The 57,054-nt window shown below is 46.0% G+C and carries 44 protein-coding genes (1 of these 44 running past the window's edge); 20 read left to right on the forward strand and 24 right to left on the reverse strand.

The window, feature by feature from the left end:
* Window positions 1-813: the 3' portion of an ABC transporter ATP-binding protein gene (locus tag ACK8OT_RS04040; protein WP_410195225.1), read on the forward strand. It extends 60 nt beyond the left edge of the window; the window shows 813 of its 873 coding nt (coding positions 61-873); the start codon falls outside the window, past its left edge; its stop codon occupies window positions 811-813.
* A complete protein-coding gene (locus ACK8OT_RS04045) occupies window positions 810-1,757 on the forward strand; it encodes an ABC transporter ATP-binding protein (RefSeq protein WP_410195226.1) in 948 nt (315 codons plus the stop codon). The genes ACK8OT_RS04040 and ACK8OT_RS04045 overlap by 4 nt, the downstream gene beginning before the upstream one ends.
* A 61-nt stretch (window positions 1,758-1,818) precedes the next feature.
* On the opposite strand, the gene ACK8OT_RS04050 is transcribed toward ACK8OT_RS04045, so the two are convergent.
* Window positions 1,819-3,507 (reverse strand): ABC transporter substrate-binding protein, encoded by a 1,689-nt coding sequence (locus tag ACK8OT_RS04050; RefSeq protein WP_410195227.1) that lies wholly within the window; start codon window positions 3,505-3,507, stop codon window positions 1,819-1,821.
* 599 nt (window positions 3,508-4,106) lie between these two features.
* On the opposite strand from ACK8OT_RS04050, the gene ACK8OT_RS04055 reads away from it, so the two are divergent.
* From ACK8OT_RS04055 to ACK8OT_RS04075, 5 genes are all read left to right on the forward strand, one after another.
* Window positions 4,107-5,123 carry an amino acid ABC transporter substrate-binding protein gene (locus ACK8OT_RS04055; protein WP_410195228.1) on the forward strand — a complete coding sequence of 339 codons (1,017 nt, stop codon included), beginning with the start codon at window positions 4,107-4,109 and terminating at the stop codon, window positions 5,121-5,123.
* Between the two features lie 119 nt (window positions 5,124-5,242).
* On the forward strand, window positions 5,243-6,427 hold the full coding sequence (locus tag ACK8OT_RS04060) for an amino acid ABC transporter permease (RefSeq protein WP_410195229.1): 1,185 nt from the start codon (window positions 5,243-5,245) through the stop codon (window positions 6,425-6,427).
* A 2-nt stretch (window positions 6,428-6,429) separates the two neighbouring features.
* On the forward strand, window positions 6,430-7,512 hold the full coding sequence (locus tag ACK8OT_RS04065; protein ID WP_410195230.1) for an amino acid ABC transporter permease: 1,083 nt from the start codon (window positions 6,430-6,432) through the stop codon (window positions 7,510-7,512).
* Window positions 7,513-7,539: 27 nt separating this feature from the next.
* The gene (locus ACK8OT_RS04070; RefSeq protein WP_410195270.1) at window positions 7,540-8,268 is read left to right on the forward strand and encodes an amino acid ABC transporter ATP-binding protein; all 729 of its coding nucleotides are present in this window, start codon (window positions 7,540-7,542) and stop codon (window positions 8,266-8,268) included.
* Between the two features lie 138 nt (window positions 8,269-8,406).
* Window positions 8,407-8,973 (forward strand): glutathione S-transferase family protein, encoded by a 567-nt coding sequence (locus tag ACK8OT_RS04075; protein ID WP_410195231.1) that lies wholly within the window; start codon window positions 8,407-8,409, stop codon window positions 8,971-8,973.
* A 78-nt stretch (window positions 8,974-9,051) separates the two neighbouring features.
* Here the strand turns inward: ACK8OT_RS04075 and ACK8OT_RS04080 are convergent, their stop codons facing one another.
* Entirely contained in the window at window positions 9,052-9,954 is a 903-nt protein-coding gene (locus ACK8OT_RS04080) for a DUF808 domain-containing protein (RefSeq protein WP_410195232.1), read from the reverse strand.
* 96 nt (window positions 9,955-10,050) lie between these two features.
* On the opposite strand from ACK8OT_RS04080, the gene ACK8OT_RS04085 reads away from it, so the two are divergent.
* Window positions 10,051-10,521: a YcxB family protein gene (locus ACK8OT_RS04085; protein WP_410195233.1), complete on the forward strand. Its 471-nt coding sequence runs from the start codon at window positions 10,051-10,053 to the stop codon at window positions 10,519-10,521.
* 209 nt (window positions 10,522-10,730) lie between these two features.
* Here the strand turns inward: ACK8OT_RS04085 and ACK8OT_RS04090 are convergent, their stop codons facing one another.
* Together ACK8OT_RS04090 and fusA are read right to left on the reverse strand one after the other, a co-directional pair.
* The gene (locus ACK8OT_RS04090) at window positions 10,731-11,240 is read right to left on the reverse strand and encodes a M48 metallopeptidase family protein (protein WP_410195234.1); all 510 of its coding nucleotides are present in this window, start codon (window positions 11,238-11,240) and stop codon (window positions 10,731-10,733) included.
* Between the two features lie 68 nt (window positions 11,241-11,308).
* Window positions 11,309-13,396: an elongation factor G gene (fusA, locus tag ACK8OT_RS04095; RefSeq protein ID WP_410195235.1), complete on the reverse strand. Its 2,088-nt coding sequence runs from the start codon at window positions 13,394-13,396 to the stop codon at window positions 11,309-11,311.
* A 302-nt stretch (window positions 13,397-13,698) separates the two neighbouring features.
* Between fusA and ACK8OT_RS04100 the strand changes: the two genes are divergently transcribed.
* A complete protein-coding gene (locus ACK8OT_RS04100) occupies window positions 13,699-13,953 on the forward strand; it encodes a TIGR03643 family protein (protein WP_410195236.1) in 255 nt (84 codons plus the stop codon).
* 17 nt (window positions 13,954-13,970) lie between these two features.
* On the opposite strand, the gene ACK8OT_RS04105 is transcribed toward ACK8OT_RS04100, so the two are convergent.
* On the reverse strand, window positions 13,971-14,369 hold the full coding sequence (locus ACK8OT_RS04105) for a cytochrome b562 (RefSeq protein WP_410195237.1): 399 nt from the start codon (window positions 14,367-14,369) through the stop codon (window positions 13,971-13,973).
* 182 nt (window positions 14,370-14,551) lie between these two features.
* Here ACK8OT_RS04105 and ACK8OT_RS04110 point away from each other — a divergent pair, with 182 nt between their 5' ends.
* A complete protein-coding gene (locus ACK8OT_RS04110) occupies window positions 14,552-15,034 on the forward strand; it encodes an acyl-CoA thioesterase (protein ID WP_410195238.1) in 483 nt (160 codons plus the stop codon).
* A 101-nt stretch (window positions 15,035-15,135) separates the two neighbouring features.
* Here ACK8OT_RS04110 and ACK8OT_RS04115 read toward each other — a convergent pair whose 3' ends face one another.
* The 6 genes from ACK8OT_RS04115 to ACK8OT_RS04140 form a co-directional block, all read right to left on the reverse strand.
* Window positions 15,136-15,615 carry a DUF2947 domain-containing protein gene (locus ACK8OT_RS04115; protein ID WP_410195239.1) on the reverse strand — a complete coding sequence of 160 codons (480 nt, stop codon included), beginning with the start codon at window positions 15,613-15,615 and terminating at the stop codon, window positions 15,136-15,138.
* A 130-nt stretch (window positions 15,616-15,745) separates the two neighbouring features.
* Window positions 15,746-16,414, reverse strand: coding sequence for a tRNA (adenine(22)-N(1))-methyltransferase (locus ACK8OT_RS04120; protein ID WP_410195240.1), 669 nt, complete (start codon window positions 16,412-16,414; stop codon window positions 15,746-15,748).
* Between the two features lie 113 nt (window positions 16,415-16,527).
* Window positions 16,528-17,997, reverse strand: coding sequence for a glutamate synthase subunit beta (locus ACK8OT_RS04125; protein WP_410195241.1), 1,470 nt, complete (start codon window positions 17,995-17,997; stop codon window positions 16,528-16,530).
* Window positions 17,997-22,535 (reverse strand): glutamate synthase large subunit, encoded by a 4,539-nt coding sequence (gltB, locus tag ACK8OT_RS04130; RefSeq protein WP_410195242.1) that lies wholly within the window; start codon window positions 22,533-22,535, stop codon window positions 17,997-17,999. The genes ACK8OT_RS04125 and gltB overlap by 1 nt, the downstream gene beginning before the upstream one ends.
* A gap of 489 nt (window positions 22,536-23,024) precedes the next feature.
* Window positions 23,025-26,909, reverse strand: a complete 3,885-nt coding sequence (hrpA, locus tag ACK8OT_RS04135; RefSeq protein ID WP_410195243.1) for an ATP-dependent RNA helicase HrpA — start codon at window positions 26,907-26,909, stop codon at window positions 23,025-23,027.
* A 125-nt stretch (window positions 26,910-27,034) separates the two neighbouring features.
* Window positions 27,035-27,451 carry a CBS domain-containing protein gene (locus ACK8OT_RS04140; protein WP_410195244.1) on the reverse strand — a complete coding sequence of 139 codons (417 nt, stop codon included), beginning with the start codon at window positions 27,449-27,451 and terminating at the stop codon, window positions 27,035-27,037.
* Window positions 27,452-27,609: 158 nt separating this feature from the next.
* Between ACK8OT_RS04140 and sbcB the strand changes: the two genes are divergently transcribed.
* On the forward strand, window positions 27,610-29,037 hold the full coding sequence (sbcB, locus tag ACK8OT_RS04145; protein WP_410195245.1) for an exodeoxyribonuclease I: 1,428 nt from the start codon (window positions 27,610-27,612) through the stop codon (window positions 29,035-29,037).
* A gap of 38 nt (window positions 29,038-29,075) precedes the next feature.
* On the opposite strand, the gene ACK8OT_RS04150 is transcribed toward sbcB, so the two are convergent.
* Window positions 29,076-29,528 (reverse strand): hypothetical protein, encoded by a 453-nt coding sequence (locus ACK8OT_RS04150; protein WP_410195246.1) that lies wholly within the window; start codon window positions 29,526-29,528, stop codon window positions 29,076-29,078.
* Window positions 29,529-29,704: 176 nt separating this feature from the next.
* Between ACK8OT_RS04150 and ACK8OT_RS04155 the strand changes: the two genes are divergently transcribed.
* The 5 genes from ACK8OT_RS04155 (at window position 29,705) to purT (ending at window position 33,795) form a co-directional block, all read left to right on the forward strand.
* Entirely contained in the window at window positions 29,705-30,277 is a 573-nt protein-coding gene (locus tag ACK8OT_RS04155; RefSeq protein ID WP_410195247.1) for a hypothetical protein, read from the forward strand.
* A gap of 352 nt (window positions 30,278-30,629) precedes the next feature.
* Window positions 30,630-30,977 (forward strand): CidA/LrgA family protein, encoded by a 348-nt coding sequence (locus tag ACK8OT_RS04160; protein WP_410195248.1) that lies wholly within the window; start codon window positions 30,630-30,632, stop codon window positions 30,975-30,977.
* 1 nt (window position 30,978) lies between these two features.
* Window positions 30,979-31,665, forward strand: coding sequence for an LrgB family protein (locus tag ACK8OT_RS04165; protein WP_410195249.1), 687 nt, complete (start codon window positions 30,979-30,981; stop codon window positions 31,663-31,665).
* Window positions 31,666-31,684: 19 nt separating this feature from the next.
* Complete coding sequence (gene cdd, locus ACK8OT_RS04170; protein WP_410195250.1) at window positions 31,685-32,554, forward strand: cytidine deaminase; 870 nt, start codon at window positions 31,685-31,687, stop codon at window positions 32,552-32,554.
* Between the two features lie 62 nt (window positions 32,555-32,616).
* A complete protein-coding gene (purT, locus tag ACK8OT_RS04175; RefSeq protein WP_410195251.1) occupies window positions 32,617-33,795 on the forward strand; it encodes a formate-dependent phosphoribosylglycinamide formyltransferase in 1,179 nt (392 codons plus the stop codon).
* A gap of 71 nt (window positions 33,796-33,866) precedes the next feature.
* Here the strand turns inward: purT and ACK8OT_RS04180 are convergent, their stop codons facing one another.
* The 9 genes from ACK8OT_RS04180 to fruB all read right to left on the reverse strand — a co-directional run bounded on the left by ACK8OT_RS04180 (window position 33,867) and on the right by fruB (window position 43,449).
* Window positions 33,867-35,192: a glycoside hydrolase family 18 protein gene (locus ACK8OT_RS04180; protein WP_410195252.1), complete on the reverse strand. Its 1,326-nt coding sequence runs from the start codon at window positions 35,190-35,192 to the stop codon at window positions 33,867-33,869.
* Window positions 35,193-35,279: 87 nt separating this feature from the next.
* Window positions 35,280-35,747 carry a hypothetical protein gene (locus ACK8OT_RS04185; protein WP_410195253.1) on the reverse strand — a complete coding sequence of 156 codons (468 nt, stop codon included), beginning with the start codon at window positions 35,745-35,747 and terminating at the stop codon, window positions 35,280-35,282.
* Window positions 35,744-37,012: a DUF58 domain-containing protein gene (locus ACK8OT_RS04190; RefSeq protein WP_410195254.1), complete on the reverse strand. Its 1,269-nt coding sequence runs from the start codon at window positions 37,010-37,012 to the stop codon at window positions 35,744-35,746. Before ACK8OT_RS04190 ends, ACK8OT_RS04185 begins: the two co-directional genes overlap by 4 nt.
* Window positions 36,999-37,979 carry an AAA family ATPase gene (locus ACK8OT_RS04195; protein ID WP_410195255.1) on the reverse strand — a complete coding sequence of 327 codons (981 nt, stop codon included), beginning with the start codon at window positions 37,977-37,979 and terminating at the stop codon, window positions 36,999-37,001. Before ACK8OT_RS04195 ends, ACK8OT_RS04190 begins: the two co-directional genes overlap by 14 nt.
* 10 nt (window positions 37,980-37,989) lie before the next feature.
* Window positions 37,990-38,553 carry a hypothetical protein gene (locus ACK8OT_RS04200; protein ID WP_410195256.1) on the reverse strand — a complete coding sequence of 188 codons (564 nt, stop codon included), beginning with the start codon at window positions 38,551-38,553 and terminating at the stop codon, window positions 37,990-37,992.
* A complete protein-coding gene (locus ACK8OT_RS04205) occupies window positions 38,553-39,419 on the reverse strand; it encodes a DUF4129 domain-containing protein (protein WP_410195257.1) in 867 nt (288 codons plus the stop codon). Before ACK8OT_RS04205 ends, ACK8OT_RS04200 begins: the two co-directional genes overlap by 1 nt.
* Window positions 39,420-39,621: 202 nt before the next feature.
* Window positions 39,622-41,355 (reverse strand): PTS fructose transporter subunit IIBC, encoded by a 1,734-nt coding sequence (gene fruA, locus ACK8OT_RS04210; RefSeq protein ID WP_410195258.1) that lies wholly within the window; start codon window positions 41,353-41,355, stop codon window positions 39,622-39,624.
* A gap of 4 nt (window positions 41,356-41,359) precedes the next feature.
* Entirely contained in the window at window positions 41,360-42,322 is a 963-nt protein-coding gene (pfkB, locus tag ACK8OT_RS04215; protein WP_410195259.1) for a 1-phosphofructokinase, read from the reverse strand.
* On the reverse strand, window positions 42,322-43,449 hold the full coding sequence (gene fruB, locus ACK8OT_RS04220; protein WP_410195260.1) for a fused PTS fructose transporter subunit IIA/HPr protein: 1,128 nt from the start codon (window positions 43,447-43,449) through the stop codon (window positions 42,322-42,324). Before fruB ends, pfkB begins: the two co-directional genes overlap by 1 nt.
* 165 nt (window positions 43,450-43,614) lie before the next feature.
* On the opposite strand from fruB, the gene cra reads away from it, so the two are divergent.
* Window positions 43,615-44,598 (forward strand): catabolite repressor/activator, encoded by a 984-nt coding sequence (gene cra / locus ACK8OT_RS04225; protein ID WP_410195261.1) that lies wholly within the window; start codon window positions 43,615-43,617, stop codon window positions 44,596-44,598.
* Window positions 44,599-44,916: 318 nt separating this feature from the next.
* On the opposite strand, the gene mepA is transcribed toward cra, so the two are convergent.
* A complete protein-coding gene (gene mepA / locus ACK8OT_RS04230; RefSeq protein ID WP_410195262.1) occupies window positions 44,917-45,807 on the reverse strand; it encodes a penicillin-insensitive murein endopeptidase in 891 nt (296 codons plus the stop codon).
* A 136-nt stretch (window positions 45,808-45,943) separates the two neighbouring features.
* On the opposite strand from mepA, the gene ACK8OT_RS04235 reads away from it, so the two are divergent.
* Together ACK8OT_RS04235 and ACK8OT_RS04240 are read left to right on the forward strand one after the other, a co-directional pair.
* Window positions 45,944-47,218 carry a CinA family nicotinamide mononucleotide deamidase-related protein gene (locus ACK8OT_RS04235; RefSeq protein ID WP_410195263.1) on the forward strand — a complete coding sequence of 425 codons (1,275 nt, stop codon included), beginning with the start codon at window positions 45,944-45,946 and terminating at the stop codon, window positions 47,216-47,218.
* Window positions 47,187-47,903 carry a hypothetical protein gene (locus tag ACK8OT_RS04240; RefSeq protein ID WP_410195264.1) on the forward strand — a complete coding sequence of 239 codons (717 nt, stop codon included), beginning with the start codon at window positions 47,187-47,189 and terminating at the stop codon, window positions 47,901-47,903. Before ACK8OT_RS04235 ends, ACK8OT_RS04240 begins: the two co-directional genes overlap by 32 nt.
* 150 nt (window positions 47,904-48,053) lie before the next feature.
* Here the strand turns inward: ACK8OT_RS04240 and pbpC are convergent, their stop codons facing one another.
* Window positions 48,054-50,255: a penicillin-binding protein 1C gene (pbpC, locus tag ACK8OT_RS04245; RefSeq protein ID WP_410195265.1), complete on the reverse strand. Its 2,202-nt coding sequence runs from the start codon at window positions 50,253-50,255 to the stop codon at window positions 48,054-48,056.
* A 4-nt stretch (window positions 50,256-50,259) separates the two neighbouring features.
* Window positions 50,260-54,939: an alpha-2-macroglobulin family protein gene (locus ACK8OT_RS04250; protein WP_410195266.1), complete on the reverse strand. Its 4,680-nt coding sequence runs from the start codon at window positions 54,937-54,939 to the stop codon at window positions 50,260-50,262.
* 259 nt (window positions 54,940-55,198) lie between these two features.
* Here ACK8OT_RS04250 and ACK8OT_RS04255 point away from each other — a divergent pair, with 259 nt between their 5' ends.
* Entirely contained in the window at window positions 55,199-56,917 is a 1,719-nt protein-coding gene (locus ACK8OT_RS04255) for a methyl-accepting chemotaxis protein (protein ID WP_410195267.1), read from the forward strand.
* Window positions 56,918-57,054: the final 137 nt, after the last annotated feature.

Consider the following 57,054-nt stretch of genomic DNA (forward strand, 5'->3'; position numbering starts at 1 on the left):
GTTGATTACCTACTTGACGACAGTGAGTTTCGCGCCGTTAATCAGGTTAGCTTTAATATAGGCAAAGGGGAGATTTTTGGTTTAGCCGGAGAAAGTGGCTGCGGTAAAAGCACCATCGCTTTTGCTATCAGTCAACTACTTAGGCCACCTGCGTTTATCTCCGGCGGTCAAATTCTGTTAAATGGTCAAGACACCCTGACCATGGATAAACGGTCTTTAGCCGCGACACGTTGGTCCAAGGTCAGCATGGTATTTCAAAGTGCAATGAACAGCTTAAACCCTGTCCTCACCATTGAAGAGCAATTTCGCGATATGTTTTATCGTCATAAGGGTTATAGCCCGCAGGAAAGTGCCAAACGTGCAGGTCAATTACTTGAGTTAGTTGGCATTAGCCCAGATCGCTTAAAAGACTACCCTCACCAGTTCTCAGGCGGCATGCGTCAACGTATCGTGATTGCCATCGGTCTAGCATTAAACCCGGATTTACTCATCATGGATGAGCCCACCACGGCGTTGGACGTGGTAGTTCAACGTGAAATTTTGTTGCAAATCCATGCGCTGCGTAAAGAATTTGGCTTTTCGGTGCTCTTTATCACCCATGATCTTAGCTTAATGACGCAGCTTTGCGATCGCATTGGCGTCATGCTCAAAGGGGAATTGGTGGAAGTTGGCCTAGCCAAAGACATACTCCACATACCGCAACATGCCTATACCAAAAAGTTATGGCAATCCATACCGGCTGCCTTTGATCATCAACTTAAACAGCAACAAGCAACCAAGCTATCTAACATCGTCATGGAGGCTACTATATGATCGCATCTGAAACCGAGAACACCTTAATTCGTGTTCGCAATATGGTCAAAACCTTCAACACTGGCAAAGGGTTACATAAACGCCAAGTACATGCCTTAAGAAATGTCAGCTTTGATCTAAAAAAAGGCCAAGCGCTGGCCTTAGTGGGTGAAAGTGGCTCAGGCAAGAGCACCGTCGCTCGTTTGCTTACTCGAATGCATCAACATACCAGCGGCGAAGTATGCTATCGCGGTCAAGACATTAATGTATTTAATAGTCACAAAGAATTAGCTCAATATCGCCGTAACATACAGATGATTTTTCAAGATCCCTACGGCTCACTCAATCCAGCGCACACCATCTATCATCACTTAGCGCGGCCACTTTATACCCATGGCCATGTCACTAATGAGGCGGAGGCTAAAGCCAAGGTATTAGAGTTACTGAGAATGGTAGAGTTAGATCCTGACACCACGCCATCAAAATACCCTCATCAACTTTCAGGAGGGCAAAGACAACGGGTATCCATAGCCAGAACCATGGCCATCGGCGCTGAAATTATCCTCGCCGATGAGCCTACCAGTATGCTTGATGTATCTATTAGATTGGATATTTTAAAACTGCTTAATAAAATGAAACAGCAACAAGGGATCACTTTTTTATACATTACCCATGACATTGCTACTGCGCGTTATTTCGCCGAAGAAATTGCCATTATGTATCAAGGGCAAATTGTGGAATGGGGCGACACCAGCAGTGTGATAGACGATCCACAGCATCCTTACACTCGATTATTGTTATCTGCCGTACCCGATCCTCACATCAGTTTTAGTGAATCGGCTCAAGCGGGCCAAGCCTTATTAGATCAAGCGAATCTGATCAGAGAGCAAAGCTTAGCCCCTGTGACTAAGGTGCATCAATACAATCAACAGCACTTTTTCACTGAACATGAAACCGTATTTTAAGGAAGAAAAAAGGCCTTGGTATGTTAAACCAAGGCCCTGATAAAGATTGTTGTAGGTAGGATTAATTCATTACTGTTTTATCCGTATCCACAGGTGCGAGTGATAACACATGCAACAAACGCTCTGGAATATCGGGGTGGATCACCGGAATACCGCCCGGGTTTTCTTCGTTAAACCAACCGGTAAAACTCACATCATCGTATTGATAGTTAAAGTTTGAGCTGATCACCGGCACGGTAATTTGTTGGCTTGCAATACGCTCTTCAATGCGATGCATAATATCAAGGCGCTGCGCTTCATCATTGGTGCGGTTAAAACTGTCAATCAATTTGTCCAGCATAGGATCGACATAGTGATGCCCTGCAAATCTGTCTTTGTTCATTTGTGATGAATGAAAACCGGAATGATAGTAGCGATGAGGCGTCGCGCCCGCAAAGTAGTTAGTAAATTGCGCATCGTACTGTCCTGCTTTAACGCGATCCACCAACTCACCAAATTCGGGTGTGGCCATGGTCGCATTTATGCCTAGTTCATGCAGGCTTTCAATCGCGATTTCAACTGTTTGCACATGGTCTGACCAACCATTTGGCACTAAGATTTCAAAACTAAATTGACTGCCATCAGGGTTGTCTAGCCAGCCATCGTTATCTATATCCTTAAAGCCCACATCGCGAAGCAGCTTGGCCGCATGAGCTTTGTTGTAAGTATTATATTTACCGTACTTTTGACGAACCTTAGGATCGGACCAAGCCTTAAACTGGTCGCCTAAGCCACTTGGGTAATTATTCTCGACCCAGTAACCCGAGCCTGCTTCTTCAACCATGCGTTTACGATCCATGGCCATCGAAAAGGCGCGGCGAAAACTCAAATTATTAAAGGCCTTTTGGTTATTAGGATTTGGCGATTTAAAGTTCATTACAAACGAAGCAGAGCCCGCAGCTGGAAACCAGTGCTTGGTACTGGGGTTTTTACTCAGTAACACCTCTTCAATGTTTGGAATAAAAGACGAAGTCCAATCCAGTCGTCCTTTAATCGCCGCAGCCAATAATTCATCATTGCTGGTGATGATCGGACTTTGTAAGCAGTCTATCCTCAGCTGATCGTTTTGGTAGTAATGTGGGTTGCGACATTGCACATACACTTGCCAAGAAAACATCGGCACTTCGGTAAATGGGCCTGTCCCAACGGGGTTCGGGTTAGTAAAACTGGCAATATCTTGTTCCATTGAAAAAATATGCTTGGGCACGATGGGCGCACGTACAATACGAGTGGCAATGCCGGTATCCACCTTGTTCAGTTTAATACTCACGGTGTAAGCATTTTCTTTTTTAATGGCATCTATGTCATCGGCCAAACCGCGAACATCCAGTGCGCCGCCTCTGGCCGCTAAGCGTAACGAATAGACCACGTCATCGGCGGTAAAGGGAGTACCATCCGACCATTTAACATCACGGCGCAAATGAAACGTCAGCGTTTTTAAATCCGACGAAAAGCTGTGATCCGTTGCTAAACGATAAACAGGTTTACCGCCTTGTAGTTCGTTAAACACGATCAAAGGCTCATAAATAAACTGCATCGTAGTGGGTAAACGGTGGGCTGAATTGAATGGGTTGAAATTTCGCTGCCAAGATTGGCGAAATTCCGACACTATAGTCAATGACACGTTTTTGGCTTCGCTGATGGTGGGCGTAAGCGCCGTTGCCAGCATCCAACTGGAGGCCAACAATACGCTATAAGCTTTTCTGAGCATCTGGCTACTTTCCTTGTAACAATGAGTTTGTGATTGTCTGTCGCAACGCGATGGAACTTTTGCGCTAGCCGCTGGCACTAGCCGTTGGCGCTAGCCGCTGGCACTAGCCGCTACATTTCATTCACACTGACAAAATACTTTTGGCAGCGCTAAACCAATGTTGTTGCAGCAATTTGCTATTTTTATGACATTTATCAATGGCTATTTTATTCACAGATAAACAAATGTAAATCAATTACTTCTGGAAATATCATTAATTTGGCTTAAATTGTCCACTGCAACATTTTGATAACAACTTAAACTACCAAATCCCCCGACAAATCTACCTACAAGGTTTCTCTAAATGTGGCTCGTGTTGATCAAAATGGGTTAACCGGTCAGAAGCCGACGGTTTCACTACTTAACCCGTGCTAAGTAACAAAACCACCTAGATAAAAAAAGAAAAACAGTAAAAAAAACAACATCAAACTAAGCAAAACCTGTAACAGCGTCTAATGTTTATAGGTAAAGATTGTTATTCGTTTGTTACATCAACCTAATGACCAGCGATGCAACTGGCAAGGTTGATGGCTTTACCTACCACCCAAAAGGAATAAATGATGAATAGAACCAAAATTGCTTTATCCCTTGCCGCAGCTGTTGCACTTATTCCAATGACGGCTTCTGCAGACACACTTGAAACTGTGATGAAAAAAGGTGAATTGAACTGTGGGGTTTCAACAGGTATTCCAGGCTTTTCGGCCACGGATTCTAAAGGTGTTTGGGAAGGCATTGACGTTGATTTTTGTAAAGCTATCGCCAGTGCGGTTTTAGGTGATGCCAATAAAGTTAAATATGTCCCACTAACCGCTAAAGAGCGCTTTACCGCACTGCAAAGCGGTGAAATTGATGTGCTCGTTCGCTCTTCGACTTGGACATCAAGTCGAGATATTTCGCTAGGCTTAAATTTCACCGGTGTTAATTACTACGATGGCCAAGGCTTTTTGGTTAATAAATCTCTTGGCGTCTCATCTGCCACCGAGCTTAACGGGGCAACCTTTTGTATCCAAGCCGGTACCACCACAGAGCTTAACCTAACTGATTATTTCAAATCGCAAAATATGGAATACAAAGCAGTAACTTATGACACGTCAGGGCAAACCATCGACGGGTTTAAAAAAGGCCGCTGTGATGCCGTGACCTCGGATGCTTCTCAACTTTACGGCCTAAGACTAAAAATGGATAAGCCGGACTCGGTCATGGTGTTACCCGAAATCATTTCTAAAGAGCCATTAGGTCCAGTGGTACGCCAAGGTGACGACGGCTGGTTTAACATTGTGCGCTGGGCTTTATTTGCCACCCTAGAAGCCGAAGAGCTTGGCGTAACACAAGCCAACGTCGATGAAATGATGAAGTCTGACAACCCAAGTGTTAAACGCCTATTAGGTAGCTCAGGTGATACAGGCAAAAGCTTAGGCTTAGACGATAAATGGGCCTATAACATCATTAAACAAGTGGGCAACTATGGTGAAATGTTTGATCGCAACGTAGGCGAAGGCTCACCACTTAAAATCGACCGCGGCTTGAACAACCTTTGGAACAAAGGCGGCCTAATGTATCCAATGCCAATTAGATAACAACCTAGTAAGCGGCATTGCGCCCGCTCTTCACTCAGAGCGGGGATAAAGTGAGGCGCTGTTTAACTTAATCAGCCCTCACTTTTGGCCAATGTAGCCTAAACATGTGGATCAGAATTATGAGTAAACCTGCAGAGCCAGTCGCTGGTGTCCATTCTCTTAATAACCCCAAAGTAAGGGCGATTGTCTTCCAACTCCTTGCCCTTGCGGTCGTGTTCTTTGTCGCAGCCTATTTCACCAATAACATGTTTGACAACATTGAGGCGCGCGGCATTGAAACGGGGTTTTCTTTCTTAGATCAAGTTGCTGGGTTTGGTATCAGTCAAACCTTAGTTGAATATGATGATGGCAGTTCAACCTATTCAAGGGTGTTTCTAATTGGGGTACTAAATACCCTTTTAGTATCTGGTATTGCTATTTTCTTCACCACCATCTTAGGGCTAGTGATTGGTATTGCTCGTCTGTCAAAAAACTTTTTGATTGCTAAATTATCAATGGTATATATCGAAGTATTTCGTAATATTCCAATCTTATTGCAGATTTTATTTTGGTATAACGTGGTTCTCGCCGCCCTACCAAGTCCGCGCCAGAGTTATAGTTACTTTGACGAATTCTTCCTCAACAACCGTGGCTTTCTCATGCCAAAGCCCATTTTTGAAGATAACAGCGGTTACATCTTAGCGGCCTTTATTCTCGCCTGTATCGGTGTGGTTTTTCTCGCCCGTTGGGCAATTAAACGCCATGACGACACAGGCGAAGAATTCCCCATTTTTACCGTTGGTGGAGCCATCATCATTTTGGCCCCCATTTTGGTGTATTTTATTGCAGGTCAGCCTATTTCCAGTGAAGTACCTGAACTAAAAGGGTTTAACTTTCAAGGTGGTTGGGTAGTCATCCCCGAGCTATTGGCACTGGCCTTCGCGCTGAGTATTTATACTGCAACCTACATCGCAGAAGCGGTACGTGCAGGGATCGAATCTGTCCCAAAAGGACAAAAAGAAGCCGCCAACTCGTTAGGCCTGAAAGAGCATGTCATTCTACGTAAGGTTATCTTGCCGCAGGCACTTAGAGTCATTATTCCACCTGTTATTAATCAGTATCTTAACCTCGTTAAAAACTCATCGTTGGCAACTGCAATTGGTTACCCAGAAATAGTGACCCTGTTTTCTGGCACCACCCTCAACCAAGTAGGACAAGCGATTGAAATTATTTTGATGACGATGGCCGTGTATTTGGCGTTTAGCATCATCATCTCACTCCTGCTCAACTGGCTTAATGCCAAAATGCAAATTAAGGGGCGTTAATCATGGCGGTATATGACATTAAACAAGCCCAACCCGCGCCAGTTAATAACCATGGAGTCATCCATTGGCTTAAGGTTAATTTATTTAAAGACGTTAAAAACTCTTTGCTCTCATTATTGTGTATCTACTTTCTTTATCTTACCGTGCCGCCTTTACTGGACTGGTTGTTTTTTAGCGCCACGTGGACTGGTAGCCAAGATGAAGTCACAAAGGACGGGGCAAGATGGATTTTTATCATTGAAAAGTTCGATCAGTTTATTTACGGCTTTTACCCAGAGCATCTTCATTGGCGCCCGCTATTTGTGGCAGCCTTGACGATTGCCTTTATCGCCAGCGTCAAACTGTTAAAGAATATAAAGCTCAAGATCGTCATTATCTTGCTCTACCCTTTTGTGTCCCTGTTATTTATCTATGGCGGCTTAGGCCTTGAGGTCGTCGAAACAGATAAGTGGGGCGGCTTAATGTTAACTGTGATTGTTGCCGCTGTGGGCATTATCGCCTCCTTCCCCATAGGGATATTACTGGCACTCGGGCGTCAAGCCGAAAACATGCCTGTCGTCAAAACCTTGTGTATCACCTTTATTGAGTTTGTACGCGGGGTGCCGCTGATCACCATTTTATTTATGGCCTCTGTGGTTCTGCCTTTGTTCTTTCGCGACGGTCTTGATTTTGACAAATTATTGCGGGCACTGATCGGCATCACCCTATTCCAAGCCGCATATATCGCCGAGGTGGTGCGTGGTGGTTTACAAGCCATACCTAAAGGTCAATATGAAGCCAGTGAATCACTGGGACTAAACTATTGGCAAGGCATGATTTTAATCATCCTGCCGCAGGCGTTAAAAATTTCAATACCAAACCTCGTTGGGTCTTTTATCTCGCTGTTTAAAGATACCACCTTAGTGCTCATCATCGGCTTGTTCGATATTTTGGCCATGGTGACACTGACCAACAGTGATACTAATTGGCTAGGATATGAAGTTGAGGGCTATGTGTTTGTTACTTTTATTTACTGGGTCTTTTGCTTTTCTATGTCTCAGTATTCTAAATCCGTCGAAAGACGCTTTAATACTGAACTGAAATAGGTACCGCTTATGACGACAAATGAATTTATGATTCGAATGGAAAACGTAAACAAGTGGTACGGTGATTTCCATGTGTTAAAAGATGTTAACCTCAACGTGAAAAAAGGCGAAAAAGTGGTAATTTGTGGCCCATCTGGCTCGGGTAAATCCACCACCATCCGCTGCTTAAATCACCTTGAACAATTTCAACAAGGTCGCATTTACATAGGTGACACCGAGCTGATTGAGGACGTCAAAGTGGTTCGCCATATTCGTTCACAAGTCGGTATGGTGTTTCAACATTTCAACCTGTTTCCGCACTTATCTGTGCTGGAAAACTTAGTCATTGCCCCCACATGGGTTCATAAAAAACCGCGTAAAGAAGCCATTGAAACCGCCATGTACTATCTCGAACGGGTGAAAATTGCGAATCAGGCCAACAAATACCCCAACCAACTTTCCGGCGGTCAACAGCAGCGCGTCGCGATAGCGCGTTGTTTGTGTTTTAACCCTGAAATCATGTTATTTGACGAGCCAACGTCGGCACTTGATCCAGAGATGGTCTCAGAAGTTCTCGATGTGATGGTTGAACTGGCCGAAGGCGGTATCACCATGATATGTGTTACCCATGAGATGGGCTTTGCCAAAAAAGTGGCTGACCGAGTTATTTTTATGGATGCGGGTCAAATCATTGAAGAAAACGATCCCCATACCTTCTTTGAGCAACCGGAATCTGACCGACTAAAATTGTTCCTCGATCAAATATTATCTCATTAAGGCGGTTGAACGAGCCATTCATGCTATCTTCCAGCCGTGAACAGTTTTCTACATATAGCCACTTTATTTCTTTATAAGTGGCTATTTTTATTGTTATTCTTAAACTAAATTCTGCTTATCAAATCATTTGGAGCAACTATGAAGTTATACGGCAGTTATACCTCCCCCTTTGTCCGTCATTGTCGCATTGTCATCGCACAAACCGGATTAGCGTGCGAATTTATTGAAACCGATGCTGTCGCCAGTGCTGAAAAGTCACCCACCAAAAAAGTGCCATTTTTAGTAGATGGTGACATTACCCTGACCGACTCCGTGGTTATCATTCGATATCTCAGGGAAAAAGCGGGCCAATCTTTTTGCGCCGACATCCTCGATTTTGAGCTGTTTTGTATGGTGAACACGGTGATGGATGCCACTGTCAATATCTTCTTCTTAGAGATGCAAGACAATATTCATGCGACTGACAGTCAATACCTGACAAGGCAGCAAAGCAGAATAGATAGCGGATTAGCCTATTTAAATAACTGTGTATTGCCAAGCGCGCTGCCACTAACAGACGGTCAATTACGCCTTGCCTGTTACTTAGATTGGGGCATATTTAGAAAGCGGATCTCATTGGACTCTTACCCTGCCCTAACGCAATTATTAGCGCTCGCTAAGACAGATGCGATATTTAGCGAGACCACTCCTCCGGGTCATCAGTAAGCTAGTTACACGGCGCAGTTACTATCACTGCGCCGACAGCCTTTTTGATTAGCGATGATTCGCTAGCGGTTTAACTTATCATCCCTTGAACAGCTTTTGATAAACTTGCACTAGCGCGACAATCACGCAACCTGCAAAGATACCCACAACACCATTGAACAAAGTAGGCAGCACAGCCACAACTAAAGGCAAATGCGCCCATGTGGCCAATATCGGCTCTAACCAATGATGGATAGCACTGATACTGTGGGTCACAATCCCGCCACCCACCAAAAACATGGCGATGGTGCCAATGACGGCAAGAGATTTCATCAGATAAGGAGCAAAACCGACTAAACCTAAACCGCAGCGATGTAATATTTGACCCTGTTGATATCTATCTAACCAGTAAAAACCAAGATCATCCATCTTCACTATCATGGCCACTAAACCATATACCCCCACCGTCATCACCAGTGCAATCAAACTGACTACAAACACCTTGGTTAACATCACTTGGTCTTGAACCGTGCCAAGGGCAATCACAATGATTTCAGCGGACAAAATAAAATCGGTGCGAATGGCACCTTTAATTTTTGTTTGCTCATAGTCAGCTAAATCACCTTGCCAAGGTTCTGGATCAGGCTTTGCGCTGTGCTCCTTCGGGTGAAATAAACTATGAATGATTTTTTCAGCGCCTTCAAAACACAAAAATAAACCGCCGAGCAAAAGCAAAGGCGTGATCAACCATGGTATGAAAAAGCTGATCAGCAACGCTGCCGGCACTAAGATTAACTTGTTACGAAATGAGCCTTTCGCGACGGCCCACACCACAGGTAACTCACGTTCGGCTCTTACGCCAGTCACTTGCTGAGCATTCAGTGCCAAGTCATCGCCTAACACTCCGGCCGTTTTCTTCGCGGCCACCTTAGTCATCACAGCAACATCGTCTAAAACGGTCGCTATGTCATCGAGTAAGGTTAATAAACTCGCCCCTGCCATCTTCACTCCTAAAATATATATCAAGCCTTGCTCGATTCATGTTTGCCTTTTTGACCCTATGATATACTGCAATCAGTTGATATAGGATCCTAATTTATGCCATTAACCACAAGTTTTACACTTTCAAAACAATACCTTGAAGAATGCTATGATGAATCGTTGCCATACAGTAAACATACTAAGCCAAGATATGTTTTTATCACAATTTTATTTCTTTCAGGTGTTTTACTATTAAGCTTTACCGAACAACATCCGGTTGCAGGCAGTGTCCTCATAGGATTAGGCATTTTGGAAGTGGTTAGCTTTATTTATCGCCGGGCTTGGTGGTTAACAAGACAGATGTGGAGCCGCAGCGCCAACAGTGAAGTGGTGATCAGCATGGATGAGCAAGGTTTTAGGAGTAAAAACCCTTACACCGAAATGTTGTTGCCTTGGCAAGACATCAAACGTCATGTGGAAACGGATAAAGGCATTATTTTATTTGCGAAAAATGGGGCTCAAAGCTATATCTCTAAATCTGTGCTCACGGATGATATGGTTGGCATGATAAAAGAGCGTTGTTATTAAGACTCTCAAGGTTAATCATTTTTCGTATATTATGATCCGTTCCTAGGATCAAATAACAAATCTGGAATTCTTAGGAGCGAAATTTTATCCGCGAATCAGCACCAGATAAATTGCTTATTCCCTTGATTTTTCGCGATTTAAAAATCGCTCCTACCGGAAATATCACCTGCGGGCACGCTATTGTTTGCAAGATATAGCGGGTTGAAATGTCATTTATACAAAGGCCCAACTAATTCGAGTTGGGTCAAAAACAAGCGCGTATCCAGCTCTAACTGATGATAATCCGGCTGCATGTATTGGCACAGCTGATAAAACGCCTTGTTATGATCTTTTTCTTTTAAGTGGGCTAATTCGTGCACCACTATCATATTCAGCATTGGCTCGGGCGCTTGTTTGAATAAGCCTGCGATCCTAATTTCTTGTTTTGCTTTTAGCTTATTACCCTGTACACGAGAAACATAAGTATGAGTACCCAATGCATGCTTCACCAAGTGCAGCTTATTGTCATAGGTTACCTTGCTAATTGGTGCGCTTTGCTTGATGTAACGCTTCTTTAATCCCATCACGTAATCATAAAGGGATTTTTCACTCACCATTTGGTGTGGCTCGGGATACTTATTACGTAAGTATGTCCCTAGTTTTTCTGAAGCGACTAAATCGGAAACTGATTGCTGGATATTCAGAGGGTAACCCTGAACATATTTTAATACTGCGGACATTTTTCAAACCCAAAAAATAACCCCAGCCGCAAAGCAACTGGGGTTAATGAAGATTAAGTTAGAAAAGCTTATTTCTTAGCGTTTCTTTCTTTAACTTCAGCGATTACAACGTCAGCCACGTTTTGTGGACAAGCTTGGTAGTGAGCGAATTCCATAGAGAATTGACCACGACCAGAAGTCATTGTACGTAGGTGACCGATGTAACCGAACATTTCAGATAGAGGTACGTCAGCCTTGATACGAACGCCAGTTACGCCCGCTTCTTGGTCTTTGATCATACCGCGACGACGGTTTAAGTCACCGATTACGTCACCAACGTGGTCTTCTGGAGTGAACACGTCAACTTTCATGATAGGCTCAAGAAGTTGTGGACCCGCTTTCGGGATAGATTGACGGAATGCACCTTTCGCTGCAATTTCAAACGCAATGGCAGATGAGTCAACCGCGTGGAATGAACCGTCAAATAGTTCAACTTCAACGTCTAGTACTGGGAAGCCAGCTAGAACACCTTCTTCCATCATCATTTCAAAGCCTTTTTCTACTGCAGGCCAGAATTCTTTAGGAACGTTACCACCAACAACGGTTGATTTGAAAGTGAAGCCAGAGTTTTGCTCACCAGGACGGATGCGGTAGTCGATTTTACCGAACTGACCAGAACCACCAGATTGCTTCTTGTGCGTGTAGCTATCTTCAACTGCTTTAGTGATAGTTTCACGGTAAGCAACTTGTGGTTGACCTACGTTTAGCTCAACGCCGTAAGTACGCTTCAAGATGTCAACTTTGATATCTAAGTGAAGTTCACCCATACCTTTAAGGATGGTTTCACCTGAATCTTCGTCAGTTTCAACTTGGAATGATGGATCTTCTGCAACCATCTTACCGATAGCGATACCCATTTTCTCAGTTGAACCTTTGTCTTTTGGTGCAACAGCAATCGAGATTACTGGCTCAGGGAAGATCATTGGCTCAAGAGTACATTCATGCTTAGGATCACATAGAGTGTGACCAGTTTGAACGTTCTTCATACCCACAACCGCGATGATGTCACCGGCTTGTGCTTCAGTGATTTCGTTACGGTCGTCCGCTTGCATTTCACACATACGGCCGATACGCTCAGTTTTACCTGTTGCAGAGTTAAGGATGGTATCACCCTTCTTCATGCGACCTGAGTAAATACGGATAAAGGTAAGTGCACCGAAACGGTCGTCCATGATCTTGAACGCTAGCGCTTTTAGTGGCTGGTCAGGATCAACAGTCGCTACTTCACCAGTAGGCTCACCAGTTTCTGGATCAGTTAGCTCTTGTGGGTCAACTTCTGTTGGAGAAGGTAGGTAATCAACAACCGCATCAAGTACTAGTTGCATACCTTTGTTCTTGAACGCTGAACCACAGAAAGTTGGGAAGAAAGCTAGATCGCGTGTACCTTTACGGATACAAGCTTTTAGTTGCTCAATAGTCGGCTCTTCGCCTTCCATGTAAGCTTCCATTAGATCGTCGTCTTGTTCAACAGCTGTTTCAACTAGTTGCTCACGGTATTCTTCTACCTTGTCAACCATGTCAGCTGGGATGTCTTGGATTGAGTAGTTCTCAGGTAGGCCTGTCTCATCCCAAACATACGCTTGACGAGTTAGTAGGTCTACAACACCTACGAAATCTTCTTCGATACCGATAGGTAGAACCATAACTAGTGGGTTAGCCGCTAGTACGTCTTGTGTTTGCTTAACAACACGGTAGAAGTCAGCACCCATACGGTCTAGTTTGTTTACGAAAATGATACGTGCAACTTCAGATTCGTTAGCGTAACGCCAGTTAGTTTCTGACTGAGGTTCAACACCACCGCTACCACAGAATACGCCGATACCACCATCAAGTACTTTTAGAGAACGGTATACTTCAACTGTGAAGTCAACGTGTCCAGGAGTATCGATAACGTTTAGGCGGTGGCCTTTCCACTCACAAGTTACCGCAGCAGACTGGATGGTAATACCACGCTCAGCTTCCTGCTCCATGAAGTCAGTAGTAGACTCACCGTCGTGTACTTCACCGGTTTTATGGATTTTACCAGTAAGCTTTAGGATACGTTCTGTAGTAGTGGTCTTACCCGCATCAACGTGCGCGAAAATACCAATGTTTCTGTACTTTGATAGATCTGCCATTTGTTCACTCTGTTAATTTATATTAAATAAATGCGGCCGGAGTATAGCACGACTCACCACAAGGAAAATACTCTAATCAAAAAAGGTTCACCTTTAATGGCTAAATAACGTACTTTTTTACCCCAATTTGTCGGTCAGGCCATTCTCGTGCTTTTTTGTACAGCTGTCAGGACCGTAATTAATCAATTACTCAGCCGCGATTAACTACACAATCAAGCTACTGATTGCTTTTGATAAAAGCGACTAATCTATTTGCAAGGGAGCATCGTACTGGTTCACATCGCACAGGGAGAGATCATTAAATGAAACCAGAAGAGATATCACGCGTGATTGAAATGGCTTGGGAAGACCGCACCCCGTTTGAAGCCATTGCAACCAATTACGGTTTAAATGAAACAGCAACGATCAATTTGATGAGGCAACAACTCAGGCCCAGCAGCTTTAGATTATGGCGGGCACGGGTCACAGGAAGAAAAACCAAGCATGCCAAGCTACGCAATCCGGATATAACGAGAGGTTACTGCGCGACGCAATACAAGCCGCGCAGTAAAAAATGATGAGGGCTTAGCCAAGCTTAGCCAAAGAACTTTTGCCAAACACTCGGCTTGTCCTTTTTATGGTATTCCTTGCGCAAATCATCAATGGTTTTTAAATGCTGCTTAGCGTTTTCTAATTCACCCGCGGCTATCTCTTGTTTGATCAAGCTCACCGCTTGTTCAACCTTGTCCAAGCCTTCTAGAGAAACCGTTTTACGCTCACTGGGAAAAGGATAACGCTTGGCCGTGGCCACCAATTCGGAAAACGAATCAATATGCGCAGTAAAGGTCGCCAGATCTTGTGCCTTATAAGCTTGGCTCACTTCAAACTTCATTTTTTTCATAGTCGCTTCTAAATCTACTTGCGAAGCGAAGCTGGCGCTGAATGTATAAAGGCTTAACACCAAGGTAAGCATAAGTGATGACAAGGTTTTCATAACAATCCTTCTACTATACTGAGATAGACAACAAAAATAGGCCGCGCTATTTTACTGGAAAACCCTCGCTTCACCTAGTTCAACATGAAACAATCATTTCCAGCAAAGAATTAGCCTATTGATAGCAAGGACAATTTTTTATACCAAGCCATGGTTTATTTACAAAGCAGTAAGGGCAGCAAATGGGGCAACAACAAAGAGAAGTAACACTGCGTTTTTTAGCTGAGCCGCAGGATGTCAATTTTGGCGGTAAGGTGCACGGCGGTGCGGTGATGAAGTGGATAGATTTAGCGGCTTATGCCTGCGCAGCCGGTTGGAGTGGCAAATATTGTATTACCGCTTATGCTGGCGGTATTCGCTTTGTGTCGCCTATTTTGGTCGGTAATCTAGTCGAGGTCGATGCTAAAGTGGTTTATACCGGCTCTTCCTCCATGCACATCGCGATTGAGGTAACGGCTTGCGATCCTAAAGATCTGAACCGTAAAATCACCACTTACTGCATAGTGATCATGGTGGCGGTGGATGAAGCAGGTAAACCTACCCCAGTCCCCACTTGGGTGCCGATAACCGAAGATGATAAACGCCAACATGCCACTGCGCTAAAACTAATCGAGATGCGCAAGAAAATCAGCGATGAGATGGATCTGTATATGAAGCCACACTAGTTTGGTTAGAGGCCGCTGGGATCAGGGGCCTTGTTCATTGTGCTACGGTTTTTCGCCGAGCGAGCTCGGCTCCCACAGGGGTGGATGTGTGATTAAGGCGTTTAACTGCCCGGTTTGATGCCAACGCGGAAGGTGCCATTAGACATAAACTGCACCACTTGCTCGCGCTTTTTGCCAATCAGGATGGAGCCGTCATCTAAGAATAAAAAATTCTTCCAGTGGCGCTGAAACACCTCCCAAGTGGTTTCAATGACGCTGAATCTGTCACTGCAATAAAATACCGTGGTGTTGCCCTGCCAGTTTAGGTGATCGGTTATCAATTGGGGTAATGCCATTTCTTCACTGTCCCATACCGATTCCCAATCCCCCTGCTCTTGCCACGTTTGGATGGCAAATGGCCAGTCGCCTTTTTTGAAAAAATCAGGATGGTCTACTTGTTTGCTGATGCTCATATTCCAAAAATTAGCCGCACGAGTGGGAGCTAACAGCTTGATCTGCGCGTTGTCTTGCTCACTGATGGGTAAATCTTGACGATTGAAGATCCAGGCTTTTTTATGCTCACTTAGCGGTATGTAACTCATGATGCTCCAACTTTTAGGTCCATTTCGCGGTTTAAAAACCGCTCATACTCAGTTCAGATTTTGTGGGTGTAGCAGCGATATAAATCGCGAAAGAACGAGTACACCCCACTACCAAACAAAATAAAACCTTTTATTTTAATAACGCTTGATAGGCGCTTATGATACCTGCTGTGTCCTGCCCACCCAAGCGTAAACGCTGATAATGTTTTATTTTTGCATCAAGATATTGAATTTGTACCGAGCCCATTGGTTGCCAAAGTGATTGGCCAATGGCAGTGAGCGGCTGGCGGCCATGGCGGCCAAGGTGTATTACTTCATAAAATCGCCCATTTTCCTTGATTAGCTGCTCAGCAAACAAGCTCATCCCTTGCGCCATTAAGCGACAGCGCATTTCATATTCGTAATGAACTGGGCAAACAATATAATCTAGCGTTAAATGGGCAAATTGCTGATTCAGTGCGGTGATCATGTCTGCCACCATTTCACCGCCCACGCCCGCAATAATGATGGTATGAGCCAGCCCACCTTGCTCAGTTAACGGCAAATCCGCCACATCAATACAATGACTTTGCCAGCGGCCTTGAATAGAGGGAATAGCACGTAAACGGGCATTTAGGCGCGCGATGATCTCATCGACACAATCAACAAAGTGAACCTTTGAGCCGCTGCTGATGCAATCGGGTTGGCCTAATAAATACAGTCCCAAATAGCCATGATCACAACAACAATCCCAAATCGGCTGGCCGCGAAAGGTGACTTGATTTGCAATGGCCTTAAGCCGTGAACCTAGCTTTGCCATACTGGTTTTACCATAAAGGGTGATACTTCATCATTACAATACGCTACGCCAAAACCAAAAAAGCCAGTCCCTTCGGACTGGCAAAATTGGAAATAGTGTCGCTTTTTTCGTTATTAAGCAGATAGCATCAATGAGTTATTGATACATTCTAGGTTGGTATTACCCATTAGGTATTCGTCAACAGCACGAGCACATTCACGACCTTCATTGATACAACGTACCACTAAAGATTGACCTGTACGCATGTCGCCTGCTGCGAAAACGCCTGCTTGGTTAGTTTGGAAACCGTTAGTCGCCACGTTACCGCGCTCGTCTAATTCGATTTCTAGTTGAGCCAATACGCCTGTTGGCTCTGGGTGTAAAAAGCCCATTGCCAAGAACGCTTTAGTACAAGGAATTGAACGAACAGAGCCTTCAATTTCTTTAAAGCCTGGGCGTTCGCCTGGCTTCGCTTCTTGCCACTCGATATCGGCAATCACTAACTCTTTAACGTTACCGTTTTCGTCACCGATAAACTCTTTAGTTAGGATAGACCATTTACGATCCACACCTTCTTCGTGTGAAGTCGATGTTTTTAGGATCATTGGGTAAGAAGGCCAAGGCATATTTACTGTGCGCTTCTCAGGTGGCATCGGCATGATTTCAACTTGCGTAATGCTTGCCGCACCATGACGGTTAGACGTACCTACACAGTCAGAGCCCGTATCACCACCACCGATAACCACTACGTGATCATCTTTAGCGTGAATTTCTTCGGTCTTCAGATCCATGTTGTTAGCACGACGGTTGTTTTGCGCTAGGAATTCCATCGCAAAATGCACGCCTTTTAGCTCACGACCTGGGATAGGTAGGTCACGAGGTACAGTAGAGCCGCCCGTTAGCAACACCACATCAAAGTCTTTACGTAGTTGCTTCGCGTCAACGTTTACACCGATATGTGCGTTCACTTCAAACTTCACGCCAGCTTGCGCCATCAAATCAATCTTACGATCGATAACTTTCATGCTTAGCTTAAAGTCAGGGATACCAAAACGTAGTAGACCACCTACTTTTTCGTCACGCTCAAACACGGTTACCGTGTGACCTGCGCTGTTTAGCTGCTCAGCAGCGGCTAAACCAGCAGGGCCAGAGCCAACGATAGCAACGGTTTTACCGGTGCGAGAGGTTGGGATCTTCGGCTTGGCGTAGCCTTTTGCGTACGCCGTTTCAACGATGTTCTTCTCAATGTTACAGATAGTGATTGGGTCTTGGTTAATACCCAATACACATGAACTTTCACAAGGAGCCGGACAAACACGACCCGTAAATTCTGGGAAGTTGTTGGTAGAGCTTAGGATATCCCAAGCTTCTTCCCAGCTATCACGGTAAACCGCGTCGTTAAATTCCGGAATAATGTTACCGATTGGACAGCCGTTGTGACAGAAAGGCACACCACAGTCCATACAACGTGAAGCCTGTGTTTGGATTTTCGCGCCGAATTCAGCATCCTTGACAAACTCATCGTTATTTTTAATACGCTCTTGAACTGATACCTTTCCTGGTAGTTCACGACCATGTTCTAGAAATCCAGTTGGCTTACCCATTATACGGCCTCCGCTTCTTTCTGCTCTGCTTCCGCTTTCTTCTTAAGTAAAACGGCTTTGTAATCTCTTGGCATTACCTTAACCATCTTCTTCAGACTACCTTCAAAGTCATTCAAGATGCGCTCTGCTACTTCAGAGCCGGTTAATTTGTGCTGCTTGGTGATCATATCTTTAAGTAGTGCGATGTCTTCCGACTCTAGTGGATCTAAATCAACTAGTTCATCGTTTAGCTTCGACTTAAAGTCACCATTTACATCGTATACGTATGCCACACCGCCACTCATACCTGCGGCAAAGTTACGGCCAGTGCTGCCTAGGATAATCGCAACACCACCAGTCATGTATTCACAACCGTGGTCACCGATACCTTCAACTACCACTTTGGCACCTGAGTTACGTACACAGAAACGCTCACCCGCCATACCGCGAATGAAAGATTCACCCGACGTTGCACCGTAGAAACACACGTTACCAACAACGATGTTATCTTCAGCCACGATGCTTGATTTCGCATCTGGGTAAAGTACTAAGGTACCGCCAGATAGGCCTTTACCCCAGTAATCGTTGGCGTCGCCTTCTACTTCAAATGTCACGCCTTTCGCAAGGAACGCACCTAAACTTTGGCCCGCGCTACCTTTGAACTTAACGTGCATTGGCTGTGGTAAGCCTTTGTCTTTGTAAACTTTAGAGATTTCGTTAGACAACATAGTACCGGCTGAACGGTCGGTATTGATGATGTCAAACTCAGCGTTCACAGCTTTACCTTCAAGTAGCGCTGGTTGCGCCGCTTCAATTAGCTTACGGTCAAGTACCGCTTCTAGACCGTGGTCTTGATCGCGTTGCTTGTACATACCGTCTTCATCACGAGGCATTGCCTTGTGCAGAATAACGCTTAGGTCTAGGTTCTTATATTTCCAGTGTTTAATGTCATCACGCACCTTAAGGATTTGTGATTGACCTACCATCTCATTGATGGTGCGGAAACCAAGCTCAGCCATGATTTCACGTAAACCTTGAACCATGTATTGGAAGAAGGTAACTACGTCTTCTACACGGCCGTCGAAACGGTCACGTAGGGTCTTGTTTTGTGTTGCGATACCGACAGGACAGGTGTTCAAGTGACACTTACGCATCATGATACAACCTTCAACAACAAGTGCTGCTGTTGCTACACCCCACTCTTCCGCACCTAATAAAGTTGCAATCGCTAAGTCGCGTGGCGTCTTCATTTGGCCGTCAGCTTGAACAACGATACGGTTACGTAAGCCGTTCTTCAGTAGTGTTTGGTGAGTTTCAGCTAGACCTAGTTCCCACGGTAAACCGGTGTGACGAATAGATGAAATTGGCGATGCACCTGTACCACCGTCGTAGCCTGCAATCAGTACTACGTCTGCTTTCGCTTTTGCTACACCCGATGCGATCGTACCTACGCCCGCTTCTGATACTAGCTTCACGTTCACGCGACCTTTACGGTTAGCGTTTTTCAAGTCAAAGATTAGCTGTGCTAAGTCTTCGATTGAGTAAATATCGTGGTGTGGTGGTGGTGAAATTAGACCAACACCTGGTGTTGAGTGACGTGTTGCACCAATCCAGTCGTCAACCTTGTGACCTGGAAGCTGACCACCTTCACCCGGTTTTGCACCTTGTGCCATCTTGATCTGGATTTCATCACAGTTAGTCAAGTAGTACGAAGTTACACCGAAACGACCTGAAGCAACCTGTTTGATTGCAGAGCGTTCCCAGTCACCGTTTGCTTTAGGCTCAAAACGTGTTGGGTCTTCACCACCCTCACCTGAGTTTGATTTCGCGCCGATACGATTCATCGCGATCGCTAAGGTAGAGTGCGCTTCGTAAGAAATCGAACCAAATGACATCGCACCTGTTGCAAAACGCTTCAAGATTGATTCAGCCGATTCAACTTCATCAATTGAAATTGGCGTGATTTGATTTTGGTCGAAAACAAATTGACTACGAAGTGTAACTGCGTTGTCGCCTTGTGCGTTTACTGCATCTGCGTACTGCTTAAACATGCCGTAATCGCGGTTACGCGTAGACTGTTGCAGTAAAGAGATAGTTTCAGGGCTAAATAAGTGCTTCTCACCACGTTGTTTCCACTGGTAAACACCACCTACATCTAGGGTTTTAACCGGGATTTCACGTAATGGGTAAGCAAAACGATGACGTACTAGCGTTTCGTTTGCAATGTCGTCAATCGATAGACCTTGGATACGCGATACAGTACCAGTGAAATACTTATCTACTACCGCTTTGCTTACGCCCAATGCTTCAAAAATTTGTGCACCGTGATAAGACTGAACCGTTGAAATACCCATCTTAGAGAAGATCTTCAATAGGCCTTTATCAACCGCTTTGCGGAAGTTTTCAAATAGTTTGTCAGCCGATACGCTGGCGTCTAGTTTGTTGCGTTTTTGTAGCTCTACAACTGTTTCTAGCACTAGGTAAGGGTTGATTGCGTTAGCACCGTAACCGATTAGGGTTGCAAAGTGGTGCGTTTCGCGCGCATCACCTGTCTCAACCACGATGTCTGCTTTAGCACGTAGGCCGTTACGGATCAGGTGGTGATGTACCGCACCTGTGATCAACATGGCAGGGATCGCTGCGTGATCAGAGTTAGCGTTACGATCAGATAGGATGATGATCGAGTAACCTTCTTCAACCGCATCTTGCGCGTAGCGACAAACTTTATTGATCGCTTTTTCTAGCATGCCTGGCTCACCATTAGCGGTGAATAGGATGTCTAGCGTCTTAGCTTGCAGGTGTTTGTGGTCAACGCTGCGGATTTTCTCTAACTGTGCGTTAGAAAGTACCGGTGACTCAAGCTCAATCTTATGACAGTGCTCAGGTGTTTCAGCCAATAGGTTTTGGTCTTTACCTAAGTATGTCTTAAGTGACATAACCATGCGTTCACGAATCGGGTCGATTGGCGGGTTAGTTACTTGAGCAAACAACTGCTTAAAGTAGTGAGATAAATGTTGTGACTGGTGTGACAGTACCGCTAGCGGCCAGTCTGCACCCATCGCACCCAAAGGCTCACCTGCTGTGCCGGCCATGGTTACGATGATCTCATTTAGTTCTTCTGATGTCACACCAAACGCTTGTTGTTTGTTTAGCAGAACGTTAGCCGCTGGCTGCTCGTAGCTGTTTGATGTTGCTGGTAGCGAATCAAGCGTGATCAAGTTGTCTTTGATCCACTGCTCGTAAGGTTTCGCCTTAGCGATGCCATCTTTTACTTCATCATCAGAGATGATACGGCCTTGTTCTAAGTCCGCAACGAAAATACGACCCGGTTGTAAACGACCGCGGTATTCAACGTTTTCAGGTGCAATTTCTACTACACCAGACTCAGATGCCATGATTAGGAAATCGTCTTTCGTTACTGTGTAACGTGATGGACGTAGACCGTTACGGTCTAGGGTTGCACCAACTTGTACACCGTCGGTGAAACACACAGATGCTGGGCCGTCCCACGGTTCCATGATGTTAGCGTGGTACTGATAGAAAGCACGACGCGCAGGATCCATGTTTTTGTTTTCTTGCCACGCTTCAGGAATCATCATCATTAGCGCGTGTGGCAGGGTGCGGCCAGATAGAACGATAAGCTCAAGCGCCATATCGAAGTTAGCCGAATCAGACATACCTTCTTGGCAGATAGGCAGCAGCATGTCGATTTCTGCTTGAGTAAATAGGTTTGACTCAAGGATCGCTTCACGCGCTTTCATCCAGTTGATGTTACCGCGTACCGTGTTGATCTCACCGTTGTGAGCAATGTAACGGAACGGTTGTGCTAGACGCCATCTTGGGAAAGTGTTAGTTGAGAAACGAGAATGTACAAGTGCTAACGCTGTCACCATGCCTGGGTTTTGCAGGTCTAAGAAGTATTGTGGTACTTGCTCAGTGGTTAGCTGACCTTTATATACGGTGGTCTTGTAAGAGAACGAGTTGATATAGAAGTTGTCTTCGATACCTGACACGGATTCTAAACAAATACGTACTGTGTAGTTACGTAGAACGTACAATTTACGCTCTAGTACGGCCGGATCGCAATCTGCGCCACCGGTTACAAATACGTGTTCGAAATGTGGCTCTGTGCTAAGTGGATCGGCACCTAACATCGAGTTGTCGGTTGGCAATTTACGGTAGCCAAGTACTTTTAAGCCTAAACGTTCAACGTTACGCTCTAAAATCTCACGACACTGTGCGCGTTGGTTTTCATCTTGTGGAAACAAGATAACACCCACACCATATTGATCAAACGCAGGAAGGGTAATGCCTTCTTTTAGCGCTTGCTCAACTAAAAATTCATGCGGCTTTTGCAGTAAGATACCTGCGCCGTCACCACTACAAGGATCGCAACCTTGTCCACCCCTGTGCTCCATGCGAGCTAACATGTCTAGGGCTTGAGTTACAATCTCATGAGATTTACGGTTTTTAAGATGAGCTACAAATCCGATACCACATGCATCATGTTCCATTTCTGGCACATATAGACCCTGTGCGCTCTGTTCTCTATTTGTCATAGACACGTCCTTCCAATTAAACAGGCAAAAGCCGACCAAGGCGTTTATTTGCCCAAGCTTTTATTATTTGAAATTTATACACCTACTTACAGCTATCAGACTGAATGTCCGGATTTCGGTGCGAATTCCTAAATTTGCTAACCAGCTGAAAAACACTTTCGCCGTAGCAAATCAATCTCCACAGTCACTCAACATTATTGGATTAAGTGCTGCAGTTTAATAAGGATGGGATTTACATCACTTTCTTATATGTTGTTATTATTTTGAAAAAAGCTCATCAGGTGGGCTTTTTTCGCAGCTATCCTACCGTTTTAGCCGTCTAAAAGCCACTCAAAGTTAGCGTTTAGCCGTAAAAAAACCATTACATTTTACATATACGTTCACTAAATGTGAATTAATATTCACGCAATAAAAAATAAATTTTACATATCAGCAACTTATAATCCATAGACTAAAGTCTAATAACTACCTCGCCGACCCAGGAACCACTTAGCGTAGGCTGTTGTTTATCTCGGCAATCAAGTTTTTCACCCTTTTGACTGACACCGGCACCGCAGTGCCCAGCTGCTGAGCGAATAAAGATACCCGCAATTCTTCCAATAGCCAGCGTAGTTCAATCACTTGTTCAGGCAAGGCTTGACCCTTAGGTAGCTTGGTCAAAATGGCCTGATATTGACTCAATAAGCCTTCCATTTCTAGGGTGTGCTGACGGTCGCGAATCGGATCCACTGGCAGTTTTTCTAAGCGGCGCTCTAATGCTTTCAGATACCGTTCAACATCGGGTAACTTGCTAAACCCTATGTCAGATACAAAGCCTTTATATACCAAACCTTGCAGCTGCGACTTAATATCACCGTGCGCCATGATCATGTCTAAGCCGACCTTGCCTTTTAACTTTTTGTTAACACCATTGGCACAGGTTAAAATTCGCTCAACCACATTGGCAATCGCTAATGTTTGTTGGTCTAAATTAGCCCTTACATGATCCCGAGCTTGGTCAAACTCATTTTGGTTGCTGGGTAAAGCATGCTGAGCAAGCAAGACATCAACCGCAGCGGCGATACAATCATCAATCAAGTCTTTAACTTGGCCAAATGGGGTAAAATACAGCGCCAATTTTGCCTTATTGGGCAGAGACTTTTGCAAATACTTAATCGGCGATGGCACGTTGAGTAACATCAGCCTACGCATACCTTGGCGATTCGCAAGCTCTGCTCTTGCTGGGCTATCAAATAACTCAATCGCCACACTACTACGTTTATCCACCAGCGCAGGAAAGGCTTTAACTTCATAGCCACCGTGATCTTTAACGAACTCTTGCTGTAATTCACCAAAGTCCCACTCAACGATGCCGGTTTTTTCTATGCCTTTATCCGCCACGGTGGACAGCGCTTGTTGTACCTCGCCCTGCAATTGAACTTGCAGCTCGCTTAATACCTTACCTTGGGCTAACACCTTGCCGTTTTTATTGAGCACTTTAAACTTCATTCGTAGGTGCTCAGGCAAGGTTTGCAGATCCCATTGGTCATGCTCCACCCTAACCCCTGTCATGCGCAGCAATTGTTTGGCTAAGCTGTCAATTAAACTGCCGTCTTCGGGTGACATATTTGCTAATGCGGCACTGGCGTAATTTGGCGCAGGCACAAAGTTACGACGCAACGATTTCGGCAGAGATTTAATCAAACTCACCACCAGCTCTTCACGCAATGCAGGGATCAGCCAGTCAAACCCCGTGTCTTCAAGTTGGTTTATGATGGCTAAGGGAACATTCACCGTGATGCCATCGTCTATTGCGCCCGGCTCAAAATGATAGTCGAGCTTTAACTTAAAGCTGCCTTGTTGCCAAAAATCTGGATAGGCATTACCGGTCACATGCTCAGCGTCGTGAGCCATCATTTGCTCACGCTCGAAGTTTAAATATTCCGGCAAGCGCTTACTTTGCTTACGCCACCAAGTATTAAAATGTTCACCCGAGACAATCTCTTCTGGCAGCTTTTGGTCGTAAAAATCAAACAGGACTTGATCGTCAACCAAGATATCGCGACGCCGTGATTTATGCTCTAGCTCTTCGATAATTTGGCGCAGGGATTGGTTTTGTTTAAAAAACGCAAACTTGGTATCAAACTCCCCTTCAACGAGAGCGCTGCGAATAAACAGCTCACGACACACCTTAGGATCGATGTCCGAATAGAGCACTTTACGATTAAGCACCACTGGAATGCCATACAAGCTTTGCTTTTCCAGCGCCATCACCGCATTACTCTTCTTCGACCAATGAGGCTCGCTATAGCTACGTTTAATTAAGTGCTGGGCAAGAAGCTCAAGCCATTCCGGTTTGATGCGTGCACCGATGCGACCAAACAGTTTAGAGGTTTCAACTAACTCGGCCACCATCAACCATTTTGGCTGCTTTTTGTATAAACCTGAGCCGGGGAACAGATAAAACTTACTGTTGCGGGCACCCAGATATTCTTGCTCTTTATCTTTAAAGCCCACATGGGAAAGCATGCCTGACACCAGTGAACAGTGAATAGCATCATAATCGGCAGGCGTAGAGTTTATGCCAATGCCCAACTCTTTGATCACTTGGCGGATCTGAGTGTAAATATCTTGCCATTCACGCACTCGCATATAGGCCAGATATTCTTTCTTACACATTTTTGAAAACTGGCTACCTGAAAGCGCCTTTTGCTGCTCTTTGATGTATTGCCAAAGATTCAAAAAGGTTAAAAAATCAGAATCTTTATCGTGAAAACGGCGATGCATTTCATCGGATGCTTGCTGTTTATCCAATGGCCGCTCGCGTGGGTCTTGAATGCTTAGCGCAGCCGAAATAACCATCACCTCATTGACACAATTAAAGTCCTGTGCGGCCAAGATCATTCGCGCCAGCCTTGGGTCAACCGGTAATTTAGCTAATTGCTCACCAATTTTAGTTAAACGCTTACGCGGATCACGCTGGGTTAAATCCACCGCCCCGAGCTCTTCTAACAGTTTCATGCCGTCATTAATGTTGCGCGCATCGGGCGCTTGTAAAAACGGAAACTTTTGAATTTCACCAAAGCCCAGTGCCAGCATTTGCAAAATAACCGAAGCAAGGTTGGTACGCAAAATTTCAGGATCGGTAAACTCACTGCGGCCGTTATAGTCATCTTCGCTGTATAAGCGAATACAAATACCTTCACTGACACGACCACAGCGGCCACTGCGTTGATTGGCACTGGCTTGTGAAATGTCTTCAATCGGTAACCGTTGCACCTTAGTACGATAGCTATAACGACTGATGCGCGCGGTACCGGGATCGATAACATATTTAATGCCCGGCACTGTCAGTGAGGTTTCAGCCACGTTGGTGGACAAAATAATGCGTCGTCCGCGATGTGGCGCGAAAATCCGGTTTTGCTCGACAGCACTTAAGCGGGCAAATAACGGCAATATTTCGGTATGGCGAAAATCACGCTTTTGCAGCGCATCGGCGGTATCGCGAATTTCACGCTCACCATTTAAAAATACTAAGATATCACCGTTACTTTCACGGCCCAGCTCCTCAACCGCACTAATAATGCCGTCAATTTGATCGCTACTGTCAGTTTCTTCAAGTGGGCGATAACGGATTTCGACCGGAAAGGTACGCCCCGATACTTCAATGATGGGAGCATCATTAAAATGCTTAGCAAAGCGGTCGGGATCAATCGTCGCGGAAGTAATAATTACCTTTAGATCTGGACGCTTAGGCAATAAACGCTTCAAATAACCCAAGATAAAGTCAATGTTTAAGCTGCGCTCGTGGGCCTCATCGATAATGATGGTGTCGTACTGATTTAAAAAGCGGTCCGATTGAATTTCAGCCAGTAAAATACCGTCGGTCATCAATTTAATATAGGATTCATCGCTGAGCTGGTCGGTAAAACGCACCCGATAGCCCACGGTTTGGCCTAATTCACTGTCCAACTCTTCGGCAATCCGGCTAGCAACACTGCGCGCGGCCAGACGTCTAGGCTGCGTATGGCCGATTAAACCATCCACACCGCGGCCTAACTCTAAACAAATCTTGGGGATTTGGGTGGTTTTACCTGAGCCTGTTTCACCGGCAATGATCACCACTTGGTTATCGCGAATGGCATTGGCGATATCTTCACGCTTTTGCGTAACGGGTAAGCTTTCTGGGTAAGTTACTTTAGGTAAATGGTCAGCACGCCATTGGCGAATAGCAATCGACTTTTCAATCTCTTGACCAATTTTGGCTAAGATATTTTCAGTGCTCTTATTGGCGCCTTTTTTTAGCGCACCCTCAATCCGGCGTAGAAAACGAAATTGATCTTTTTTAAGACAAAGTGAAATGCGTTGCTTAAGTGCGATTACTGCGTCTGACAAAACGTGACCCTCATACAATGTAGGGCGCAGATGCTAGCAGATATCACATATTTGATAAATACATACGGGTGATCGAAAATACCAAGGGTCAACATGTTGACCCTTCATTTAATGACCAATTCGGTTTATGCGGTTTTCACATAACATGACTTAAGGTGTTGATAAACCGCTTTTATCACATCATGGCGAGCAATTACCCCAACTAATCGCCCTTCATCCACAACCGGATAGGCTTTAGGTTTAGGTAACAACATTTGTTGTCCCACATCCAAAATACTGGCATTGAGTGGCAGCGATAACACATCGGTTCGCATCATGTCTTCCACTAAGGCCGCACTTTCACAGTGATAGCTGGATTCAATCATCTTTTTCAAACAATCTTGCTCTGAAATCCAACCTATCACTTGCTTTTGTTCATCTAATACAGGCCCGCCAATTTGGTTTGCTCGCATTAATTTTTCTACCGCATGGGCTACAGTCTCAGTACGATGAAAGGTGACTGGACGCCGATTGATATAACTAGCTATGGTTATTTCTTCCATCTGGGCACTCCCTTTACTGCCTATATTGTTAAGGGTAGCTCTAAATCGTCATTGTGGAAGCGTGAATAGTATTTTTGATAACAAATATTGAGTCAGGTTATGACACGAGCTCATCATCAGGTATTATGGCCGATAAACCTAATTATTGATGGAACGGCATGTTACAACCCACCCCTTCACTGCTTTGGCATGATTATGAATCGTTTGGCTTAAATCCGGCGACCGATCGCCCATCTCAATTTGCGGCCATTCGCACCGATTTAGATCTTAATGAAATTGCCGATCCCATTGAGATTTTTTGTCAGCCCCCCAGTGATTATTTGCCCAGCCCGATGGCCTGTTTAATCACAGGAATCACACCACAACGGGCGATGGCAAAAGGGGTCAACGAAGCAACCTTCATCAAACAAATTCATACCCAAATGATGCAGGAAAACACCTGTGTCGTGGGGTACAACAATATACGTTTTGATGATGAAGTGACGCGCTTTTGTTTGTATCGTAATTTTTTCGACCCCTATGAGCGTGAATGGAAAAATGGCAATTCCCGCTGGGATATTCTGGATATGGTGCGCGCCTGCTATGCGCTGCGACCTGAGGGTATCGAATGGGTCATCGATGAAGAAACGGGCACGCCTTCGTTTCGTCTCGAATTACTAACCCAAGCCAACAACATTAGCCATGCCAATGCCCATGACGCCGTTTCCGATGTTCGTGCAACAATTGCCATGGCCAAACTTATCAAGCAAGCCCAACCTAAACTGTATGATTACTTGTTTAAATTGCGGGATAAGAAACGCGTCGCGGAGATAATCAATCAAGCTATTGTTAAGCAAGCGCCACTGGTCCATGTTTCTGGGATGTTCCCTGCCCTGCAAGGCTGCGCCTCATACATCGCGGTGATCGATTGGCACCCAAGTAATAAGAACGCCGTGATTGCGTTAGATTTAACCCAAGACATCAGTCAGTTGTTAACCTTAACGTCAGCGCAAATAGCTGAGTACCTTTACACCAAGCAAGCTGATTTACCCGAGGGCATTAAACGTCCACCATTAAAGCTTATCCATACCAATAAGTGCCCTGTGGTGGCCACGGCCAAAACCTTAACTGAGCAACGCGCCGATGAGCTTGGCATTAATCGCCAACAATGCCGCCAATCCCTTAATCTGTTACTTGAGCATCCTGAGTTAAAACAAAAACTGGTTGATGTTTATCGTCTTGAACGCCAATTTGAGCCATTAAGTGATCCTGAAACCCAGCTATACAGTGGTGGATTTTTCAGTCAAAGTGATAAATCCCTATTTAGCATCATTCGTGACAGTGAGCCCAGCCGCCTTGCTAGTATGGAATTTAATTTCGAAGATAAGCGTTTGCCTGAGATGCTGTTTCGCTATCGTGCACGCAACTTCCCACAAACACTTGATGAAAATGAACTAATACGTTGGCAGCATCACTGCAAAGCTTACTTTGACCAACACGGCAGTAAATTCATTACCGAGTTAGAAGCGCTCTACATGGAGCATCAAAACAATGAAGCGAAATGCAAAATACTCAAGGCGCTGCACCAATTTGTTAGTGAGCGCTAAGGTCATATTCATGACTGAGGTTAATCCAAGCCCATTGGTTACTCCCAATAAGTGCGCTCAATGCGCACTATACTGGGATGGGCAGCCAAGTTAATAAAATGCGTGCGGTAATTTTCAACCGCCGTGTTGCCAATCACCAAAATCTGTGCCCCGTCACCCTTGGGGCTCACATCACAACCAATCCGCCCCCGGCTGGACGCCATTATTTGTAATTTAGGATAGAGCTGATTCACCTCATCTATTAACGCGTCTTGATTTGCGAGGCAAAATTCAAAATCAAGGGCAACGCCCCCATCCAAACCTTGTGAGTCCAAGGCTCTAATATCAAAATTTGCCTTAGCAAGGCCATCAGACTGCTGCTGGCACCCCACCACCAATAAAGATAGCGCCAAAAATACATACTGGCATATACCTTGTATGCACTTAAAGGGACGAACAACGAACACTTGGCGCAAGGTTTTTTGGTCTAGCCAAGTACTAGGTAAAAACATAACAGATACCTTTAATTGATTCATACAAACTTAAAGATCGAGCAATAGAATCATGTAGATCTCAAGTTTTAATCATAAGTTCAGTGATTAGCCGATCCTGCTCAAAAAATCGCCCTAAGTCGATTTTCTTAGACCAGCAAGTTTGTATACTCCGATTGTGGTATAAGGAGTCGACCATGTGTAAAGTCAGTTCATTCATTACAATGCGTGCATCATACATAAGCTCAGCGGCCATGTTAGTGCTACTAACAACACTGCCTTATTCAAATGGGGTTAACGCAAAAGAAAATGAATCGCAAGTTGCCAACCCTTTTGTTACCACAAGTACTTACCTAACCAGTCTACCCGCCGAAACCTATAAAAAAATGAAGGGTACTTTTGCCAAAATTTATCAACAAACCACCTTTGATACTGATTTGGCAAGATCCACGTTTCATCAAAGCAGCTATTACGATGTACTTGCGTTACCCCTGGTTTCATCCAAGGATAAAACCGTCAACTTAGAAGTTTTTGGCCAACTTTATGATGAAAACAGCATCGCTTATAGCCAAATGTCAGACACCCTGACCCTCCATGATTTTCAACAAAACAGCAGCCAAATCAACCAAGATAAGAATGATCTCGCCGTGGGTGTAGGCCTTAGTTTTGACGTCGATCGAAACGTCAAACTTCGCACCCTGTATAGCACAGGTCAAATTCCTGGTTATGGCGATAGTCAGTTTAGCCTTGGTTTTGAGATGAAGTATTAGGGTCTGTTGATCTTTTGTGCTTGTTTTTGAAGCAATTTGTTGTTCATTTATACAATACAGTTGCTTTGTGGCATAGTGAAGTACGCGAAAAGTCTCTAACGCAGTAGAAATGACCAACAAACGCTTTCCTACGGATTCGGCTACAAGCGTTTTGCCCGTCGTTGAGCAGTATTTACTTAGAATGCTAAGCTGCACACTGCTCGCCTTGTTCAAAACGCTTCTATCTCGAACAAAATTCAACCCCCAAAGATCAACAGACCCTAGAGTGATCTTGTAGACATTGAGCTGATGACTCGAAAATTCGCTAGTTCTGAATTACAATAGCGCGCTAATCTCTTTTTATAGTAAGACTATGTTGCTATTGCTTCGAGCTGCCTTGATCATCTGGCTATATTTACTGGCTGGTAAAGCCATTGCTACCTTACTGCCATTTGGCTTTCCAGCCAGTATTTTAGGTCTGATCTTGCTGTTTATCAGCTTTCAGGTTGGCTTAGTGAAACTCGATTGGGTTAAACCCGTGGCCGACCCGATACTGACTTACATGGCGCTATTGTTTATCCCTATTGGCGTAGGTCTGGTCAATTACCTCGAATTAATCCAAGGCCAATGGCCTAGTATCGTTGCCTGTATCTTGATCGGAACCTTTGCCGTCATGACCCTTGTTGGTCACTTATTTCAACGATTCAATCAGGTGAAATAATATGTTTTGGCTGGCGCTTCCTCTTACCATTGTGGTTTATTTTGGCTTTAGAAAACTCTATAGCAAGTGGGCATGGCCCTGTTTTAACCCCGTGCTATTATCGATGGTGAGCTTAATTGTATTGCACATCACCTTTGACTTACCTTATCAAGAATACGCTCAGGGCGCTTATCCGCTAACTTGGCTGCTTGAGCCTGCAGTAGTTGCACTGGCGGTGCCCTTGTATTTGCAAGCCGCGCAGATCAAAAAGCAACTGGGCCCTATTTTACTGGCCTGCACGGTGGGCGTGAGTGCCTCATTGCTTATCGTTATTCCCCTTGCTTGGGCTTTCGGCGCAGATTTAGCAGTGATAGCCTCGCTGGCTCCGCAGTCGGTTACCACACCGGTTGCCATGAGTATTACCCAGAGTTTGGGCGGTATTCCAGCATTAACGGCGGCGGTGGTGATTGTTGTGGGCATATTAGGCGCCGCATTTGGTTTACCTTGGCTGCGCTTGGTGGGGGTAAACGATCATCACGCACAAGGATTGGCCATGGGCTGCGCGGCACACGCCTTAGGCACCGCACGCGCCATTGAACATAGCGAGCGTCACGGCGCGTATTCATCCTTGGCGTTAATCTTATGCGCCGTGTTAATGGCCTTACTTGCGCCAATCATTTTTTCACTTTATATGCTATTTTTGACTTAACTTATTGAAGGAAGAGACAATGAACGCATCTATTTATGATAAAGCCCTAACCCAACTTCCTGAATCTATCCAAGCTAAGCTCAAGCAAACTTTTGCCGAGCAGCCGTTTACAGGGCAAATACCAGCGTCGATCATGGCGCAATTTACATCCGAGCAAATGCCTTCGCTACTATCATTTGCGGCAAGTTTTGCAATCACTCCGGTATCCAATTTTAACGTCGGCGCGTTTGTTATCGGTAACAGCGGTGCCGCATATATCGGCGCAAACTTAGAATTTGCCAATCAACCTCTGGGGCAAAGTGTTCATGCCGAACAAGCCGCAATCAATAACGCTTGGCTGGCCAATGAAACGGGGATCAAGCAACTTTATGTCAATGCCAGCCCATGTGGTCACTGCCGTCAGTTTATTCGTGAAGTAGCCGGACAAGATAGCTTAACGGTGCAGGTGTTAAACCATGGCTCGCAATCTTTCCCACAGTTACTGCCTGACAGCTTTGGTCCGCAAGATTTAGGCAATCCTTATGCGCTATTTGAGCAGCAAAAACAGCACTTCAATACCACTACTCAAGACCAGCCATACCAAGCCATCATAGCGCAAGCCAATCTCAGTTATGCACCTTACACCGGCTATTATCATAGCTTGGGATTGCAAACCGTGAATGGCCAATGGTTTATTGGGCGTTACGCGGAAAACGCAGCTTATAACCCTAGCTTGCCCGCACTGCAATCGGCCCTTTCACAACTGCGTTTTGCTGGCTTTAGCCCAACCGATATCAAGGCAGCGGTGCTCGCCCATCGGGATGAACAAAAAATCGACATGACACAACAATATGAAATGCTACTTAAGCAGTTTAATCAACTTGAACTGACCGTTATCAAACTAAATTAAAACTACAATAAGTAAGCTAGACCAAATATCATAAACACACTGACATTAAGGGATATTTCAATATGATAGGAACCGCAAACTGCACCAATGCCACTCGGGCATTATTACTGGGCTCGGGCGAATTAGGTAAAGAAGTGGCGATTGAATTACAGCGCTTTGGCATCGAAGTGATTGCCCTTGACCGCTATGAAAATGCCCCTGCAATGCAAGTTGCTCACCGCTCTTACACGGTTGATATGCTTGACGGTGCTAGCATAGAGCAAATTATCGAGCAGGAAAAACCTGACTATATCATCCCTGAAATTGAAGCCATTGCGACCTCAAAACTGATTGAGCTTGAAGACAAAGGCTACAATGTGGTGCCCACAGCTCGCGCCACGGCGCTTACCATGGATCGTGAAGGTATTCGCCGCTTGGCCGCTGAAGAGCTTGGTATCCCAACCTCACCTTACCAATTTGTCGACAACAAAGCCGATTTTGACCGCGCTGTCGCTGAAATTGGCATGCCTTGTGTGGTAAAACCTGTCATGAGTAGCTCAGGTAAAGGCCAAAGTGTGATCCGTGAGTCGTTCGATATCGACATCGCTTGGACTTATGCCCAAGAAGGTGGCCGCGCGGGTAAAGGTAAGGTCATCGTTGAAGGCTTTGTCCCATTTGAATATGAAATCACCCTACTGACTGTTCGTGCCGTCGATGGCATCCATTTCTGTGCCCCCATAGGTCATCGCCAAGAAGACGGCGATTACCGTGAATCATGGCAGCCACAAAAAATGGAAGACGATCTACTTGAAAAAGCGCAAGCCATGGCTGCAAAAGTTGTTGAGAATTTAGGTGGTTACGGTTTATTTGGCGTAGAGCTGTTCATTAAAGGCGACGATGTGTTCTTTAGTGAAGTATCACCTCGCCCACACGACACCGGCATGGTGACCTTAATTTCTCAAGATTTGTCGGAATTTGCGTTGCACGTACGCGCAATCCTTGGTTTGCCAATCTGTAAAATCAGACAGTTTGGTCCTTCCGCTTCAAGCGTTATCATGGGTGAAGGCTTTTCCAATAACATTCGCTATGACTTAGTCGGTGAGGCCTTAGCGCGGATCCCTGGCTCACAAATTCGCCTGTTTGGTAAACCTGAAATAGCCGGCTCACGCCGCCTAGGTGTGGCTTTGTGTCGCGGCCAAGATACCGAGATTGCCGTCGCGATGGCAAAATCTGTTTCTAGTCATGTCAAAATCGTTATCTAATGCCTTAGCGTATAAGGGTTAAAAAAGGAGGCAAGTTGCCTCCTTTTTACTTTACCCTTGATGCGTAACCCTTAAACTAAATCGACTTGCTCTGCTTCGATTTCGCTATCTGCTCGCTCTTCACCAATCAGCCCAAGCACCTTTGCCGTGTGCAAAAACACATCACCGGTTTGGCTAAATTCCTTATCTTGTGACTGTGGATAGTCAGGCACATAAAACGAATCATCACTGCAGGGACTTGAATAGCTCCAAAAGCTCGCGCCATCTTGAACGCGACCAAACTCGGCAATGTAACCGTACAAATAACTGAGTCGCTTAGGCGTATAAGCAAACTGCGGCCAAGCCTCTTTACCCACATGACAGCCATGGCCGATAGCAAACCCAGAGGCGGTTTCACTCAGCTGGGCTAAATACTCAGACACACAGCGGTGAGCTTCGTAACATAAAATGCGCGCTAACACATTGGCGGTGCCCATGTTGTATGCCTGATAAATCACTAAATCAAGCATATTGCCAATACAGGGATAGCGCTCTTGACTGGCTTTGATTGGATTATTGCCAAGCAACACTTCAACCATTTTACCTGTAGACGGGAAATCATAAGCGCTTGCTACGGTGCCAACATGGCATAAACCCGCTTGGCGATAAGTTGATGCTTGGCCTAACTCGCCAATCGCACACTCTTGTTCACGCTCTGGCTCGTCAATCAAGTTGGCAAGTTGATTAATAATGTCACCGCAATTGTCGGCCAATTGCCCCAAGTAACTGGCATCAAATCGCGTCAGTTTAGGCTCGGTAATGCCCATAGCATGGTAAGCATCTTCGCCACCCAATAAGCCAACCGCGGTGGGCGCGCAGCTGAGAAAATAGTGTTTACCTGTGTGCTCACTTTGCTTATCCAGAGCGTGGCGAAAGCCAACAATAATCTCCTGATAGCGGGCAATTTGCGCGGGGGTCGCTGTCATCAAGCCTGCGGGCTCATAGTCAATGTCAACGCCGTCTAAATCCAAATCAGCAACCAAGCGGGCAATGTTGTCAAACTGGGTGCCTTCAAATTCGCCGCCAATCTCACCCCCTACCGATATCATTACGGTTTGACCATGGGTTAATGCCAAGCAAGACTTAAGTTGCTTTAGCGTCGGCGAGCTAGCGTGGCTAAGTTGATCAAGAGCCTGATCTTCACCTTCAAAAAAAACGTCGCTGATCTTGGCCGTTAAATCGCCATCATAGCTAAGCTGAGGCGAAACAAACGACAAAATAATATGGGTAATATAATTGGGTACATTAGCCAGTTTACTGTGGGCGGGTTTATGCCAATTCAACTGGCGCTGCCACATTGGGAAATAGGTGATTTGAATGGCCATTATGCTCGACTTGTTAAATAAAATGGCGCTCATGATACTCAGCTCACCGCGGTGAACTCAACCCAGTCGATCACACTCCCCGGCAAAGAGCAGCAACAGCTGCCCTTAGTTTGATCTATTTCAAGGTTCTTGATGACTTATCGATTGTTTTTCGCGCTTAACACTGATCGCGCAGATAAAACTCACTATCACACAAAGCAAACAGGCAATGGCCAAGCCAATGGATAGGGAAAACGTCAGCGAATATAGTCCACCAACAATCACCAACACCGAGCAGCTAAGTAAGCATAACTGCTTGGTTTTGCGCACCATGGAGGCCTGAGTATCTTGATTTAATCGTTGCTGCTCCAGCTGCCAGCCCACCATTGCCATCGCGAACATGCTGATAACAGCATAAAAATCGTCACCCTTGATAGCAATCACGACCAAAGCCAAAGTGGTGAGATAAAAAATCACTGCCGAGACATTTTTATCCATATGATAAAAGGGAAACAACAACAAAATTACCAGCGCCATTAACCCGTGAGGATAATACAACCCCACTATCGCCAGTACAGACAATAGTTGAAACAACACGGCCATGATCATCCCATTCTCCTTTTAAGGCGCAGCGCTGGCACTAAACTTTGGTGGTAAAACTGACTTAACTCTTGCTCCATTGGCCATGGGATCAGCAAAAATCCAAGCTGTCTAAATTGCTTCAACAAGGGTTCACGATGTAGGCGATATAAATCAACCACCTGCTGCTTTTTCTCTGCGTCTATTAAACCCGAGGGATCGGGCACTATCACGGTCAAGTCGTACCCTGCTCGTTTCAAACCTTGTAACAAATGTAAATCACTTTGCTGTAGTTGACTGATCAACACCAAATTGGCTTTGTTGGGAAAATAGAGCGCCGGTTTATGCTCTAATGCCCATAAATTGAGTCCATCGGCCTGCGCTGGCTCAACCTTAGTCAGGGCATGCTCAATCTTTCTCAACTGCCTACGACCAAAATGCGGATAAACATAATCAAGTTGCTGGCCCAATGTCAGTAAGCCAAGGCGGTGACCACTGCGCAATAGGCTTTTGGCCATGGTTAAACCTAAAGCTAAGGTTAAATCTAAACCACTTGCTAAGACGTCGTTTCCTTTAGCTACATTGAGAGCGCCTATGTTGCGGGCATCCAAAATCAAACCGACATTCATATTACTGTCTTGCTCATATTCATTGGCCAATAATAAGCTGTCATGTTTCGCACTGGCGCGCCAATTAATGGCCTTACTGGGCATGTGCTCTTGATATTGGCTTAAGCCAAAGAAGGCTTCTCCCGTGCCCGCCTTTCCAGCCGCCACAACCCCATTAAAACCAAAGGTTTTGCGAGAGCTTAAGGGGATATTTGCCATCACGCTTGCAGCTGGCACTTGCGTCAGCGTACAGGGCTTGGACACAATCTCACGGTGATAGATTTGACCAATAAAATCCGCCGCCGCTATTTCAATCTCATTAAACTCAAACTGACCGCGACTCAATGGCAGCTGTCGACTAAATACCAAGGGCTTGCCTTGCTTTAGCGGGGCGCTGTATTCAACATAAGGCGTCGTCGCCAATATATTTCTCGGCATTGCCTCTTTAATGTAAACATGCTGAATATTCCCCTGCTCACTGGTAATGTGATAATTAAGCGCTATGTGCCCCTGCTGTTTTGTCACCTCACGCCGAACGGTCAGTTTGGCTAACGGCTGAGTCATGCTTGCGACCAACAAATAACTCAGAGGAAATAGGCTCATCGCCACTAATGTTGCATTACTTAGCAACAAGCCAAGTAGCAGTAAGAGAACAAAAACCAGTTGCAGTGACTTACGCTGCTCCATGGCCTGTTCCCATCGGCACTGCCAAGCTGTTTAATATTTGACTGATGATCTTTTCGCCCGCTTGCTCTTGTCCCCATAGCTCAGGAGACAAACTTAATCTATGAGCCAAACACGGCACCGCAACGGCTTTTATGTCATCGGGTAACACATAATCTCGCCCTTGCATGGCGGCCCAAGCGCGGCTGATGGATAACAATGCCAAACTGGCGCGTGGGCTTGCCCCTACCAAGACATTGGCATGGCCACGGGTCGCACGCACAATTTGCACTATGTAGGATTGTAGTGCTTCGCTAACAGTTACCTGCTCAATCACATTTTGCATCGCCAATAATTGAGCTTGGTCGGTTATTACCTTTAACTCCGGCTGTGCGGTGCAGCGCGTTAGCCTTGCTTGTAAAATTTCAACCTCTTGCTGCTCATTGGGATAACCTACCGACAGTTTTAATAAAAATCGGTCAAGCTGGGCTTCGGGCAAAGGAAAGGTCGACTCGTATTCTATGGGGTTTTGGGTTGCCATGACAAAAAATGGCTGCGGCAAATGCATGGTTTCTCCGTCTAAGGTCACTTGCTTTTCCTCCATCGCCTCAAGCAGCGCCGATTGTGCCTTAGGTGAGGCGCGATTGATCTCATCCGCCAATAATACCGAAGTAAAAATCGGCCCTTTCTTCAACTGAAATTGATTGGCTTGGCGGTCAAAGATAAACCCGCCCAAGATGTCCCCGGGCAGTAAATCGGGAGTGAATTGGATCCGCTTAAATTCAAGTCCAAGCACGCGAGCAAAGCTTTTTGCTATCTGGGTTTTGGCCACGCCGGGATTGTCTTCCAATAACACATGTCCTTGAGCCAATAGCGCGGCCAACACTTGCTCTAACACCAGACGTTTGCCAATGATCCCTTGCTCAACTTCGGCTAAAACGGTGGCACAAATAGCCGGGATCTGGGCTGCACTCAGCTCAGTTGTCGTCATATTACACTCCTTAGGGTAAGTCGGATAAAGTCGTTAGAGCCGCCAAAATCGTTAATGCATAAGGCAAATATGCACGGTTTGATAGCGGCCAATGGCCAAAGCTTACTGTTTGCCGCCAACTAGGCTTAACCTGAAACAACAAGGCTCGCCTAAGCTCACAACTAATTTTTTTATCTTGGCTTAATTGCTTTAAGCCATCGCGACTATTTATTTGATACTGCCTACAATACTGCTTGAGAAACAGGGCCTTCACATGGGCATGTAACTTAGCTTCATTGCCAGGGGTGAATAAATCACTTAACTGCTGCAACAAATGTGGACTCTCGCTTTGCTCAACTTGTGGATTAACCAGCAACACGGGGGCGGCTAAATCTGCTTGTTTGATCCGTTGTAGCGCGATAAAAAAGAGCAATAAAATCAATCCAACCCAGATAAACACACTGGGGATGGTCAACATCCAAGTAAGCACTTCGACCAACCACAGAGGCTTAATACTGGCAATCAAGGTAACACCAATAGCAAAGACTAAAGCTGAAATGACGAATAATCTGGCGTTATTAAAGGCATGTTTCATTAGGATTGCGCCCGTGAAATTTCATCTAAATGGGTGATGGCCATTACCACTTGTTCGGATTGCAACTCAAGTTGGCTATAGCAGGCTTGTTCAAATAACAAGGTGAGTTGATACAAAGGCTGAGCCGGTAACTTGGCATCTTTGAGCTGCTGATAAAACTCCTGAGCCGTTTGTGCCTGATGACGCACCAGATCATATTCCGTCGCTAATAGCTTGAGCATTTGCATATAGCAATCAATTATTTGCGCCTTACCACAAGCCGAACTAGCTTGCATCAGTGCCGCTTGTTGCTTGGCTAAACTTGCCAAAGGCGCAGGCTTATCGACTGCACTGTGAGGCTCTTTGACGTGAACTTTCTGCCTAAAAGTCACCACTACCAGTAACAAAATCAACAGCACCAGCGCAATAATAACACCAGTATTAAGGGTTAAACGTTTATCTTGCTCCGCAGGCTCTCCAATGAGTTTCTGCTCCAGCCAGCCACGCACAGCTTGTTCTTCTATCTGCCTAACAGGCATGCCAGGCTCAGTGTGCTGACTTGTCATGGCCTGTGGCGTCTCATTAGAGGGCTGAGCCAGCCCAGTGCCTAGATGAACAAAACCATAAAACAGCGCCATACCGACAACATATATCAACACGATATGACGCATATATTGGGCGTTGAATAGCATAAAAATAATGCCAGCCATGGCCAACAACATCATCATAATGATGGGAATACCCATCGGCGAGCCAAGCAGGATATTGGTTGCGTTTTTATAATATTCAGGTACTTGAATTTGCAACGCGATGCTATCCAAGCTGACAAAAAGAATCATCACTAACAGCATAGTGGCTAAATAGAAGCACGACGCGCGATTTAACATGTCTAATCCTTTACCTATGCACAAAAAGGTCAATCCCATTCCCAACAGAGCCGTCATAATCCTATTCGTTACAACAAGTTAAGTTCTGACTAAAAATGCGATATGAAGGATATTAACCTAGGTAAAGCGGAAAATTAAGCAAAGGAGTGCAATGGTGGGAACAAGGGTTGTTTGAGCCAAGCGCCCAAACAACCCAGATAACTTAGGCTGCAGCAACCTCTCTTGGTTTCAAGAATGCGTAAGATAGCCCAGTTAACGCGGTACCCGCAGCAATCGCAACTAGGTAAAGCAACACTGGCGAAATAGCCCCTGGGATAAGAAGCACAAATAAACCACCGTGAGGTGCCATTAATTGTGCGCCAAACAACATAGACAAAGCACCTGTCAATGCGCCTCCGGCGATACAACATGGGATAACACGCATAGGATCTTTAGCAGCAAATGGGATCGCCCCTTCTGAGATAAAGCACAGACCCAGTACAAAAGATGCTTTACCCGCTTGTTGCTCTGGCGCAGCAAATTTTGATTTAGCAACTAAGGTAGCTAAGCCCATACCCAATGCAGGCACCATACCCGCAGCCATAATAGCAGCCATCGGCAAGTAAGTTTGTGATGCTAATAACCCCACGCCAAAGGTGTAAGCCGCCTTGTTAATCGGGCCACCCAAGTCAAAACACATCATGGCGCCTAATAACACACCCAACAACACCGCATTGGTTGAGCCCATGTTGTTAAGAAAATCGGTCAAGCCAGACATTAACGCCGCAACAGGTGTACCCACGACATAGATCATCACCAAGCCAGTGACTAACGTCGCAAGTAATGGAATGATTAATATAGGCTTTAACGCCGCCATCGAATCGGGCAAACGTACCTTGTCAGCTAAGAACTTGGCGCAGTAACCGGCAAGAAAACCAGCAACAATACCGCCTAAAAACCCAGCACCCGTGGTACTTGCCAACATACCGCCAATCAAGCCAGGCGCTAAGCCCGGTCTATCGGCAATGGAATAGGCAATATAACCGGCCAAAACTGGGATCATTAACGCAAAGGCAGAGCCCCCGCCAATTTCCATTAAGGCCGCGGCCAAGCTACCTTCTTCCTCAAATGCCTTAATACCAAAGACAAACGACAAGGCAATCAGCAAGCCACCTGCTACCACCAATGGCAACATATGGGAAACACCTGTCATTAAATGCTTATACAAACTAGGCTGCTCTTGCTCACTTGCGTGGCTGGCCTGACTGTCACCTTGATGATTATAAACATGGGCGTTAAAGGCGTTTCGAATTTCTTGCTCGGTCTTTTTAAGCGCCGCACCGGTACTGGTTTTATATAGCTTTTTGCCATTAAAGCGCGCTAGATCCACTTCAATATCAGCCGCAATGATCACCAGATCGGCTTCGGCAATATCGGCTTCGGTTAACTGATTCTTAGCGCCCACCGAGCCACGTGTTTCCACCTTAATCGCGTGGCCTAATTTTTCACCCTCGTTTTGTAACGCTTCTGCTGCCATAAAGGTATGCGCGACGCCTGTCGGGCAAGCTGTAATTGCAACAATCCGCTGCACCTTGCCGGGCGATTCATTTAGCTGAGTCTGCGTGGCTGTTGTCTCAGGTAACTGCTCTAATCGCGTAGCTTGCGCTTTAGCCTGCTCTAAATACGACGTAGGCTCAACTAACGCCTCAGCAATGCCTGATTGGTAAACCTGCTTGCCAACAAAGCGCGTTAAATCCACGGTTTTGTCTGCAGCAATGATCACCAGCTCAGCTTGCTCAATTTGTTGTGCAGTCAGGCTCTCGTCTGAGGTGAGGTTACTGTGGCATTCAATCTCAGCCTGCCAACCTAATTGTTTGGCCGCTTGTGCAAGTACGCCTTTGGCAATAAAACTGGTGGCAACGCCGCTTGGGCATGCGGTAATAATGACGGTATTCATATTATTATCCTTTAAATTCCAAGTCACTGGGTTCAACCACTTGAACTTGCGACATTAACGAATCGAATTGTGTTGGCGAATGAAAACCAACCCCAACCTGACTGACAGCCATTGCGGCCAGTGCGGTGGCAAAAACTAACGTTTGCTGTTTTGGCCACTGTTGTAATTCCCCCCAACACAAGGCGGCAACTAAGGTATCACCAGCACCCACGGTGCTAACCACAGTCACCTTGGGTGGCTTGGCGGCCATGACTCCTTGGTTATCTAACCAGACCAAGCCATGCTCACCCATAGACACCACGACCTGCTCGCAGCCTTGCTGATGTAATTGATTTGCAGCGTCAAGAACATCGGTTATGGAGTGCAGTGGTCGTGCCGTAAGCTCACTTAACTCCAGCTCATTAGGCTTAATCAAATACGGCAATGCCTTAACCCCAGCAGCCAGCGCTTGCTTACTACTGTCAAAGAAAACCTTAGCGCCCCGTTGCTTTAACTCTACAATCAGAGCCTGGCACTGGGCACTGCTTACGCCGCGGGGCAAGCTGCCGGCAATCACAAAGATCTCGGTTTGTTTAGTCAGGTCATGCAGCTTTTGTCTTAACTGTTCAAAAGCACCGTTAGTTATTTCAACACCGGGGAAATTAATATCGCTAACCGATTGGTTTTGTTCTACTAATTTAACATTAATGCGGGTTGCGCCCGGCACTCGGATAAACTCATCCGTTAACCCAGCTTGCGTAAACAAATCGACAAACTCGCCCTGATTTGTCTCACCCAAAAAACCGGTTACGGTGACGTCTGCCCCCAGCTCGACCAATACCTTAGCGACATTCACCCCTTTACCAGCGGGATGCAGGCTCGCACTGTCGACTATATTGAGCCCGCCGGGAGTCAGTTGGTCTAAGTGACCGGTTAAATCCAACGCGGGATTCATTGTCACTGTCACTACCTTCACGTGTTTAGTCATTACTTAGACTCCCCTAGCCCCTGTGCGATGGCTTCGCCAATGGCATCAAGGGCTTGCTGTGCATCGTCACCGTCAGCACTAAATTGCAAACGATGGCCGTGTTTAACACCTAAGGTCATTAATTTCATTAAGCTCTTAGCGTTAGCACTGGTGCCATCGCCATCTAAATTCACTATTTGAATGGCACTGTTAAATTTCTTGGCCACACTCACTAACATGGCACCGGGGCGCGCATGTAAACCATGGGCGTTATGCACCGTAAAGGTAGCCGTTAATCCTTTTGTGGGCACTTGTGTTAAGAGCGCTACTAAGGCTTCAGGAGATTGAGTGGTCAATTGCGACAAGGTTTTGTCATTGATTAAAGTAATTAGGTTTTCCAGACACTGACGCTGTAAGTCGCTCTTATTGCTGGCGATACATAATAAACCTTGTACCGGTTGCTGGTCACAATCAAAGGCCTCGGCTGGGGAAACAAATGCTAAAGCAGTCGCATGAACGCCTTGATCACTGGCCACTAACCAAATCCCTTGGCCAAGATAAGTAGGCGCCTTACTGATAACATCGGCAACAAAGGTTTTGTCTGTGTGATTAGCTAGATTGATTCGTCCAGCAGCAATCGCCGTTAGCTGTAACATATCACTGGCAGCGCAGCCTTGTTGGATTAACGTACTGTCAAAATGAATATGGGTTTGGCTAGCGTTATCCGGCGTTAATAAAGCAGCTAATGCCTCAGCACTGGTGGCTTGTTTAATGGCTTGCTCGATACCATCAGCACCTAAGGTCTTGGTAAGTTGTTTTAATATCGTCAAGTGCTCATCAGATTTAGCAGCAATGCCCACCGCCAAATACACCGTATTACCGTTACCCCAATCCACGCCCTCGGGAAAGTGATGCAGCAAAACACCGGTGCTGTTTACCAAATCGCGGGTTTCAGTGGTGCCATGAGGAATGGCAATGCCTGCACCAAGGAATGTAGAGTTTTGCTGCTCGCGAGCCAGCATACCTTCATCATAACCCGTGCCGACATACCCTTTTTCGACTAACCCCGCAGCAATCGCGCGGATAGCTTGCTGTTTGTTGTTGGCACTTTGTGCCATCACAATGTCTGATTGGCCTATCGTTAGCATTACTTACCTGCCTTATTGGATCCAATTACGCCAGCTGAATCGTGTCAGCTATTAGCTAAAAAATATATTTCAGAAGTTTTAACTCAACTGCTGAATCGTTTCAGTTGCTATACTGAATCGATTCAGCTAAGATTACAACACTTTTTTATAAGAGTTGAGCATTTCATGAAATTAGAAGAAATCGCAAAACTGGCTGGCGTTTCAAGAACCACAGCCAGTTATGTTATCAATGGTAAGGCGAAACAATACCGGATTAGTGAAAAAACTCAGCAAAAAGTAATGGCCGTGGTGAATCAGCATAACTTCACGCCCAATTTAACCGCCAGTACCCTACGCGCAGGCAGCAGTAAAACATTAGGTTTGATCATTCCCGATCTAGAAAACGCCAGCTATGCCAAACTAGCCAAACTACTTGAGCGCGATGCCCGTAAAGTCGGTTATCAGGTGATTATTGCTTGCTCTGACGACACCGAAGAATCCGAGATCAATGTTGCAAATAGCTTATTAAGCCGACGGATTGATGCCTTGTTAGTCGCCAGCTGCCTTAGCAGTAGCCACCCATTTTATTTTTCGGTGCTTGATAAAGGCGTGCCCGTGATCGCCCTTGACCGTGCTATGGATGATGAAAGATTTGCCAGTGTTATCAGTGAAGATCTCGAAGGCGCTGCTAGCCTTACCCTTGCTGTCGCCGACACTAAACCCGCCTCGATAGGCTTGATCGGCGCGGTGCCTAAACTCATCGTTTCCAAGGAGCGCCATCAGGGATTTGAAAGTGCAATTCACAAACTAGACTATCAGCCAAAAGTGCAAATTGCCTATGGCGATCATTTTAGTACCGAGCAAGGCTTTCAACTAACTCAAGATTGGCTAAAACAAGGCATTCTGCCAGATGCTATTGTGGTCACTTCTTACACCCTATTCGAAGGCGTGCTGGATTGTTTATCTCAATCTAAACAAAACTTTAAGCGGGTTAAATTAGCCACCTTTGGTGATCATCGATTACTCGATTTTCTGCCCATTAAGATCCAGTCCATGCCACAGCAACTTGAATTGGTAGTAGAAAAAGCGCTTGCCCTTGCCTTGTCAGCTTGCCAAGGACACTATCACGCGGGAATCGACGTGATACCTCGGCGGTTAATTAAACGTTAAGAAGTCAGCGAAAAGGTGATCCGTGCTTCAAATACGCCGATGTGTTTAAAATATAATCAAAACCATGATCTAGATTAATTTATGAACAGGGTGTTTTTTTCTAGTATGAAGAAAAACCGAGTCAAAGGAAGGACATCATGATCAAGTTACAAACCCAATTCTTTATCAGTATCGGTGTACTAACATCAGTAGCGGTGTATTTGATGTTCTACTTTTAATGCGTAATTCTTAGTGCTTTAGTGCAAGTCTAGTGAATAGTGCAATGGGTAGTACGGAGCGGATTAATTGGCCAGTTTCGCAATCAATCCGCCTCGTATTTTAGTTTAAATTACCTGTCACCAAATCTTGGCAACGCAGCGGTTTTAATTTCAGTTGATCTTTATAAACCGGTTTCGCAGGCTTAGTGGTGGTGCTTTTAGCTAGCAATAACTGCTCTTGCTCTTTTTTCTTTTCCTGCTCGGTCTTAGGCTTTGGCCACCATGAGTAAAGCTCTTTACCACAACCATCTCCGGCAGGTGGCGCCGCTTGTGGGGTACAAGATTCATCACCGCGCGGGCAATGGAGCCTGACATGCATATGATAGTTGTGACCAAACCAAGGACGAACCTTGCGCAGCCAATCTCGACCTTCGGGCCAATCCGCTTTACATAAGGTTTCTTTGATCACAGGGTGAACAAAAATGCGCGATACGCGTTTATCCGAAGCGGCAAGTTGCACTATTTGAGCGTGCTCGTTGGTCCATTTCTGCGCCTTGATCTTGTAGTTTTGCATATCCACTACGTTATACGGGCTCAAGTTTTCACGGGCCTTACGACTGTATTGTTTATCACCGATGCGCAGCCAAATATCGGCATCTAAACCCGTTTGGTGGCTCGAATGACCAGAGGTAAAACGCCCTCCTCTTGGCATCGACATATCACCAATTAGCAAATCACCATTCCCTAGGCGTTTGTTTTCTTTAGCTAGCTCTACTAAATAATCGATCATCATGGGATGAGCATAGTAACGTTCGCGCGAAGTGCGGATCACCTGATATCCGTCTCCTTCAAGAGGAAGCGCCTCGCCACCAACTAAACAGCCATTGGCATAGCTACCAATTGAACTGGCAGGCCCGGAACTTGGACTATCGAATTTTTCCCACGGATTGGCAGCGATTGCAGTGCCACTGAAAATAGAACAGGTTAATATTGCAGCAAATACTCTAATCATTGTCCTTAACCTAATAAAAGCGAATTCAGCTTAATTTTAGCAATCAATTCTACATAACTGTATTAATACTTGATCTTAAACTTTAAATTCATCAATCTGCTCAGTCAGAAAAGCTTGCAAGGTGAACAGGAATACCATGAAAATCGAAATAATCAGTACTGGCGATGAAATAATCACAGGGCAAATTGTTGATACCAATGCCAATTGGCTCTGTCAGCAATTATTTAGTCATGGTGTTCAACCACAGCGTTTACACACAGTTGCCGACCAACTTGACGCGCTTGTAGCAGTGTTTCAAGAAGCCGCCCAGCGCAGTGATGTGGTGTTGGTCAATGGTGGCCTAGGCCCAACCAGTGATGATTTATCCAGTGAAGCCGCCGCTAAAGCACTTGTTGTGCCCCTTGAGCTTAATCAAGATTGGCTAGAAGTAATGACGCAAAAGTTTGCCAAGCAAGGGCGCACCATGGCTCCCGCTAATCGTAAACAAGCCCTATTACCCGCAGGCGCAGACGTAATTGATAATCCCAGAGGCACAGCCTGTGGCTTTAGTATTGTTTTAGGCCGTGCTCGATTTTATTTCACCCCCGGCGTGCCCCATGAATTTAAACACATGTTCAGCGAGCTTATTTGGCCCGATATCGCCAAGCGATTTGATCTTGTCAGTCAGCTTAGCCAGCACAAAATCACTACCTTTGGTTTAGGTGAGTCAGGCATTCATCAACTAATTAAAGATGTCCCCATTTCAGAGGGTATTCATCTTGGCTATCGCACCGCCGCGCCTGAAATTGAAGTGAAACTAATTGGTGCTAACCCTCAAGCCATTGCTGATTCCGCCGAGCAAATAGAACACGCCTTGGCTGATTATGCCTTGTTTAATAACCATCAAGCCGACTGCCTGGCCAGCCATATCCAGCAATTAATGCTGTCACGCGGCGAAACTCTCGCACTGGCAGAATCTTGCACCGGCGGCATGATAGCTTCAAGCCTAGTTGCCATATCTGGCAGCTCAGGCTACTTAGATCGCGCCATGGTGACTTATTCTAATCAAGCTAAACAAGATTTGGTTGGGGTGAGCGAAGCCACCTTAGCCCAGTTTGGCGCGGTCAGTGAAGCAACCGCGCGAAAAATGGCACAAGGAGCCAAACAAAGTGGTCACACCGACTACGCCCTTTCGGTGACCGGCATTGCCGGCCCAACGGGAGGTACGCCAGATAAACCCGTTGGCACCGTCGCCTTTGCATTGGCAACACCCAGCGAAACCATTAGCCAGATATTGGTACTGCCAGCGAAAAGTCGCACCATCACCCGCAAGATTGCAGCTACCATCGCCCTCGATATGCTGCGCCGGCATTTAACCGGCCTAAATGTGATTGGGCAATATGATTTTGCAAGGCCATGGCTGGATAAGTGATGGAGGGATTACCATGGTAGCTACATACAATAGCCCCCAACCGTTATCATTTAAGGTATTCATGATACTTGTATTCTTGCTTTGCGCCCTGCTAATAACGAGCTGTGGTTCAGAACAACAAAATTATCATTATGCTGAAAAAACCGTATGGGAGTCGTTATTCTTAGAAGAGATAAAAGACGCGGTAACGCCCTACTATTTGGTGAATGAAACGGAGCATCAATGGTTTATAGATAACCCATACAGTGCAGCTTATTGGCAAAACTGGGTCGAAGATAGCCCCTATTTAACTCATCAATTAGTTAAAGAGCTCTATCTTCAAAATCAACACCCTACAAACATTGATTGGCAACCCATCGTTACTAATGGGACTTTTCTACCTAATAAGTATTTAGGTGCAAAAATAAAACTGGGCAAGAACTTGCAATGGAACACGGCTATTCGTGATGAGCTATGTTTTGAGACGGTTGTTACTAATGCCAATGAAACCTCTTCAAAAAGCGCTCTTTATCGCCCATTTTATTCCGTATCCCGTGTCGCCTTTTCTCAAAGTGGTGAGACAGCATTAGTTAAGTATTCATATTATTGCGCCCCCATGAGTGGCGAAGGTGAGTTTTTTGCATTATTCAACTTGGAAGGCCAAAAATGGAGAATGGCTTGGTTTCAAGTCCTTTGGATCTCTTGATGAGAGTCGCTTCTCAAAGAGGTTTTTAAACCGCGAACAATCAAATATCCACACGCTATTTCGCGGAATAAATTCCGCTTCAACAATTTTTCCTTCTTATTCCCTGAGCATGCTCAGGTCCCACAAGCACACAAAAACCAAAATCCGATACTAATGAACAGTGATAGTCACCGCGTCACATTCGAGTTCAACGCAGGCGGTGAGGCGATGTTGACCTGATTTTAGGGGGGCTAATTCCAATTGCTGGCCAGCAATAAACTGATCATTCACATACCAATTGGCGTTAGGCTGATTGCTAAATAAATTAAGTTTTTGCTTGGGGTAACTAAAAATAGTCAGATTATTTGTAGGAAAACTAATCTTTACCCGTTTGTGTGTGGAATTGTCCGGCACCTTTTGCGACATCAAGCTCACCACACTCAGCGGCCATTGATGTAAACCGCGCGCTCGATTTGGCTCGGCTAAGGTCAAGGGGGTTAAGCCATTGATGGTCCAGCCGCGCTGGCGTTTTAAACAATGCTCATCGGCGACTAAGGTATGACTTAAGCCTGATGGCCAACAAACCTGTTTCGCGATCACCTCAGTCGGTCTCGTTAAACGCGCCTTATCCGCTGGCATTAAATCAAAGACATCAAACAAAATTGGGCCAGCCTGATTCGCCCCCGTTTGCCCGACAAAGGGCGCGCCATCGGGGCGGCCAATCCAAACACCTATGGTGTAATCTGGGCTTACACCAATCGCCCACGCATCGCGATATCCATAACTAGTGCCTGTTTTCCAACTGATTTTGCGGCCAAAGGCGGGTTTAGCGCGATCGGGCGGTGCTATCTTGGCAAGCGTATCGGCAATGATCCACGCAGCAGCAGCCGACATTAACGGCGGACTCTTGTTAGTCTTACCACCTTGTTTATCTAACTGAATGTCGGCATCGGGCGTAAACACGGGGGCAATCACATGCCCCGCTCGCGCTAAGGCCGAATATAAGGTAACCAGCTCGCGCAGTGTCGAGCCATTGCCCCCTAACGCAACGGCAAGGCTGGGCTCAGCGACTCTTAATGAAATGCCTTGTTGCTTGAGTTTATCGGCAAAATAGATCGGCGTAATAGCTGCCATTACCTGCACGGCAGGCACGTTTTTCGAGGTTTGCAAAGCCCGATCCAGTCGCATCGCCCCGACAAAACCTTGGCTAAAGTTGGCAGGACGATAATCTCCAAAAGCACGCGGCGTATCCGTTAACAAGCTAGCAGAATGCACTAAGCCTAAATCGAGCGCCATCGCGTATATAAATGGCTTTAATGTCGAGCCGGGTGAGCGCACCGCCTTGGTCATGTCCACATGCCCGGCGCGCTGTGCATCGTTAAAATCCGCCGAGCCTTTATACGCCAGCACATGCCCTGTGGCATTTTCCATCACCAACACGCCTAGGGACAACATAGGCGATAAGCGACTTAACCGCTGGGTTACAATGGCATCTAGATCGGCTTGCAAGGTTTGATCAATGGTGGTGGTAATATTGCCCTTTTGCGCCTGCTGCTGATGTAATTCTCGCGCCAGAAGCGGTGTTAACTGCGGCAGTTGTCGTCTTTTAGCGTGTAGCCCTTCATTGATCATCACCTGATGCTGATAACTGTCTATAACACCAAAATTAAACAGCCTATCCAGTACCTTATTGCGCGCTTGTAGGGCCAATTCAGGGTGGCGGTCGGGGCGATATAAACTGGGACGCTGGGGGATCACTACCAGCAAGGCCGCTTCATTGCGGGTGAGATCCGCTGCCATTTTGCCAAAATAACGCAAGCTCGCCGCCTGGACCCCTTCAATGTTACCGCCCATCGGGGTATGAGTCAGATACAAGCTTAAAATTTGCTCTTTATCTAGCATCCATTCAAGCTGAAGCGCACGAAACACTTGGCTGATTTTACCGAGATAAGTGCGCTGGTGTGGATAAAACATGCGCGCTACCTGCATGGTGATGGTTGAGCCACCAGAAATCACGCGGCCATAGTAACCATGCTGGAATAACGCCCGCCCTAAGGACAAAGGATTGACGCCAAAGTGATGATAGAAATGCCTGTCTTCATAAGCCAACAAGGCTTCAATATAAAACGGGCTGACTTGATCAACTTGAGTGGCAATGCGCACCACGCCAGCTTGGTTTGAAAACTGACGCAAAATTTGTCCCTGCTCGGTGTACACAGTAGTCGACACCTCGCCCTTCACCGAAAAATCAAAGGGCATAAGCCAATTAAGCAAACCAAACAATGACAGCAAGGCGGCGCAGACAAGCGCGCTAGCTAGGCTAAACCAAGCCAGCTTACTTCTGCCAAACCACCTTGTTACATATCTTTTCAACGCCCTACTCTATGACCAAGGATTTAACGTCACTGGCTTGATAGATAAAGCGCGTTGGTTGGTACATGTCTTCCACAAAACTCGCCGGCATCCGCCCTTGGCCTTTACTTTGTACACGCAGTACATAAGCCAAGGTTAAGGTTTGGTGCCCATCTAATTGTGGCAGCGCCGCCACAAAACGGTCTTGACGATACTCAAGAGTATCGGCCTTGCTATTGTCATGCTCGTCTAATATCGAGCTGATCAGCGCGCCACTGTTGGTAAACTGCGGGTCTTCCAACACCAAACCGGTAGGAATATGTTCAACCAATAAACCACTTGGCAAGTACTCGTCCAAGTTAATGCGCAGCACTACAATCAGCTTATCACCCACCTTAACCTTAGCTTGACCTTGCTCATCTAAAGCTAACGGCTTGCCATTACTGGTAAAGATATCTCGTTTAAACTGCCTCACCTTGATGGTTGAGGTTAATGGCTGACTTGGGTCGGCGCTACCGCGCGCTGATGCCATCAGATAAATCGGCTCATTACCCTTATTTTCAATCACTAGCTCTGGCCAAATTGGGCTGCCACCTTGCCCTTCGCCAGTCACGGTCAGACCGTCTAGCTGCAAGGATACCGGAGTGTTATTACCCTGTCTCAAACTAATCCCGGCACTGATTAAGGCAATTTTTTCCTGCGTGCTGAGATAGCGCGATGCTTGAGCTTGCTCCACCACTTTTTCGGCCAACTGATTACGTAATGTCACCAACACGGGTGCTAAGGTAATGCGACTCGATAATTGACCTAAAATGGCCACCACTTGTGCGCGGTCGCGGATCTGTGAGCCATAATCAAATTGGCTCCACTCTAATTCGGCGCGGCTTAAGGTATTGGCTTGCAGTAAATATTGCTGGCCTTTTGCCTCATCACCAGCAAGTAAAAATGCCGCCCCCAAGTGGCCTGCATCCAGTGGCGTATTTATCTTTTGCTGCTCTAATCGCCACAGATCCGATACCGCAATCTGGCCCTTACGCGCCAATAACCATGCACTGTAAAATGCCGCAGGGCCTTGGCTATTTAACAAATTACGCAAGTAAGACTCGCTATTGGCCAGCATTTCTTCAGGCACCACCGCGGCATCCGCAATCTGCGCTTGGATCAGAAAATCCGTCACATAGGCACTTAGCCAAGCTTGCGTGTCGCCGTGCTTGTTCCACATGGCAAAACTGCCATCGGCTTTTTGCATGCCCGACAAACGGTGCACGGCTTGCGCCAGTATTTGCTGCTGGGAGGCTTTTTCTAATAACGGCGCTTTAAAAGGCGTTAAGCTGGCATCGTCAAAAGTCCAAGGCATGGCGCGGCTGGTGGTTTGCTCGGCGCAGCCATATGGATAGGCGAATAGATTTTGCGCATACTGGCCTAGGTTCAAGGTCGGTGAATGGCCAAAGCTGAGCCAGCCCGCTTGCCCCGTTAAGGGGATCATGCCCGGCCAAGCCACTTGCTCACTTAACCATAAAGATTCACCGGGCTGTAAGGTTTTGCCTAATTGGTGGATCAAAATGGGCTCAGGGGCGCGCACAGGCACATGCCAACTGCGGCTTTGATTGTAAACTTCACTGGCCAAGTTTAAGCTAAATTGCGCCGCGTTTTGGCCTTGCAGAGCCTTGACCTGAACCGGCAAATGACGACGCTCGCCATCATTAAGTTGCACACTTAACTGGGTTTCGCCGCTTAACACCACGCCTTCACTGGCGCTAAGCTCAGCGTTAATGGTGAGGGTTTCACCCGATTGGTTAAACACTTCCATCAGCACTTGGGTTTCATCATTCGGCGCAATAAAGTGTGGCACCGTCAGCTCGGCTATCACCGGCGCTTTAATTTTCACTTCTTGTTCGGCTTGGCCAAAAGTGCGCTTGCCAAATACCGTTGCCACCACTTGCGCCGCGCCATTGTAATCGGGTAATGACACCGTGATTTGGCCATTACCCTGCTCATCCAAGGCCACCAAATCACTCATAATGGTGATGGTTTTCGCTTCAACTAAATCCCCTAAATGGGCATTAGCGGCCATATCACCACCATAACGGTGCACCGCAAACGAGTCGGGGCGCTGCAGATATTGGCGTGAATAGAGATCAATCACATCCGCGCCGTAACGGCGCTGTGCAAAAAACCAATCATGAATTTGTGGCACTTGATAACGCGATAGTTGCGTGATACCTAAATCCATCAGCGACAAGGTAAACCAAGCTTGCTGTCCGGCCAGCTCAGGCGCCGACACGGTAAACACAGCTTCAGTTAAGGGTTGTAATTGTTCGGGTGCGTTGATAGTTACCTTGGCAAGGCGCTTGGTGCGGTCGAGCTTTATCGGCACGATACTAAACAGCCTTCTTGGCATAGCCTGCTCGGTGACCACTTGGGTTGCCGTTAAATACAGATCATGACGTTTCAGGTTAGCAGGGATACTCACCAGCGCCTTAGCTTTACCGTCTTTGATAGTCAGCTTTTGCTGATGGATCACCTTACCCGCCTCAAGGGCCAGCACCAATTCGCCGTCTACTTCACTGCTCACATCCACGCTAATGTCGTCACCATTTTGGTAAGCCGACTTATCTAAAGTGAGGGTAAGATGATCAGGTTTGGCAGGCAGCTGCTCGCCGCCTTCACGCCAACCAGCATAAAATGGATATAAGGTGGTTACACCTTCAGCATTCACCACACGTAAACGATAGTCACCCCACTCTACATTTAAGCTGATTTGGGCTGGCTCACCTTGGGCTAAACTCAGTTTATCCATGGTCACAGGACGCCACTCGCTATCACGCAGCAGATCCCAGCCATAACTTTCGCTGTAGGTCCAATAATAACCGCCGCGGTTACGCTCTAATTTGTAGGTTAGTTCGCCGGCTAACAAGGTTTGCCCATCGGCGCTGATATTGGCCAAGGTGAAATCCACCGCGCTGTATGAAGTCACAGCAGCCGAGTTAACCCGCACGCCGGGCAAAGGTTTGTCTTGCCATAATAACGCTTGTTGTTTGCGTGAAATGGAGGCACCGCCCGTTTCAAGCAGTTCAAAGTTGATTAAGGCTTGCACTGGGGATTGCAACTTAGCAACGGGCATGACCGGCAGATCAAATTGCGCTTGGCCTGTTTCATCTAAGTTAACCTTAGGCAGCTCAGGCACATCAGCATAAGGGTCGACGCGAAACGCCTCGCCGACATAATAATCTTGGTACGGTCCCGCTAGCTTATTCACGCTCTGATAGCGCACATCTAATTTCAACTCATTGCCCGATGCAGGTGCACCAAATAGATAGTGGCCCTCGGTTTTTACCTTAATGTTTTGCTGAGCAATAAAAAGTGGCGTTGCCACACTGCCTTGGCCTAAATCCACATTCAGATCCATCCGCTCTGGCACAAATTCACTCACTAAAAAAGAAAATGTAGCAAGGGCATGCTTGGCTGCCTTATTGGATTTAACCAACACCGACCAGCGACCCAACGGCGCACTGGCGGGGATCATAAATTCATGACTAAAAAAGCCAATGGCTTGCTCAGTCGCTAAAGCACTGGTGATCACCTTGCCATCGGGTTTCACCAATTCCAAAAACAACTGTTGTTGATTAAGGGCTTCACCATCTGCGTCACGCAGCACCATGTTCAGCGGCACGGTCTCTCCCGGTTTGAATAAATCACGGTTGGAGTAGGTAAACACCTCGACACTTTGATAATCGCGTCCAGTCACATTGAAATCAGACAGATCAAGAGGCACCTCACGCAGCGGCAAATAACCTATGCCTGCACTGGATTCCACCAGCAACACATCGCCGCCTTGAACCGCAACGTCAAATTGACCAGAGCCCGACGTTAGTGCACCCAGTTTTAAGCGTTTGCCACCCTTGCGCAACAAACTAACTTCACCTTGGCTAAGGGCTTTTTGGCTGGTTAAATCAACCGCCTCAATACTTAACTGATTTGGGAACACCTTAGCTTGTAGTCCAATGTCGGTGAGTAATAATTGCGCCAAGGTGACGTGTTCACTAGAGAATTGACCCACACCGCGAATGGCCAATACATACCAGCCGGGTTTAATTTCATCGGGAATGCGCAAATTAGCTTGTTGAGTTTGATTGACCTGCCCTTTAGCCAAATCAAATTGTAAGCCTGTCACGGGCTCTAAATACTTAGCCAGCTGATCCATCTGCCAAGTAGAAACTTGCTCGGGGTAATAAAACTGTTTCAGTAGTTCTGCGGGTTGCTTCACCGCTAAGATCTCCACGGCTACCTTATCTAAGTTCACCGTCGACACGGGTAACGTTCGGCTGCCCGAGGCAAGCACGAAGGGACCATTGCCTAATAATTTAACGCTGGGCTGTATTTCTGCGATATCCACTTGCTGGCTAAATGATTGCTTTTCATCATGGCTTTTAACCACATAACGCTGGCCAGCCTCAACATCTGTGGTGATCAGCGCCGTCGACAAACTGTTATAAAACCAAGTTATGGCAAGAGGCGTGTCTTCACCGAGCAGATATAAGGCAAGTTGTTCGGGTTTCACCGCATCATTAGGATCAAACTCCACAATAATGGCCGGTTTACCCAAATGAGTATAGCTACCGACATAATCCAGCTTAGCGGCTTGCACCATCAAACTAATAAAGGTTAGCAAGCAAAGAAGTAATACCTTAAGGGGCGCGGTCATAATTTCACCTTGTAATATCAGCCGTGTTCAACCAGTACAGTAACAACAGAGATAAAGTTGTAAAACGCAAGATAAGAGTAAAGGGGTTAGTTCATATAAAATAAGTTCACAAACCACCTAAGCTTCAATCCCTTTGATTATCACTGCAAGGCTCTCAACTTGATCTGAATCAAAGTGAAATCAACTATATCTCATCGCAACAACGCAGCTTAACAGTAACGCCTAAAATTAAGCAATAAACCTGCTTGGAGATTTACCCATGATCATTGTTAGTGATAGTCCAATTAAGTCTGAGCGATCCACCTCAGCAAGCCCTTCCGGCTTCTTAACTGCCATCCGTACTATTAGCTTTAAGCTCAAAGCCAGCGTGGTGATTACCTTAGTGGCGTTAGGATTTATCGCTTACCAAGGGATCACTGGCTTGCAACTCGCGACAACAGGGTTTAATGAGCTTTATACTCAAGGCATGCAACACACCATCCGCTCCGGAAAAATCTTATATCTTTTAGGGGATGCCCGAAGCCAATTATTGCTGTCATTTCAGCATGCGCCTGACTCACAATATGCCTCCTTACATGCACACCCAATCGATGCTCATATCAACGAAATCAATAAAGATTTACAACAGCTCCATAGCATCATAGACAATGAAATATTAAGCTCCGAGCTAAATTCGCAAGAGCTAGACCAGATTAATCAACTGGCAAGAGAATTAGATCAGGTAACCGAGCAAGGCTTTAAGCCTGCAATTGCAGCCATCAGGCAGCAAGACTTTGATCAAGCTAACTTGCTGTTGCTCAATCAGATTAATCCCAAATTCAAGCACGTTAACGAATTTGCGCAAAATTTCTTACAGCTACAAATAGACGAAGCTCGCGGTAATTATGAACTGGCACAAAGTAACAGTGATAAATTTGTTAAAATCGTCTTGCTGGCAGTCAGTATCAGTGCCATCAGCATTTTGGCTATTTCCTATCTCACCATCAAACGGATCCAACTCGCTTCATCTGAGCTGGAGAAAACCGTTGGCAATATCGCCAGTGGCGACCTCACTCAACGTTTATCACTCACCGGCGAGGATGAATTTGCGCACATAGGCAAAGATGTAAACAAGATAGTCGATAGCTTTCATCACTTGGTTAAAACTATCAATCAGTCAACCAACCTACTGGCGCAATCAGCCGAAGAAAATTCAGCCGTGTCACTACAAACCAAGCAAAATGTCATTGAACAGCAAATGCAAACCCAACTCATTGCCACCGCTATCCATCAATTTACCGCCACGGTTCATGATGTTGCACAAAGTGCCCAATCGGCAGCCTCAGCGTCAGAACAAGCAGATCAATCGGCCGATAATGGCCTAGGCATAGTGAACACCAGCATTGCAATGATTGAGAGCTTAAGTAAAGAGATGCAACAATCCGTAGATGCAATGCAAACCCTAGCCAAACACGCCGAAGAAATTGGCAGTGTAGTCGATGTGATCCAAGGTATTTCTGAGCAAACCAATTTATTAGCGCTTAATGCCGCCATAGAAGCCGCCCGCGCCGGTGAACAAGGCCGAGGTTTTGCCGTGGTAGCTGACGAAGTACGCACCCTAGCCAGTCGCACGCAAAGCTCCACTAAAGAAATTCAAGACACAATTTCACGCTTGCAACAAGGCAGTCGAGATTCTAGTCAGCGCTTAGTTACCGGCGCCGAGCATGCTGCTGCAACAGCAACCGAAGCGAAAAAAGCCGGTGATGCCCTCGCCGAAATCAGTCATAGCGTAGATCAAATCAGCGCCATGAATGCACAAATCGCCACCGCAGCGGAAGAGCAAAGTTCAGTAACCGAAGAAATCAATCGCAATATCACCACCATCAGCGATATTTCTAATCAAACCGCCACCGGCGCCGAGCAAGGCAGTGCAGCAAGCCTACAACTAGCCGAATTGGCAGAGCAATTACAACAAGAAATCAACCGATATCAAGTGTAATTTCCCCCTGAGTTCGCTCCTACACAAACGCGTAGGAGCGGCTTTTAAGCCGCGAATAAAGATACGCGACAAAGCCAAAACACAGTATTAATCCAGACTCATCGCGATTTAAAAATCGCGCCTACTCACCCCCGTAG

Origin of the sequence: Motilimonas thetidivivens, from assembly GCF_046452435.1 — a bacterium.
In the GTDB taxonomy this organism is placed as follows: domain Bacteria; phylum Pseudomonadota; class Gammaproteobacteria; order Enterobacterales; family CBDFNC01; genus Motilimonas.

Bases quoted from the DNA above. Each gene is read 5' to 3' on its own strand.
- ACK8OT_RS04045 (WP_410195226.1), top strand. From the start codon at position 810: ATGATCGCATCTGAAACCGAGAACACCTTAATTCGTGTTCGCAATATG.
- ACK8OT_RS04050 (WP_410195227.1), bottom strand. From the start codon at position 3,507: ATGCTCAGAAAAGCTTATAGCGTATTGTTGGCCTCCAGTTGGATGCTG.
- ACK8OT_RS04055 (WP_410195228.1), top strand. From the start codon at position 4,107: ATGAATAGAACCAAAATTGCTTTATCCCTTGCCGCAGCTGTTGCACTT.
- ACK8OT_RS04060 (WP_410195229.1), top strand. From the start codon at position 5,243: ATGAGTAAACCTGCAGAGCCAGTCGCTGGTGTCCATTCTCTTAATAAC.
- ACK8OT_RS04065 (WP_410195230.1), top strand. From the start codon at position 6,430: ATGGCGGTATATGACATTAAACAAGCCCAACCCGCGCCAGTTAATAAC.
- ACK8OT_RS04070 (WP_410195270.1), top strand. From the start codon at position 7,540: ATGATTCGAATGGAAAACGTAAACAAGTGGTACGGTGATTTCCATGTG.
- ACK8OT_RS04075 (WP_410195231.1), top strand. From the start codon at position 8,407: ATGAAGTTATACGGCAGTTATACCTCCCCCTTTGTCCGTCATTGTCGC.
- ACK8OT_RS04080 (WP_410195232.1), bottom strand. From the start codon at position 9,954: ATGGCAGGGGCGAGTTTATTAACCTTACTCGATGACATAGCGACCGTT.
- ACK8OT_RS04085 (WP_410195233.1), top strand. From the start codon at position 10,051: ATGCCATTAACCACAAGTTTTACACTTTCAAAACAATACCTTGAAGAA.
- ACK8OT_RS04090 (WP_410195234.1), bottom strand. From the start codon at position 11,240: ATGTCCGCAGTATTAAAATATGTTCAGGGTTACCCTCTGAATATCCAG.
- fusA (WP_410195235.1), bottom strand. From the start codon at position 13,396: ATGGCAGATCTATCAAAGTACAGAAACATTGGTATTTTCGCGCACGTT.
- ACK8OT_RS04100 (WP_410195236.1), top strand. From the start codon at position 13,699: ATGAAACCAGAAGAGATATCACGCGTGATTGAAATGGCTTGGGAAGAC.
- ACK8OT_RS04105 (WP_410195237.1), bottom strand. From the start codon at position 14,369: ATGAAAACCTTGTCATCACTTATGCTTACCTTGGTGTTAAGCCTTTAT.
- ACK8OT_RS04110 (WP_410195238.1), top strand. From the start codon at position 14,552: ATGGGGCAACAACAAAGAGAAGTAACACTGCGTTTTTTAGCTGAGCCG.
- ACK8OT_RS04115 (WP_410195239.1), bottom strand. From the start codon at position 15,615: ATGAGTTACATACCGCTAAGTGAGCATAAAAAAGCCTGGATCTTCAAT.
- ACK8OT_RS04120 (WP_410195240.1), bottom strand. From the start codon at position 16,414: ATGGCAAAGCTAGGTTCACGGCTTAAGGCCATTGCAAATCAAGTCACC.
- ACK8OT_RS04125 (WP_410195241.1), bottom strand. From the start codon at position 17,997: ATGGGTAAGCCAACTGGATTTCTAGAACATGGTCGTGAACTACCAGGA.
- gltB (WP_410195242.1), bottom strand. From the start codon at position 22,535: ATGACAAATAGAGAACAGAGCGCACAGGGTCTATATGTGCCAGAAATG.
- ACK8OT_RS04140 (WP_410195244.1), bottom strand. From the start codon at position 27,451: ATGGAAGAAATAACCATAGCTAGTTATATCAATCGGCGTCCAGTCACC.
- sbcB (WP_410195245.1), top strand. From the start codon at position 27,610: ATGTTACAACCCACCCCTTCACTGCTTTGGCATGATTATGAATCGTTT.
- ACK8OT_RS04150 (WP_410195246.1), bottom strand. From the start codon at position 29,528: ATGTTTTTACCTAGTACTTGGCTAGACCAAAAAACCTTGCGCCAAGTG.
- ACK8OT_RS04155 (WP_410195247.1), top strand. From the start codon at position 29,705: ATGTGTAAAGTCAGTTCATTCATTACAATGCGTGCATCATACATAAGC.
- ACK8OT_RS04160 (WP_410195248.1), top strand. From the start codon at position 30,630: ATGTTGCTATTGCTTCGAGCTGCCTTGATCATCTGGCTATATTTACTG.
- ACK8OT_RS04165 (WP_410195249.1), top strand. From the start codon at position 30,979: ATGTTTTGGCTGGCGCTTCCTCTTACCATTGTGGTTTATTTTGGCTTT.
- cdd (WP_410195250.1), top strand. From the start codon at position 31,685: ATGAACGCATCTATTTATGATAAAGCCCTAACCCAACTTCCTGAATCT.
- purT (WP_410195251.1), top strand. From the start codon at position 32,617: ATGATAGGAACCGCAAACTGCACCAATGCCACTCGGGCATTATTACTG.
- ACK8OT_RS04180 (WP_410195252.1), bottom strand. From the start codon at position 35,192: ATGAGCGCCATTTTATTTAACAAGTCGAGCATAATGGCCATTCAAATC.
- ACK8OT_RS04185 (WP_410195253.1), bottom strand. From the start codon at position 35,747: ATGATCATGGCCGTGTTGTTTCAACTATTGTCTGTACTGGCGATAGTG.
- ACK8OT_RS04190 (WP_410195254.1), bottom strand. From the start codon at position 37,012: ATGGAGCAGCGTAAGTCACTGCAACTGGTTTTTGTTCTCTTACTGCTA.
- ACK8OT_RS04195 (WP_410195255.1), bottom strand. From the start codon at position 37,979: ATGACGACAACTGAGCTGAGTGCAGCCCAGATCCCGGCTATTTGTGCC.
- ACK8OT_RS04200 (WP_410195256.1), bottom strand. From the start codon at position 38,553: ATGAAACATGCCTTTAATAACGCCAGATTATTCGTCATTTCAGCTTTA.
- ACK8OT_RS04205 (WP_410195257.1), bottom strand. From the start codon at position 39,419: ATGTTAAATCGCGCGTCGTGCTTCTATTTAGCCACTATGCTGTTAGTG.
- fruA (WP_410195258.1), bottom strand. From the start codon at position 41,355: ATGAATACCGTCATTATTACCGCATGCCCAAGCGGCGTTGCCACCAGT.
- pfkB (WP_410195259.1), bottom strand. From the start codon at position 42,322: ATGACTAAACACGTGAAGGTAGTGACAGTGACAATGAATCCCGCGTTG.
- fruB (WP_410195260.1), bottom strand. From the start codon at position 43,449: ATGCTAACGATAGGCCAATCAGACATTGTGATGGCACAAAGTGCCAAC.
- cra (WP_410195261.1), top strand. From the start codon at position 43,615: ATGAAATTAGAAGAAATCGCAAAACTGGCTGGCGTTTCAAGAACCACA.
- mepA (WP_410195262.1), bottom strand. From the start codon at position 45,807: ATGATTAGAGTATTTGCTGCAATATTAACCTGTTCTATTTTCAGTGGC.
- ACK8OT_RS04235 (WP_410195263.1), top strand. From the start codon at position 45,944: ATGAAAATCGAAATAATCAGTACTGGCGATGAAATAATCACAGGGCAA.
- ACK8OT_RS04240 (WP_410195264.1), top strand. From the start codon at position 47,187: ATGATTTTGCAAGGCCATGGCTGGATAAGTGATGGAGGGATTACCATG.
- ACK8OT_RS04250 (WP_410195266.1), bottom strand. From the start codon at position 54,939: ATGACCGCGCCCCTTAAGGTATTACTTCTTTGCTTGCTAACCTTTATT.
- ACK8OT_RS04255 (WP_410195267.1), top strand. From the start codon at position 55,199: ATGATCATTGTTAGTGATAGTCCAATTAAGTCTGAGCGATCCACCTCA.